At 62.8% G+C, this 56,246-nt stretch carries 56 protein-coding genes, 1 tRNA gene and 1 pseudogene (2 of these 58 only partly in view); 25 read left to right on the top strand and 33 right to left on the bottom strand.

The genetic code is table 11. The annotated features are described in order from the left end of the window. From IQ25_RS13965 to IQ25_RS13945, 5 genes are all read left to right on the top strand, one after another. A protein-coding gene (locus IQ25_RS13965; protein WP_144906841.1) for a fimbria/pilus outer membrane usher protein crosses the window boundary here: on the top strand, nt 1-877 show its 3' end. 1,439 nt of this gene lie to the left of the window's left edge; 877 of the gene's 2,316 nt are visible here — the last part of the coding sequence; its start codon lies off the left edge, out of view; it ends in the stop codon at nt 875-877. Nucleotides 878-900: 23 nt separating this feature from the next. After that, on the top strand, nt 901-1,359 hold the full coding sequence (locus IQ25_RS13960) for a spore coat protein U domain-containing protein (protein WP_158637749.1): 459 nt from the start codon (nt 901-903) through the stop codon (nt 1,357-1,359). A gap of 231 nt (nt 1,360-1,590) precedes the next feature. After that, on the top strand, nt 1,591-2,328 hold the full coding sequence (locus tag IQ25_RS13955; protein WP_144906837.1) for an imm11 family protein: 738 nt from the start codon (nt 1,591-1,593) through the stop codon (nt 2,326-2,328). A gap of 291 nt (nt 2,329-2,619) precedes the next feature. After that, nucleotides 2,620-2,838, top strand: coding sequence for a hypothetical protein (locus tag IQ25_RS13950; RefSeq protein ID WP_144906834.1), 219 nt, complete (start codon nt 2,620-2,622; stop codon nt 2,836-2,838). A gap of 229 nt (nt 2,839-3,067) precedes the next feature. Beyond that, on the top strand, nt 3,068-4,531 hold the full coding sequence (locus IQ25_RS13945; protein WP_144906832.1) for a sensor histidine kinase: 1,464 nt from the start codon (nt 3,068-3,070) through the stop codon (nt 4,529-4,531). Nucleotides 4,532-4,547: 16 nt separating this feature from the next. Here IQ25_RS13945 and IQ25_RS13940 read toward each other — a convergent pair whose 3' ends face one another. Beyond that, nucleotides 4,548-4,901, bottom strand: a complete 354-nt coding sequence (locus IQ25_RS13940; protein ID WP_144906831.1) for a response regulator — start codon at nt 4,899-4,901, stop codon at nt 4,548-4,550. A 253-nt stretch (nt 4,902-5,154) separates the two neighbouring features. On the opposite strand from IQ25_RS13940, the gene IQ25_RS13935 reads away from it, so the two are divergent. After that, on the top strand, nt 5,155-5,787 hold the full coding sequence (locus tag IQ25_RS13935; RefSeq protein WP_144906829.1) for a tyrosine-type recombinase/integrase: 633 nt from the start codon (nt 5,155-5,157) through the stop codon (nt 5,785-5,787). Nucleotides 5,788-5,972: 185 nt separating this feature from the next. Here the strand turns inward: IQ25_RS13935 and IQ25_RS13930 are convergent, their stop codons facing one another. The 5 genes from IQ25_RS13930 to IQ25_RS21040 form a co-directional block, all read right to left on the bottom strand. Next, nucleotides 5,973-7,367 carry an alpha,alpha-trehalose-phosphate synthase (UDP-forming) gene (locus tag IQ25_RS13930; protein WP_144906827.1) on the bottom strand — a complete coding sequence of 465 codons (1,395 nt, stop codon included), beginning with the start codon at nt 7,365-7,367 and terminating at the stop codon, nt 5,973-5,975. Continuing rightward, nucleotides 7,364-9,148 (bottom strand): glycoside hydrolase family 15 protein, encoded by a 1,785-nt coding sequence (locus tag IQ25_RS13925; RefSeq protein WP_144906825.1) that lies wholly within the window; start codon nt 9,146-9,148, stop codon nt 7,364-7,366. Before IQ25_RS13925 ends, IQ25_RS13930 begins: the two co-directional genes overlap by 4 nt. Next, nucleotides 9,145-9,855: a trehalose-phosphatase gene (otsB, locus tag IQ25_RS13920; RefSeq protein WP_258537038.1), complete on the bottom strand. Its 711-nt coding sequence runs from the start codon at nt 9,853-9,855 to the stop codon at nt 9,145-9,147. The genes IQ25_RS13925 and otsB overlap by 4 nt, the downstream gene beginning before the upstream one ends. 127 nt (nt 9,856-9,982) lie before the next feature. Continuing rightward, nucleotides 9,983-10,519 carry a hypothetical protein gene (locus IQ25_RS13915; RefSeq protein WP_144906821.1) on the bottom strand — a complete coding sequence of 179 codons (537 nt, stop codon included), beginning with the start codon at nt 10,517-10,519 and terminating at the stop codon, nt 9,983-9,985. A 1-nt stretch (nt 10,520) separates the two neighbouring features. Further along, nucleotides 10,521-10,679 (bottom strand): hypothetical protein, encoded by a 159-nt coding sequence (locus IQ25_RS21040; RefSeq protein WP_158637748.1) that lies wholly within the window; start codon nt 10,677-10,679, stop codon nt 10,521-10,523. Between the two features lie 305 nt (nt 10,680-10,984). Between IQ25_RS21040 and IQ25_RS13910 the strand changes: the two genes are divergently transcribed. Beyond that, a complete protein-coding gene (locus IQ25_RS13910) occupies nt 10,985-11,905 on the top strand; it encodes a hydrogen peroxide-inducible genes activator (RefSeq protein ID WP_144906819.1) in 921 nt (306 codons plus the stop codon). A gap of 80 nt (nt 11,906-11,985) precedes the next feature. Further along, complete coding sequence (locus tag IQ25_RS13905; RefSeq protein WP_144906817.1) at nt 11,986-13,272, top strand: DUF4118 domain-containing protein; 1,287 nt, start codon at nt 11,986-11,988, stop codon at nt 13,270-13,272. Between the two features lie 5 nt (nt 13,273-13,277). On the opposite strand, the gene IQ25_RS13900 is transcribed toward IQ25_RS13905, so the two are convergent. Then, nucleotides 13,278-14,612, bottom strand: coding sequence for an SLC13 family permease (locus IQ25_RS13900; RefSeq protein WP_144906814.1), 1,335 nt, complete (start codon nt 14,610-14,612; stop codon nt 13,278-13,280). A gap of 58 nt (nt 14,613-14,670) precedes the next feature. Between IQ25_RS13900 and IQ25_RS13895 the strand changes: the two genes are divergently transcribed. Next, nucleotides 14,671-15,561, top strand: a complete 891-nt coding sequence (locus IQ25_RS13895; protein ID WP_144906812.1) for a hypothetical protein — start codon at nt 14,671-14,673, stop codon at nt 15,559-15,561. 37 nt (nt 15,562-15,598) lie between these two features. On the opposite strand, the gene IQ25_RS13890 is transcribed toward IQ25_RS13895, so the two are convergent. The 10 genes and pseudogenes from IQ25_RS13890 to infA all read right to left on the bottom strand — a co-directional run bounded on the left by IQ25_RS13890 (nt 15,599) and on the right by infA (nt 23,196). Next, complete coding sequence (locus IQ25_RS13890; RefSeq protein ID WP_144906810.1) at nt 15,599-16,873, bottom strand: cation:proton antiporter; 1,275 nt, start codon at nt 16,871-16,873, stop codon at nt 15,599-15,601. A gap of 114 nt (nt 16,874-16,987) precedes the next feature. Further along, entirely contained in the window at nt 16,988-18,181 is a 1,194-nt protein-coding gene (locus IQ25_RS13885; RefSeq protein ID WP_144906900.1) for a DUF2254 domain-containing protein, read from the bottom strand. Between the two features lie 492 nt (nt 18,182-18,673). After that, nucleotides 18,674-19,276 carry a hypothetical protein gene (locus IQ25_RS13880; protein ID WP_144906808.1) on the bottom strand — a complete coding sequence of 201 codons (603 nt, stop codon included), beginning with the start codon at nt 19,274-19,276 and terminating at the stop codon, nt 18,674-18,676. A 396-nt stretch (nt 19,277-19,672) separates the two neighbouring features. Beyond that, entirely contained in the window at nt 19,673-20,305 is a 633-nt protein-coding gene (locus IQ25_RS21440; protein WP_407070598.1) for a tyrosine-type recombinase/integrase, read from the bottom strand. After that, nucleotides 20,300-20,826 (bottom strand): annotated as a pseudogene (locus IQ25_RS21485) (tyrosine-type recombinase/integrase); the annotation flags it as partial. The pseudogene IQ25_RS21485 and the gene IQ25_RS21440, both read right to left, overlap by 6 nt. Nucleotides 20,827-20,992: 166 nt before the next feature. Further along, a tRNA-Phe gene (locus IQ25_RS13870) sits at nt 20,993-21,068 on the bottom strand. A gap of 108 nt (nt 21,069-21,176) precedes the next feature. Further along, nucleotides 21,177-21,353 (bottom strand): DNA gyrase inhibitor YacG, encoded by a 177-nt coding sequence (gene yacG / locus IQ25_RS13865; protein WP_144906806.1) that lies wholly within the window; start codon nt 21,351-21,353, stop codon nt 21,177-21,179. Then, nucleotides 21,350-22,342 (bottom strand): ribonuclease E/G, encoded by a 993-nt coding sequence (locus tag IQ25_RS13860; RefSeq protein WP_144906804.1) that lies wholly within the window; start codon nt 22,340-22,342, stop codon nt 21,350-21,352. The genes yacG and IQ25_RS13860 overlap by 4 nt, the downstream gene beginning before the upstream one ends. 3 nt (nt 22,343-22,345) lie before the next feature. After that, nucleotides 22,346-22,951, bottom strand: coding sequence for a Maf family protein (locus IQ25_RS13855; RefSeq protein ID WP_144906803.1), 606 nt, complete (start codon nt 22,949-22,951; stop codon nt 22,346-22,348). Continuing rightward, nucleotides 22,951-23,196, bottom strand: coding sequence for a translation initiation factor IF-1 (gene infA / locus IQ25_RS13850; protein WP_039338683.1), 246 nt, complete (start codon nt 23,194-23,196; stop codon nt 22,951-22,953). Before infA ends, IQ25_RS13855 begins: the two co-directional genes overlap by 1 nt. Before the next feature lie 281 nt (nt 23,197-23,477). On the opposite strand from infA, the gene IQ25_RS13845 reads away from it, so the two are divergent. After that, nucleotides 23,478-25,910 carry a TonB-dependent receptor gene (locus IQ25_RS13845; protein ID WP_258537037.1) on the top strand — a complete coding sequence of 811 codons (2,433 nt, stop codon included), beginning with the start codon at nt 23,478-23,480 and terminating at the stop codon, nt 25,908-25,910. 4 nt (nt 25,911-25,914) lie between these two features. Here the strand turns inward: IQ25_RS13845 and IQ25_RS13840 are convergent, their stop codons facing one another. Then, nucleotides 25,915-26,286 carry a PilZ domain-containing protein gene (locus IQ25_RS13840; protein ID WP_158637747.1) on the bottom strand — a complete coding sequence of 124 codons (372 nt, stop codon included), beginning with the start codon at nt 26,284-26,286 and terminating at the stop codon, nt 25,915-25,917. 166 nt (nt 26,287-26,452) lie between these two features. On the opposite strand from IQ25_RS13840, the gene uvrC reads away from it, so the two are divergent. From uvrC to IQ25_RS13820, 4 genes are all read left to right on the top strand, one after another. Then, complete coding sequence (gene uvrC / locus IQ25_RS13835) at nt 26,453-28,390, top strand: excinuclease ABC subunit UvrC (RefSeq protein ID WP_144906798.1); 1,938 nt, start codon at nt 26,453-26,455, stop codon at nt 28,388-28,390. A 15-nt stretch (nt 28,391-28,405) separates the two neighbouring features. Beyond that, entirely contained in the window at nt 28,406-29,464 is a 1,059-nt protein-coding gene (locus tag IQ25_RS13830) for a PLP-dependent cysteine synthase family protein (RefSeq protein WP_144906796.1), read from the top strand. Between the two features lie 126 nt (nt 29,465-29,590). Next, entirely contained in the window at nt 29,591-30,490 is a 900-nt protein-coding gene (locus IQ25_RS13825; protein WP_144906794.1) for a hypothetical protein, read from the top strand. Beyond that, nucleotides 30,487-30,939 carry a hypothetical protein gene (locus IQ25_RS13820; RefSeq protein WP_144906792.1) on the top strand — a complete coding sequence of 151 codons (453 nt, stop codon included), beginning with the start codon at nt 30,487-30,489 and terminating at the stop codon, nt 30,937-30,939. The genes IQ25_RS13825 and IQ25_RS13820 overlap by 4 nt, the downstream gene beginning before the upstream one ends. Here the strand turns inward: IQ25_RS13820 and IQ25_RS13815 are convergent, their stop codons facing one another. The 5 genes from IQ25_RS13815 to thiL all read right to left on the bottom strand — a co-directional run bounded on the left by IQ25_RS13815 (nt 30,940) and on the right by thiL (nt 37,160). Beyond that, complete coding sequence (locus IQ25_RS13815) at nt 30,940-31,833, bottom strand: acyl-CoA thioesterase (RefSeq protein ID WP_144906790.1); 894 nt, start codon at nt 31,831-31,833, stop codon at nt 30,940-30,942. It abuts the gene before it with no gap. 45 nt (nt 31,834-31,878) lie between these two features. Next, nucleotides 31,879-32,760, bottom strand: coding sequence for a cupin domain-containing protein (locus IQ25_RS13810; RefSeq protein WP_144906788.1), 882 nt, complete (start codon nt 32,758-32,760; stop codon nt 31,879-31,881). Further along, nucleotides 32,757-33,929, bottom strand: a complete 1,173-nt coding sequence (locus tag IQ25_RS13805; RefSeq protein ID WP_258537036.1) for a GNAT family N-acetyltransferase — start codon at nt 33,927-33,929, stop codon at nt 32,757-32,759. The genes IQ25_RS13810 and IQ25_RS13805 overlap by 4 nt, the downstream gene beginning before the upstream one ends. 109 nt (nt 33,930-34,038) lie before the next feature. Next, nucleotides 34,039-36,162, bottom strand: a complete 2,124-nt coding sequence (locus IQ25_RS13800) for a sodium-translocating pyrophosphatase (RefSeq protein WP_144906787.1) — start codon at nt 36,160-36,162, stop codon at nt 34,039-34,041. A gap of 122 nt (nt 36,163-36,284) precedes the next feature. Beyond that, nucleotides 36,285-37,160 carry a thiamine-phosphate kinase gene (thiL, locus tag IQ25_RS13795; RefSeq protein ID WP_144906785.1) on the bottom strand — a complete coding sequence of 292 codons (876 nt, stop codon included), beginning with the start codon at nt 37,158-37,160 and terminating at the stop codon, nt 36,285-36,287. Nucleotides 37,161-37,266: 106 nt separating this feature from the next. Between thiL and IQ25_RS13790 the strand changes: the two genes are divergently transcribed. From IQ25_RS13790 to IQ25_RS13765, 6 genes are all read left to right on the top strand, one after another. Next, a complete protein-coding gene (locus tag IQ25_RS13790; RefSeq protein ID WP_144906783.1) occupies nt 37,267-38,439 on the top strand; it encodes an acetyl-CoA C-acetyltransferase in 1,173 nt (390 codons plus the stop codon). A gap of 30 nt (nt 38,440-38,469) precedes the next feature. Then, the gene (locus IQ25_RS13785) at nt 38,470-39,255 is read left to right on the top strand and encodes an SDR family NAD(P)-dependent oxidoreductase (protein WP_118072143.1); all 786 of its coding nucleotides are present in this window, start codon (nt 38,470-38,472) and stop codon (nt 39,253-39,255) included. 61 nt (nt 39,256-39,316) lie between these two features. Continuing rightward, entirely contained in the window at nt 39,317-40,189 is an 873-nt protein-coding gene (locus tag IQ25_RS13780; protein ID WP_144906781.1) for a crotonase/enoyl-CoA hydratase family protein, read from the top strand. Further along, a complete protein-coding gene (locus tag IQ25_RS13775) occupies nt 40,186-40,824 on the top strand; it encodes a TetR family transcriptional regulator (protein ID WP_144906779.1) in 639 nt (212 codons plus the stop codon). Before IQ25_RS13780 ends, IQ25_RS13775 begins: the two co-directional genes overlap by 4 nt. Before the next feature lie 201 nt (nt 40,825-41,025). Then, on the top strand, nt 41,026-41,484 hold the full coding sequence (locus IQ25_RS13770) for a MarR family winged helix-turn-helix transcriptional regulator (RefSeq protein WP_144906777.1): 459 nt from the start codon (nt 41,026-41,028) through the stop codon (nt 41,482-41,484). Next, nucleotides 41,481-42,488: a fumarylacetoacetate hydrolase family protein gene (locus IQ25_RS13765; protein WP_144906775.1), complete on the top strand. Its 1,008-nt coding sequence runs from the start codon at nt 41,481-41,483 to the stop codon at nt 42,486-42,488. Before IQ25_RS13770 ends, IQ25_RS13765 begins: the two co-directional genes overlap by 4 nt. 76 nt (nt 42,489-42,564) lie before the next feature. On the opposite strand, the gene IQ25_RS13760 is transcribed toward IQ25_RS13765, so the two are convergent. The 7 genes from IQ25_RS13760 to IQ25_RS13730 form a co-directional block, all read right to left on the bottom strand. Beyond that, a complete protein-coding gene (locus tag IQ25_RS13760; protein ID WP_144906772.1) occupies nt 42,565-43,569 on the bottom strand; it encodes a type II secretion system F family protein in 1,005 nt (334 codons plus the stop codon). A 16-nt stretch (nt 43,570-43,585) separates the two neighbouring features. Beyond that, complete coding sequence (locus tag IQ25_RS13755; RefSeq protein WP_144906770.1) at nt 43,586-44,560, bottom strand: type II secretion system F family protein; 975 nt, start codon at nt 44,558-44,560, stop codon at nt 43,586-43,588. Nucleotides 44,561-44,602: 42 nt separating this feature from the next. Continuing rightward, a complete protein-coding gene (locus IQ25_RS13750; protein WP_144906768.1) occupies nt 44,603-45,868 on the bottom strand; it encodes an AAA family ATPase in 1,266 nt (421 codons plus the stop codon). Nucleotides 45,869-45,872: 4 nt separating this feature from the next. Next, entirely contained in the window at nt 45,873-46,538 is a 666-nt protein-coding gene (locus tag IQ25_RS13745) for a CpaD family pilus assembly protein (RefSeq protein WP_144906766.1), read from the bottom strand. Nucleotides 46,539-46,552: 14 nt separating this feature from the next. Then, nucleotides 46,553-48,205, bottom strand: a complete 1,653-nt coding sequence (locus IQ25_RS13740) for a type II and III secretion system protein family protein (RefSeq protein WP_144906764.1) — start codon at nt 48,203-48,205, stop codon at nt 46,553-46,555. Beyond that, nucleotides 48,205-49,227, bottom strand: a complete 1,023-nt coding sequence (gene cpaB / locus IQ25_RS13735) for a Flp pilus assembly protein CpaB (protein WP_144906762.1) — start codon at nt 49,225-49,227, stop codon at nt 48,205-48,207. Before cpaB ends, IQ25_RS13740 begins: the two co-directional genes overlap by 1 nt. A 73-nt stretch (nt 49,228-49,300) precedes the next feature. Further along, on the bottom strand, nt 49,301-49,789 hold the full coding sequence (locus tag IQ25_RS13730) for an A24 family peptidase (RefSeq protein ID WP_246415783.1): 489 nt from the start codon (nt 49,787-49,789) through the stop codon (nt 49,301-49,303). Between the two features lie 82 nt (nt 49,790-49,871). Between IQ25_RS13730 and IQ25_RS13725 the strand changes: the two genes are divergently transcribed. Genes IQ25_RS13725 through IQ25_RS13715 form a run of 3 tightly spaced genes read left to right on the top strand, consistent with a single transcriptional unit; the run spans nt 49,872 to nt 52,181 of the window. Further along, nucleotides 49,872-50,861 carry an alpha/beta hydrolase gene (locus tag IQ25_RS13725; RefSeq protein WP_144906758.1) on the top strand — a complete coding sequence of 330 codons (990 nt, stop codon included), beginning with the start codon at nt 49,872-49,874 and terminating at the stop codon, nt 50,859-50,861. Next, complete coding sequence (locus IQ25_RS13720; RefSeq protein ID WP_258537035.1) at nt 50,858-51,961, top strand: NAD(P)/FAD-dependent oxidoreductase; 1,104 nt, start codon at nt 50,858-50,860, stop codon at nt 51,959-51,961. Before IQ25_RS13725 ends, IQ25_RS13720 begins: the two co-directional genes overlap by 4 nt. Before the next feature lie 37 nt (nt 51,962-51,998). Beyond that, a complete protein-coding gene (locus IQ25_RS13715) occupies nt 51,999-52,181 on the top strand; it encodes a YegP family protein (protein WP_144906756.1) in 183 nt (60 codons plus the stop codon). Nucleotides 52,182-52,930: 749 nt separating this feature from the next. Here the strand turns inward: IQ25_RS13715 and rnhA are convergent. Genes rnhA through ispH form a run of 3 tightly spaced genes read right to left on the bottom strand, consistent with a single transcriptional unit; the run spans nt 52,931 to nt 55,311 of the window. Then, nucleotides 52,931-53,362, bottom strand: coding sequence for a ribonuclease HI (gene rnhA, locus IQ25_RS13710; RefSeq protein WP_144906754.1), 432 nt, complete (start codon nt 53,360-53,362; stop codon nt 52,931-52,933). Continuing rightward, nucleotides 53,359-54,330 (bottom strand): homoserine kinase, encoded by a 972-nt coding sequence (gene thrB, locus IQ25_RS13705; RefSeq protein WP_144906752.1) that lies wholly within the window; start codon nt 54,328-54,330, stop codon nt 53,359-53,361. Before thrB ends, rnhA begins: the two co-directional genes overlap by 4 nt. A gap of 12 nt (nt 54,331-54,342) precedes the next feature. Continuing rightward, nucleotides 54,343-55,311: a 4-hydroxy-3-methylbut-2-enyl diphosphate reductase gene (ispH, locus tag IQ25_RS13700; protein WP_144906750.1), complete on the bottom strand. Its 969-nt coding sequence runs from the start codon at nt 55,309-55,311 to the stop codon at nt 54,343-54,345. A gap of 136 nt (nt 55,312-55,447) precedes the next feature. Here ispH and IQ25_RS13695 point away from each other — a divergent pair, with 136 nt between their 5' ends. Next, nucleotides 55,448-56,110, top strand: coding sequence for a hypothetical protein (locus tag IQ25_RS13695; protein WP_144906748.1), 663 nt, complete (start codon nt 55,448-55,450; stop codon nt 56,108-56,110). A 131-nt stretch (nt 56,111-56,241) separates the two neighbouring features. Beyond that, nucleotides 56,242-56,246: the start of an arginine--tRNA ligase gene (argS, locus tag IQ25_RS13690; RefSeq protein WP_144906892.1), read on the top strand. 1,744 nt of this gene lie beyond the right edge of the window; only the first 5 of its 1,749 coding nucleotides appear in the window; its start codon is at nt 56,242-56,244; its stop codon lies beyond the right edge, outside the window.

Genomic DNA, 56,246 nt, shown 5'->3' with positions numbered 1-56,246 from the left:
TGGCGCCGGGGTCCAACGGACACGCTGGCGTAGCGCCGGCCGCGCCGGTACTCACTGGTCGCTGTTTGCCAGCTATACGATCGCGATCGGTCCGCACAAGCGCGTCTCGCAATTTGCAGAAACCGGGCGTGTGGCGACAACCATCGACATGTCTCTGCCCGATGGACGGGGGTATGGTCTGCGCGGTCTGGTCGGCGAAGATCACGGCACGCCGTGGCTCGAAGGGGCATTGGCCGTCCGCACCGCGGCAGGCGATTTCGGCCTTCAAGCCAACAAGCGCGGGGCATTTTCCGGGATTCAGGCCACGGCGAGCGGCGCTATCATTCGCGTGGGAGACACCGTGTTGGCAACGCCGCGTCTCGACTATGCCTTTGCGTTGATAGACGTTGCGGGCGACGAGACCGTGACCGTGACGCTCGAGAACCGCGAGCTACCACGGCAGGCAGGCGGCGGACGCAAGGTCATCGCCACCGGGCTTCAGCCTTATGCGCCCAACCACATCGGCATCGATGCCTCGAGCATCGCAATCGACGCTGCCCTGATCTCTGCCGACGCGCTGGCGACGCCCGGCTGGCGGCAGGCCGCGGCAGTCCACTTCGGCGACAGCAGCCGTCGACCGGCACGTTTCCGGCTGGTGGAGACGACGGGACGAGCGATCCCTGTCGGAGCGACTTTTCGATCGCGGACCGGCGGCGGCATCGTCGGGTACGATGGCGAGGTGTGGATGGACGACCACACGCCGGGCGATGCGCTGATCGTCACGCTGCCCGATCGGCAATGCCGTTCGTTCCTGCCGACGACCGGCGCTGCGGGCGCGCAGGGGCAGATGCTGAAGCTGCCGTGCGAACCCTATATCGAGACGGAAGCCGTGCTTTGAAACCATTGCGATACATACCGCTTGTGGCAGCGCTTCTTGCTGCGGCTATCCCTGCGCCTGCCGTGGCGGGATGCCCGGCGTGCAGCTGTTCTACATCGACCACCAACCTGAACTTCGGCACGTACAATCCGGCAAATTCCACGCCGACACAGGCGACATCGACCGTCACGGTCAGCTGCTTTTCGATACTCGTCCTGATGGTCGGCACCCTCGATGTCGGGCTTACTGCCGGAACATCCGGCACAGCGGCGGCCCGGACGCTGGCCAACGGGACCTCGCGGCTCAATTACAACATCTATCAGGAGAACGCGCGCACGACCGTGTGGGGCGGGCTCGGCACAGGTGGCATGTTGCAAACCGTGTCGATCAATGGCTTGCTCACGTACACCAAAAACATCACCGCCTATGGCAGCATCCCGGCGCGACAATGGGTGAATCCGGGCACCTATTCGGATAATATAGTTGTGACGATTATTTACTGAAACTGCGCCAACGCATTCGCCAAGAAAATTGACTAACAAAACATGATATGTTTTTACTCAACTTCAGAGCCATCCTGATCGGCGGCTTCCGGCAGGACCTGACGTTCACTGAGCATAAAGAGAACGACCGACAGTGGTCGCCTGCTGCCGGAAGCGGAACGCCGCTTCGTGGGACTTTGCTGTCGTTCGCAATACTTCTGCTGAAGGGCAGAACTGGCCCAAGATCAGTCATTGGCTTCAGTACTCAAATTTGCCAGAAGCGAAAAGCGTTATTCGGCCAAGCGGCAAAAGGGTCTGATTGTGAGCTACACCGTCTGGGACATGGAATATCATCATCCACGAGTGCGCTATCAGCCAAAAACTCGCATACCACGAGGGACGATGGACGAAAAATTTCTGCATTGGCCCAAAAGCGTTCACACCGGGGCGAAACTGACCTTGGAAAAGTGGACGCCCGATGGTGGCATAACGCCGCATATAAATGTTTTTACCTCGGGTTGCCGCGTGATTCCGGAATCGGTCCCAACCAAGCTGAGTTGGCATTCCAAAGTCAACCCAGACGATTTTCTTTGGTCCAAAGTTTACTCCGTCAGCGATTTAATGCGCGCACTAATCGAAAATCTTGACCCTGAGGCCCATCAGTTTGAACCCCTCGAACTCGTTAAGTCCCGACACAGCCTATTGGAGAAGAGATGGTTTTGGAACGTCCTCAATCGTATTTCTTCGATTAATCCCGAAAAAACTACAATTGAACCGAGTATGCTTCCTTCCGGGGCACGCGACTATGGTAGGCTAAATACTTCAGGCGAAGAGTACGTTTTTGATGCCGAGCGTATCGGATCCCGTCACTTCTGGAGAGACATGCACACTTTAAGTCCGGTTCTGTTCTGCACTGACGTTGCGAAGATGGAGTTCGAGAAGCGCAATTTCACTGGCGCCAAGTTCAGGAGGCTTGGTATCGCCTACTGATGACGGCAGTCTGGTCTCATTGGTGATACCCAAACAAGATCAGGGGAAATCCGATCAATGGCCGAGTGTCGAGAGAACTTGCCCGTCTTAACCAGAGGGCGCGCAATGGCCGGTGTTGGCGAAAACTGACATTCCCCGCAGTGCGCTGGAACGGCGAATTATGGTCGGCTGCTGCAGGTGGCACCTCAGGCATCTGTGGCATACCCAGAGCAAATTGGAGCTTACTCCGCTGACGTCGCGCCGCCGGAACTGGTCGTGCAATGACGGGTTCTCTCGACGAAAGGAATCACGATGATTGGCAAAATTTTCGGTGCACTCGCGGGTAAGCGTATTGCCGAGCATATGTCAGGCAATAACGGCGCTGGTGGTCTTGTGATGGGCGTAGCGGCCGCATCGCTACTTAAGCGCGCCGGCCCGCTCGGACTCGTCGCCGCCCTTGCTGGCAGCTACTTCCTCAAGCGGCGACCGGACCATCAATCTGCGAGCTATGCCAGGCCCAGCAAGAAGTGAGGCAATTCGCGCACAGATCGCGCGCGCCGTTTGGATTGCCGTTCCGCAAAAACGTTCACACACGACAAGATCGACTGAGTTAAAGCACGAGGGGCGGACGGCTCGCCGGTGTCCACTTACAGCACAGGGTTGGACTGAGACAAACACGATAGGCCCTCGAACTTGGCTTAGTGCTAAGAAGGATTTTGGGCCGCCGCGCGGCTCGTCAGATTGCAAGGCTGATTAGAACATGCAGAGTTTCGATTTGCCCCCGTTGAACGACCACGAAACACTGCAGACGATCACAGATTTCGCTGCCACGCTCTGCGAAGCCCCGATCGCTTTGGTCAGCTTTGTCGAGACCGAGCGCCAATGGTTTCCGGCACGAATTGGGCTGGCAGCGAAAGAAACGCCGCGAGATCAGTCTTTTTGCGCACATGCCATGCTGGGCAAAGACATTATGGTAGTGCCCGACGCCAGTCTGGACGATCGCTTTAAACAGAACCCCTTGGTTACGGGCGATCCGAACATCCGTTTTTACGCCGGCGCTCCACTAATTTCGGACGAAGGCGTTCAGCTGGGTGCCCTTTGCGTAATTGATCCCGAGCCACGCGCCGACCTAACGCCAGCGCAGCGCCAAGGCTTGCAGATTCTCGCTGCGAACATCATGCTTTTCCTGACGTCGCGTCGGGCTTCGCGGCGTAGCGACCAAGAGCTGGATGAGCGGGAAGCGAAGTTCCGTGTGCTCGCTGATGCAATGCCACAGATGGTATGGTCGACTTTGCCTGACGGGTTTCACGATTATTACAACGCCCGTTGGTACGAGTTTACCGGTGTCGCACCGGGATCGACCGATGGTGAAGGGTGGAACGGCATGTTCCACCCTGACGACCAAGAGCGGGCATGGTCGGCCTGGCGGCACTCGCTGGAAAGCGGCGAGCCTTATGAAATCGAATATCGTCTTCGCGATGCTTATGGGCAGTATCGATGGACGCTGGGACGTGCCCTGCCGCTCCGCGATGATGGTGGGAAGATCACGCGCTGGTTCGGAACCTGCACGGACATTCACGACCACAAAATGATCCAGGTGCAGCGAGAGGTGGTTGCGCAGGAGCTGAGCCATCGGATCAAAAACATCTTTTCGGTGATCAGCGGGCTGATCACCTTCTCGACGCGGCATCATCCCGAAATGCGGTCCGCGGCGAACGACCTACGCGATCGCATCATGGCTCTGGGTCGCGCACATGATTTTGTCCGACCGCATAGCGAGGCGTCGAAACCCGCCGAAACGCAGAACAGTCTTTCAGGCATGTTGAAGGAGTTGTTGCAGGCCTTTGCCGAGCGGGTCCTTGTCGAAGGCGATGATGTCACGATCGATGATCAGTCTGCCACTCCGCTGGCGCTCGTGTTCCATGAGCTGGCTACCAACGCCGCGAAATATGGGGCGCTGTCGGTTACGGACGGTCAGGTGCGGATACGGTGTACGTCCGACAGACAGTTCGCTCATCTGGAATGGCACGAAACCGGTGGGCCGGCCGTCACCGCGCCGCCGCACGACGGATTTGGCACCAAGCTTATCGAACTCAGCGCTGTCCGGCAAATGGGTGGTCGTGTGACACGCGATTGGGCACCTGACGGTCTACGTCTCAGTCTCAAGGTGCCGTACGCGTCGCTGAACCGTCCTCCAGTGCCGGCATCTAACCGTGAAGAATAACCTCATTGCCCAATCTTCAGGCGTTGCTCTGCGCCGCAAGCGCTGTGGCTGTTAATATCGCTTTATCCGTGAAGGGCTTGTGGATACAGCCGACAGCCTGGGGCGCTATTTCGCCGATCTGGGCAGGATTGGCGGTAACATAGACGACGCGAACACCGTGTTTTGACGCCAGTTCGCGTGCGATCTCGGGACCCGTGGGTCCATCACGAAGGTTGAGATCGACAAATGCGACTTCAGCGTTGATGCCTGCTGACAGTGCTTCGGATTGATCTGCCGCGATAGCGATGACGTTGTACCCTGCATCTTCCAATATTCGCTCGATCTCCATAGCTATGAAGATTTCGTCTTCGACAATCAGCACGGATTTCATAGGCTTCGCCTCTTTTGCCAGCATCTAATGCCGGACGAGGGACATCGTTCCTTAGAGCAAGCAGGTCGCTCGTCCTGGGCGCACTGCAGTCCGGTAGCTTCAGCGGAGACAACAGTCCGGTTTCAACGAAAGCGGTCGTTGCTACAGGGAGCGTGAAATGGCCAAAGTTGGTCGGCACATGCCCCGCAGGAGTTTACCGATTGGGCCGACAGGCGTTTTGCAGATGGCCAATCATGGCCATTGGAGAACAATCATGGAGATGCCGGAAACAGAGCCCAACACCACCAAACGTCAGGTCTGGAATGCGGGCAGGACAGTCGGCGCCAAGCGGGCGCTGAAGCCAAAACAAATCTGGGAGATCCGCTTTTACCTCAATCAGCGCCGCCGACTGAGAGATCGGGCACTGTTCGACCTCGCAATCGACAGCAAGTTGCGCGGCTGCGACCTTGTTCGGATGAAAATTGGCGATGTCGTCAACGGCGGACAGATCCGAACGCGGGCAATTGTGATGCAGCAAAAAACGGGGCGGCCTGTTCAATTTGAGCTTCTTCCTGATGCCCGGGCCAGTCTGCTGGCGTGGCTCGAACGGCGGGGTGGCACTGTGGACGATTATGTCTTTCCAAGCCGAGTTGATCACAATGGGCACCTCAGCACCCGCCAGTATGCTCGGCTTGTCGACGAATGGGTGACCGGGGTGGGGCTCATGCGAAGCGAATATGGCACGCATTCGCTTCGCCGAACCAAGGCTTCGATCATATACCGGGCGACAGGCAATCTGCGCGCTGTCCAGATCCTGCTCGGCCATAGCAAGATCGAGAATACGGTGCGCTACCTCGGCATCGACGTCGAAGATGCGCTTGCCATTGCCGAGAACACCGAAATTTGACCAATCGGCTCCTCGCCTTCGGCGAGGGGCCAACATTCCAGGGCATAAGGCCTAAGCAGTTGCCCCCTATAAGCCGTGGAATGGCTCGAAGCAGTCGTAAAGGGACCACGCAGCGCATCGTCGCGACATTCTACAGCAGGCACCTGCATTCCATGTTGAGTGGCTTCGAAGTATGTGCCTGGATGTCAGTTTCTGAGTACCGAGCCGCAAGCCTGCTCGTGGCGATCCTGAAGCGCGTCGGTAAAGCGCTTCGACCACCACATCACGTCGTGCTCTTCCACGCCATTCATAAGCCTTCGCCAACGTTGGATCCGTTCTTCGCGCGGCATCGTGATGGCGCGGCTCAAAGCGTCAGATATCTCTTCAGCGCTGTGCGGATTGACGAGCAGTGCTTCGGGCATCTGGTCTGCCGCACCGGCAAAGCGTGACAGGATCAGCACGCCGGGATCTGCGGGATCCTGCGCGGCAACATATTCCTTGGCGACAAGGTTCATGCCGTCGCGCAAGGGCGTGACGAGCCCTACCTTGCTGGCGCGATAGACCCCGGCGAGCAAATCGCGCGTGTAGCCCTGGTTGACGTATCGGATCGGAACCCAATCAAGGCCGGCGTGGGCCCCGTTTATGCGCCCCGCCAGCCCTTCGAGCGTGCTGCGAATGCGCTGGTAGCTGTCGACCGTGCCGCGCGAGGGCGGGGCGATCTGCAGGAGGGTGACTTCCTTGCGCTCTTCGGGGTGCTCGACAAGGAACCGCTCGTAGCCGAGGAAGCGCTCTTCAAGTCCCTTGGAATAGTCGAGCCGATCAACGCCGACGATCATCGTGCGGCCAACGGCACTTACCCTGACCCGTTCGTAGGTTTCCCTGGCCTTCTCGCTTGCGGCAAGGGCGGCAAATTCCTTCGCATCGATGCCAACCGGGCAGGCGATCAGCCGCAGGCGCCGCTCGCCCACGGTCAGCCAGCCGTCGTCGTCGACGGTTCCGCCCAGTTCGTGCGACACGTAATCGCAGAACGATTGCAGCCATTCCTCGGTATGGAAGCCGATCAGGTCATAGGCGAGAAGGCCCTCGGTAAGTGCGCGCGCTTCGGGCAGGGTGGCCAGCAGACGGCGGGGCGGCCAGGGAATGTGCAGGAAGAAGCCGATGCGGTTTTCAACGCCGCGAGACCGCAGTTCCTTGCCCAGCGGGAACATGTGGTAATCCTGCACCCAGACCAGATCGTCCGGCTCGATCAGCGGCAGTGCGGTTTCGGCAAAGCGCTCGTTGGCGCGCTTGTAGCCATCGGCGAAGCTGCGTTCGTATTCGGCGAGGTCGATCCGGTAGTGGAACAGCGGCCATAGCGTACGGTTGGCGTAGCCATCGTAGTATTCCTCGATGTCCTGCTCTTCCAGATCCACCGTGGCCGTGGTCACGCCATCGACGCGTTCCATGTTGATGTGGCCGGTAAATTCGCTGGTCTCGTTGCCGGACCAGCCGAACCAGATGCCGCCATGTTCGCGCAAGGCTGCGGAAAGCGCGACCGCAAGTCCGCCTTGCGCGCCGCCACCGGCGCTGACGCGGTTCGAAATGACTATAAGCCTGCTCATCGTACAGCGTTCCAGGGTTTGCTCAGCAGGCCGGCGCAATTGATCAGGCCGACCAGTGAGTAGGTCTGCGGGTAATTTCCCCATAGCTCGCCGGTTGCCGGATCGATGTCCTCCGAAAGGAGGCCCGATTGCGTGCGGCGGCTGAGCATTTCTTCGTAAAGCGCGCGGGCTTCGGCACTGCGGCCTGTCAGGTGCAGCGCTTCAATCAGCCAGAAGGTGCAGACGTTGAAGGCGGTTTCGGGCAGGCCGAAATCATCCTCGGTGGCATATCGCAGCATGTGCGACCCGCGCCGCAGGCCCTGTTCGATGGCGGCAAGCGTGGAGACGAAGCGCGGATCGTCCGGCGCAAGGAAGCGCAGGTCGAGCAACTGGATCACGCTTGCATCGAGATCGTCGCCCGAGAATGTGGCCGACATCCGCTCGGTCTCGGGACGCCACGCGGCCTGCTCTATCCGCTGGCGGACGGCGGCTGCGCGTTCGCCCCAGAAGGCGGCGCGGTCATCAAGGCCAAGCGCGTGCGCGGCGTTGCCCAGACGATCACAGGCCGCCCAGCACATCGCCGCCGAATATGTATGGACCGACTGGCGCGTGCGCAGTTCCCACAGGCCGGCATCGGGTTTGTCGAACAGTGCCCATGCCCTTTCGCCGACCTTTTCCAGCGCTTCGAAATCGGCAGGGCCGGACATGCGCAGCAAGCGCTGGTCAAGGAACGCCTGCGTGTTGGACAGGACGATCTGGCCATAGGCATCGTGCTGAACCTGCGAATAGGCGGCATTGCCCACGCGGACCGGCCCCATCGCGCGATAGCCGGGCAGTCTTTCGGCAACGCCTTCGTCCAGCTTCGCTTCGCCGAGCACGCCATAGAGCGGCTGGATATGGCCACCGCGCGCATTGTCGACGATGTTGCGCAAGTAGGCGAGGTAGCCTTCGAGCACGTCCAGCGCGCCGAGGCGATTGAGGGCCTGCACCGTGTAATAGGCATCGCGGATCCAGCAGTAGCGATAGTCCCAGTTGCGCTGTGATCCGGCATGTTCGGGGATCGATGTGGTCAGCGCGGCGACGATGGCGCCGGTCTCCTCATGCTGGCACAGTTTGAGCGTTATGGCTGACCGGATCACCACGTCCTGCCATTCGACCGGCGTCGCCAAGCCCCGCACCCAGTGGCGCCATTCGGCGGCGGTTGCCTCGAGCATCTGTTCGAGGGTTTCGGCAAGGTTGCCCGAGAAGCTCTCGTCCGGGCCGAGGAAGAAGTAGTGCGCCTGTTCAAGACGGAAGGCCCGTTCCTCGGCAACGAGGCCGACCGGAGCGGACGTGGTCAGCCGCATCGTCATGGCTTCGGACAGGTAGCGGATATGGTTCGATCCGCCGATGGTCATCCGGCAGCTGTTGCCCCACCCGCAAGTCGGCCGCAAGCGCATGCGGATGCGAGGGCTGCCGGCGATGGGACGCACGATCCGGGCATAGGCCACGGGGCGATAGGTGCGGCCATTGCGCGGGAAATAGGGGCAGAAGTCCAGCACCTCGATCTCGCCGCCATTGGCATCGCGGTGGCGGGTGACGAGGATCGGGGTATTGCGCAGATAGCTTTGGGTGGTTTCCACCCGGTCTTCCAGATCGATTGCCCAAAGGCCTTCCCGCGGCGCTTCACCGCCCAGCAGGGCAGAGAAGAACGGATCCCCATCAACCCGCGGAATGCAGCCCCAGACAAATGCGCCCGAGGTATCGACCAGCGCCGAGACCTGGCAGTTGCCGATTGGCCAGAGATCGAGGGACGCTGTCATGCCGTTGCTCTCCAGAGCCATTCGCGAAGTTTCTCCGGCGAGCGCAGGCCGAATGTGGCAAGCGTGGGCCGGGGCTCGCCGACAAGGATGGCGTGGCCGCCGAGTTCCAGGACCGCTTTGAAGCCGGGTTCGTCGGTCACGTCGTCGCCCGCGAAGACCGGGGTGGTGCCGGCAAGGCGCGGATGCCCCATCATGGCGAGAATGGCGCTGCCCTTGTTCGCGGTGCCCACGCGCAGTTCCACCATGGACTTGCCGTGCTGAAGGTAGAGGTCGTGCAGGTCAGCCAGTTCTTGCGCCAGCGTGAGGGCAGAAGCCCCGGCTTCGGGGGCCAGGCGATAGTGCAGGGCGACGCCGAGGCTCTTTTGCTCGACCAGAACGCCGGGCCGGTCCTGCGCGAAATCGCGGAAACTGGCCGCGACGTCGTCAAGCGCGGCAGGCCGCGAGGGGCTCTGGATGACGCCGTCCCAACGATGTTCGCAGCCATGGCTGCCGGAAATCCAGAGCGTGCCCGCAGCGTCGCCCAGCATGTCGTCGATCTGGGCCAGCGATCGTCCGCTGACCACGGCGACCCTGCCGTCCATGCGCCGCATGAGTTGCCCGATCAGGGCCTGCGTCCGATGATCAGCGCGGACATCTTCGGGGCTGTCGACAAGCTCGAACAGCGTGCCGTCGAGATCCAGGAAAAGCGTGGCTTCGTGCAGAACCACGTCGGGCGGAGCCGCTAACGCGAGTGTGGCATTCCCGATTGTGCTTCTCCTGAATGGTGTCTCCGCAGCCGGGCGCTGCGCCCCGGGCCCTATCGGAACCCGTGCGCAGGCCGTTTTGTTCCGGCGATCAGTTTGCCGCCGGGTTAGGCTTTGCCGCAGCGTCGAGTTCTTCTGCGGTCAACGAAATGAAAAGACCTTGCGGACCGAGACCTACCGCGTTGCGGGCAAGTGCGACCGGACCTGCGGTGCGATCGATCACGACCTTGTCCGCACTCACTTCCTTGAGTGTGCCGATGGGCGTCCCGGCCTTGCCCTTCACTTCCGCGCCAACCACGAGCGCCGCTTCAAGCGCGGCTGCCGCCTTCTGTGCCACAGCTGCGACCTGTTCATCGATCTGGGCCTTGGTGATGGTCACCATCGGACCCTTGGCGCCAATTCCGAAAGCGGTTCTGGGCAGCGTTGCCTTGTGGGCTCCGGTATCGACGACGATGGCATCGCCGGTCACGCTGTCGATCTTCCCGACTTCTCCGCCCTGCGGATCGTAGATTACGGACCCGACGGTAAGGTTCGGAGTTGAGCTTGCCGTCGCGGTAGCCTGAGCCGAAGCGGCTGAGGGAAGGGACAGGGCAGCCGTGGCTGCGAGGACCAGAGAGATAACGCGCACTTCAAGAACTCCCATCTAGTTGAAAATCTGGCTTTCCGTCGGCACCGATGCGGCAGACTTCGCGCCCTTCGCACCACAGCACAGCCGGGGTGGACGATGCGTGATGCGCCGCCAGCGCGATTGCGGCGGGCATGGCGTCGGCTTCATACTGAACCGTCACGCTTTCCGATCCTGCAGTCGGCTGCAGTACCAACTGAAACAATGTCATCGACAAAGACCTCGTTTGCCCCGTTCGACCTCCTGCAACAGGACAGTCGGCAGCGTTCGCGCGGTGAAACGGCGCATCTTTTGCCGCAAAGCCTGCCACGGGAGCCTGACATGGCGGCCCGCCGAGGAGGCCTTCCGTGGAGCTCCCGATCAGGAAGGTGTCCGGGTACGTGCGGAAAACCCTTGCATGGCGCCGTGCAATAGGTCCAATTGAAAGAAACAGGTTGATCAGATAGATTTTCTCAATCAGATTTGGACATGCTTTCTTTCCGCCAGCTGCAATATCTCGTCGCGATTGCAGACTATCAGCACTTCCGGCGTGCAGCCGCCAATCTCCACGTGTCGCAGCCGACGCTGAGCCTGCAGGTGCAGAAGATGGAGGAACACCTCGGGGTCATCCTGATCGAGCGCGGGGTGACGCCGGCAAGGCTCACGCCGGTCGGCCGGGAAATCGTGGCCCGCGCCCGCAGGCTCCTGCTCGATCTGACCGACCTTGAAGACTGCGCCCGCAGAAGTGCAGGCAAGCTGATCGGCACGATCAGCCTTGGCGTATCGCCGACGATCGGGCCCTATCTTCTGCCCGGCATCGTCGGCGTGCTGAAGCGCCAGATGCCGCAGGTGCGGCTGCATATCCGCGAGGGCATTCCCAGCGAGCACATGCACGAACTCCGGCACGGCGCGCTCGATATCCTGTTGACGCCCGTTCCGGTTGTGGGTGGCGACCTGCACGTCGAGACGCTGTTCGAGGAACGCCTGCAGGTGGTGGCCCCGCCAGAGCACCCGCTTTCCGGAAAGCGGCGGGTGACCAGGGCCGACCTTGCCGGCAGCGAGGCGCTCGGCATCGATCCGCGCTATCCGTTTCATAACCAGACCCAGGACATCTGCGACGATCTGGGGCTGGACCTGCTGAGCGACTATGAAGGAACCAGTCTCGACAGCCTGTGCCAGATGTGCGCTTCGGGGCTTGGCCTGGCGGTCCTGCCCGAACTCTACCTGCGCTCCGAGGTCGGGGGGCGAAACATTGTCACGCCCTTGCAGATTCACGACTGGTCCGCGCGGCGTTCGATTGCAGCAGTCTGGCGAGCAGGATCGGTCTATACCGAGAGCTTCCACGAGATTGCGATGGCGATCCAGCGCGAGGCGCTGCTTTTGCTGAAGGACGTTTGCGAGGCGGAATAGCCGCGCTGTGCGTTGTAGTTGAAAGGGCCATGGTGGAAGTCCGACCCGATGGATGACGCGAACGTAAAGGTGACGGAGCATTGACAAGCGAAACGGAAGGCAACTCCTTCGCCGAAAGATCGCAGGCCATCTTTCCATCGGACGAGCGGGTGTGCGTGGTGCTTGATGATGGCAGGGATTGCGCGCGCCTTGTGGCGCTGGGCTACGATCTGGCGCAAAGGCTCGCACGGCCATGGGAGGCGGTCTCGATCGAAACGCCCGGTACTGCCGCAGGTGCGAGCACCGACAACGGGCTTGGCGCGGCGCTTGGAGAAGCCGCGGCCCTTGGCGCTTCAATCCATCGCGTGTCCGGAGCGACGACGGCCTCGGCGGTGGCGCAGCATCTGCAAGGCATGGCCGCGCCGCATATCGTGCTGGCCTTGCGTCCGCGCGGGTTGATCGATCGCATCCGCTATGGCGCGCTGGTCGAGCAGCTGGCAAAAGCCTTGCCCGGCGCGACGTTCCACGTGGTTGCCGGAGAACAGCCGCTACGGCGGGCGAGGCCGTGGATTGCCGCACGCAGCACCCCCAGAGACATCCTGCTGACGGTGGCGGGCGTGATGATCACGATGGCCATCGCGCTGCTGCTGCGCGAGTTTACCGGCGCAACCTATCTCAGCATCCTGTTCCTGTTTCCGGTTCTCGCGGCATCGGCAAGGTTGGGGATGCTGGCCGCGGCGGTCGGCGCCCTGCTGTCGACGGTGCTGTTCAATCTGTTCTTCCTCGCGCCCGGCCTTTCCGCCAATCCCCTGGCCGTGCAAAGCTGGGTCATGGCGCTGATCCTGCTTGGCGTGGGGACCTACACCTCGTGGTTGACCGGGACCTTGCGCAGCAGGATCAACCTGAGCGACCGAAACGCCCAGGAAAGCGCAGCGCTGGCATCCTTTGCGCAAGATCTCACGCGGGTTTCAGACTGGACATCGACGGCCGAAGTGGTTTGCCGCGAGATAAACCGCATGCTTGGCGCAAACGCGATCGTTGCGCGCGAGATCGCGGGCAGGCTGGAGATTGCAGGATCGTTCCCGGAAAGCCTCGCGCTCGACCCGCTGGACGAAGCGGCGCTCGATTGGGCCTGGACTGCTGGAGAGATGACAGGAAGCGGTAGCGCAAATCTCGCCGAGGCGAGCTGGCAGTTCCATCCCCTCAAGACCTCGCTGGGCACTCTTGCCGTGCTTGGCCTATCCAAGGGTGATGGCCGTGACCCGGTCATGCCGCAGCAGAAGGTTCTTCTGGCCACGATGATCGCGCAGGCTTCACTGGCCCATGAACGCTTGCGGCTCGAAGCCGCGGTAATCAGCGCTTCCCAGTCGCAGGAATGCGGAACTTAAGACGACTAGAACGGGAAGAAGTGGTGTATTGCCATTACTGCCACGGCCCAGGTCAGCAGGTTTAGCGGCAGGCCCACCTTCACGAAATCCATGTAGCGGTAACCGCCCATCTGGTAGACGAGCACGTTCGTCTGGTAGCCGAAGGGCGTGGCGAAGGCGGCGCTTGCGGCCATCATGATCGTCACCAGAAACGGACGGGGGCTGACGCCGAGGCTTTCGGCCAGGGCCACCGCAACAGGCGTCAGCAGGACCGCAACGGTGGCATTCGACAGGAGCTCGGTCAGTAGCAGCGTTGCGCCATAGAGCAGGATCAGCGCCGTCAGCGGACCCACGCCATTGACCGAGCCGATCATCCAGCGGGTGACTTCGGCGGCAAGGCCGGTCTGTTCCATGGCAATGCCGATGACCACCATCCCTGCGATCAGCAGCAGGATTTCCGGCCGCAATCCTGCATAGGCCTGATCGGGCGATATCACGCGAAGCACGATGAGCAGGACGGCACCGGCAAAGGCAGCCGCGGCAATCGGCACAAGATCGATCGCCGCCACGGCAATCACGCAGACGAAGATCGCCACGGAAATGAGCGCCATCCTTGGCCGGAACTCGTGGACTTGCGCGTAGACCTTGGTGTCTTCCAGGGAATCGCCGGTCAGGTCCACATGGCTTACGGAATGGCGTTCGATATCGGCGCGGGACTGCGGCTTGCCCGGTTCCTCGGCAGGTGCCGGGGCGCCTTTCACAAGCCTGCCGGTGAACAGGATCAGGTAGATGCCCCCCGCCAGCGCCATGGCAAGGCCGACCGGGGTGATCTCGAAGATGCCGAACGGTGCCTGCCCGGATGAACGGGCCATGTCATCGACAAGGAGGTTCGTGGAGGTTCCGATCAGCGTGCAACTGCCACCAAGCACGGCAACATAGGACAGCGGCATCAGGAAGCGCCGGGGGTCGAGCCCGATGGACTTTGCCACGTCGCGGATCACGGGGGCAGCCACCACCACGATCGGGGTGTTGTTCAGAAAGGCCGATCCGACACCCGACATGCCGATCAGACCCCACAACCCCGCTGCCCCGGTCCTGCGACAGAAGACGACGGCTTTCTCGATCGCCTTGTCGAGCAGACCAGACAGCTCCATCGCGTAGGCAATCACGAACAGCGAGGCGAGCGTGAGAATGGCGGGGCTGGCGAATGCGCCCTGGACTTCGCTGGGCCGGACAGCTCCGGTAACCAGCAGGATTGCAGCGCCACTCAACGCAACGACATCGGCCCTCATGCGGTCGGCAATCAGCGCGGCGACAACGCCCACGAGGACCACCAGGGTCAGGATCTGTTCAAGCGTCATGATTATTGAATGCTTACAGACAGATGACCTTTCCTACAATCGATGCTAGGCTTTGCGGATGATCGAGGCAAATTGCAGCAGAGAATGGCCGTCCCGTCGGTCGGCGGGCCGGGCGCTGGCCCTTGCAGCCTTTATCGCCCTCGCCGGCTGCCAGCGTTCCGATCCCGCGCCTGAGGCATCGGCAACGCCCGAGGTTGCCGAGGATTCGCCTTCGACCACGACTGCGGCGGTCAAGGCGCTTTCTGCCTTGGGCCGTGCCGAGATACTGGTAGCGGTTGCAGCGGCGGCGGACGAAGTTGCGGCTGGAAATCCCCTGCCGAAATCGAACATCGAATTGGCGAACCGAAGCTTCGAACTGACCATGCCCATTGCATGCGGGGACGGCGCAAACGGTGGCTGGGGTTCGTGGAGCTTCGATCCGGCGACAAAGGTCTTGCGGGTGAGCTTTAGCCGGCAGAACTGGGCCGGCGACCCGTTATTTGCGGACCTGGCCAATGGCCAGCCGTTCGAAACGGCCGAGGGCTTCTGGATCGAACGGCCCTGGACACGGTCGGAACAGTGCCCGCGTCCTGCCGCCGATGCGGAAACGCCTGAAACGCCGGAAAAGGCAGATTCGAAAATCGCAGACGTGAAACCGGCGGTGCAGGCCGCGCCGGACAACAGGCTCGCGCTCGTGCAGTATTTCTCGTCCGACGCGCCGCGCAAGCTGCTGCGGGGCAAGAGGCCTTATGCCTATACGGCGAAACTGGCCAAAGATGCCGAGCCGACACCTCGAGCGTTCCGGATCAGGATCGAAGGACGGATCACAGCCTTTGGCGATGGCCAGCCGGTGCATTGCGTAAACGGCCAGACGACCAAGCCGCCGGTCTGTGCAGTGGCGGTCGAATTCGGCAAGATCACCCTTGAGGATGCCGCTACTGGCGAGCCGCTGGCAGACTGGGACAGCTAGGCCTTCGCATCAGGCGGGGCCCATCACGCGGGGCCCATCACGCAGGGTTCGCGTTCCTGTTTTCCAGGCGCTGCAGGATGCCGGCAATCGTCCCGCCCTGCACGATGACCGTGAACAGCACGACGGCGTAAGTCGCCGCGAGGATCAGGTCACGTTCGCTCCCGTGGGGCAGGCCCAGCGCGAGAGCCACCGAAATGCCACCACGCAACCCGCCCCAGATCAGGGTGACGGGCACGATCGCGCCCGCAGCCCGCGCCTTGCCGAAGGCCGAAAGCGGCAGGATGACCGATACCGACCGGGCCAGCAGCGAAAGCGCAATGGCTCCCCCGCCGAGCAGGATCAGCCCTGGATCGCGCGGCACGGTCACGGCTTCCAGTCCGATCAGCAGGAACAGCACGGTGTTGAGGATATCGTCGATCAGGTCCCAGAACTTGTGCAGGTAATCGCGCGTGGTGTCGCTCATCGCATGGGCCACCCCGGCGTTGCCGATGATGAGGCCCGCAACCGCCATCGCGACTGGACCGCTGACGTGCAGCGGGCTGGCGATGGCATAGCCGCCCATCACCGACGCAAGGCTGATCATGACCTCTACCTTGTAGTCGTCGATCGAGCGCATGGCCCGAAATGCGATCCAGCCGATGACCATGCCCAGCAGGATGCCACCGCCCGCTTCCTCGGCGAACAGCAGTGCCGCGTGACCGAGATCGAGCGGAGCGCCGCTGGTGGCCGCGGCCAGCAGGATCGCGAAGATCACCACGCCAACCCCATCGTTGAACAGGCTCTCACCGGCTACTGTCGCTTCCAACAGCGGCGAAACGCTGGTGCGCTTCAGCACGCTCATGACCGATACCGGATCGGTCGGGCTGATCAGCGCGCCAAACACGAAGCACCAGATCGCGGGTATCGCATAGCCCATGGCACTGGTGAGAAGGAGGAACCCTGTCCCGACGATGGCCGTCGAAAGCATCACGCCAACCGTGCTGAGCACGAGGATCGCCCAGCGTCCCTTGTGCAACTGCTGCCAAGAGACATGGAGCGCGCCTGCAAACAGCAGGAACGAGAGCATGCCGTCCATCAGGGTGGCGTGAAAATCGATCCCTGCGATGAAGTCTGCCAGGTCGCGGCTGACAGAACTCGAAGGCAGCAATTCGTCCAGGGCAACGACCAGCAGCGATGCCAGTGCACCCATGACCGTGAGGCCAATGGACGACGGCAGGCGCAGGTACCTGAAGTTGACATAACCCAGCACGGCCGCGACCACGATGAGCACGGCGGCCGCGTTGAAGGGCGTGAGAAACAGGCTACCGATCACGCGGCTGGCTCCTTGTCATGCCGATGGCGCAGGATCCGATCCGCCCCGGTCCGGGTTTCCCTAGCTTGGTCGATCTGCCGCTTCCAGTTCAATCGGACGCTCGCGACAGTGCCTTCAGGACCAGTAGCGGCGATGTATCCGGGCAATCTGCGACCGGTCGGCTTCGGCTGTCATCGCGGCCATCGCGCGGGCTAGCGCTTCGGCTGCGGCAGCCGCGCAATCGGCGCGTGCAGCAGGCTCTGCCTCGGCCAGAGCAGCGAGCGACTTCTGCAATCGGATCGCCACCTCGATGAGCCCCGCACCATCGCGCGCAATCGGGCGGTAGAAGTCCTCAAGCAGTTCGGGAAAGCTCAGGGGTGGAACAATCACCTTGTCCGAGCAAGGCCCGTCGGTGCTCTCCTCGATTGCGACGATTGCCGACAGGACCCTCGTGCCAGCCTCGATCACCGAAATGGCGGTCCCCGGATCGTTCACGGCGGGCGACAAGGCGCGCGAGGCGATCTCGGAAAGGACCACAAGACCAAAGCGTGGATCGTGATCGAAGGCGCGATCGTGCGCGACGGTGAAGGCCGAACGCAAGGTCTCCACCTGCTTCGCGTCTGGCCGGGCGGTGGTCCAGGCAGCCATCCGCGACGGATCGGCCATGGTTCCAGGTGGGGCCGACAGAACGATCTGGCCATCGATGTCTTCAGCCACTTCCTGCAGAACGGCAATGTCAACGTGCGTAATGCGGCCGATGTGCTCGAGATGGATCAGGGCCGCACCATCAGGAACATCACGCTCCCTGCGTGGCCCGAAGCGCGGTGGGCCGACCGCAGATGTTGCCTTCATTGCTGCTGTTTCGACACGGGCGATCGTATCATTCACGCGCCCGAAGCGGGTGATGTGTTCAATCCAGCGAAGAAAAGTTATGACGATGGTGGCGATGACAACGATCGTGCCGCCAAGCAGTATGACCCGGCCACTCTCGCCATAAAATCCCGTCGACAGCGCGATGATTCCCACGATGGCGAACAGAAAGCTGCCAAGGAACGTTGCCAGCGCATTCTGGGCGGTCGCATCCTCGACGAGCAACTGCACCGCGCGAGGGGTGATATTGCTCGTCGCCCCTGAGTATGCAGAGACCATTGCCGTCAGCGAAAATGTCGTGACAGCCAACATGCTCGATGCGAGCACGTTGAGAATACTGTCGACCGAACTGGCACCAACCTTTGTCGCAAACTCATAAGAAATGACATGGCCGATAATCGCGCTGGCGAGTGCCAAGCCTATCGCAAACACGCAGAACAGTCCTGCTCGAAACCACATGCGCCGCGTCAAAAGCCGCAAGGCCCACTGCCATTTCTTCAAGACCTGCCCCTACCATTCGCATTCACAAGAACAGAATAGACGACTACGCCAATAGTTCCGCAATCGGGCCAGCCCTGACAGGGGTCATGAGATGGCAAGATTCGAGGTTGTGAAGAAAAGCGCTCCTGCTGACCTCTCTTGAGATGTCCAACCAGATGCGACTGACCGGTTGCAGGGCAAGCCGACGTTCACCGCGGCGCACCCGAACGACCGGATCTGGTCGAGGGCCGACATGAGTTATAACAGATTTGAACACTGCTTAGCCACTACCTCGCTTCGTCCGAGCTCTTTGCAAAAGCGTTTGACCGCCCCTTTCCTATTCCAGCAGCGATGGCGATGAGCGTGATATTCTCGACAACACTATGCTTGAGCGGACCCATGCAGTCGCAATGCACCTGAAAAATTTCGAAGCTATTCACGCAGTAGCTCTGAATAAATAATGTTCGCGTGCTATCGTATTACAGCTTCCGAAGGTTCCTCGTTCGCCTGAGCAAAATACTCTCGCAATGCTTCCTCGACCTGCAGCAGCATTTTCGGCTTGAGATCGCCGCGGAAGATTTGGCCCCACACTGCAGAGTTAGCCGCCTCCCAGTTGTACTTGGGCGGTCGCCCCCTTGCTGAAGCGTCCTTGCTGTTCCGTGAAAGGGCTAGCTCAGGAACGGCATCTAAGGCCTTCCTGTGGAAGTGTAGTCCCTGCATTGATATAATTCGCTCTCGATTTGGTCCTACACCTTGCGCCGACAGCCGCGTTCGTGTGAGGCTGATGTCACTAGGTGAGATAGTGAAGTCGATCCAAAACCAGCCCGGAACGCTCCATTCCCGCTCTTCCCAAAGCCAAGGGGAATTTGCAAAGGCTTTGGCTTGCGCCAGCACTGCCTTTGCTGTGACGAAGCCGCAACGCGCTTTCTCTATATTTGCGGTCAAGACGTCAAAGGGGCGGCTTGCAGCCTTAGCTTGCGCCATCTCGATCACTCGATAAGCGGGAATCCACTCAAGATCAGATGCGACTGACAACGAACGGGCGACTGCCGCGCGCAGATGAAATTCAAGCATGTCTAGGACGCCGCTCAGGGCAATTGTAATGCCGTAGGCGCGGAAGCTTTGGTTCGTCGAACTGAAAATGTCGCCCGCATCTAGGTCTTGGACCTTAAAGTCCGCCGAGCGGGCCCAAACGTTAGCCGGAACGACGCAATTCTCGAATCTCTCACCGTCAATCGTGATGGCCTAGCCGCGACCTACTGCGAGCCCTTCTCGAAGCCTCGAAAACAAGTTAGCTGCGTTTCCTGCAAGCTCCAATGCCTTGCCAATTGGTATCCAGTGTTCCGCCATAGTTCGCCAGTATGCGCGAACGAGTGGAAACAGCAATGCAATGTGAAGCTAACGTTGATGCATCTGGTGCAGAATAACGACCTCAGCACCCTTCCGGAGTTGATCCAAGAAGTCCGCCCATCATTGCGCCATATCCACCCGTTCCTGCCAGTGCTGGCCGCGATGGTAGGCGGCGCGCACGGCGTCTTTGTCCTTGTGGGCCAGTGCGCGTTCGATCGCGTCTGACGACCACTTGCTCGATTCGTTCAGGAGCGTGCTGGCCATTGCGCGGAAGCCGTGGCCAGTCATTTCGTCGTTGGAGTATCCCAGTCGACGAAGCGCGGCGTATACGGTGTTTTCCGACATCGGGCGAAGGTGCGTGCGGATCGACGGGAAGACATACTGACCATCACCCGTCAGGGCGCGTGCCTCGGCCAGCACGGCGAGCGCTTGGCGCGACAGGGGCACGACGTGTTCGGAACGCGCCTTCATCTTTTCTGCTGGTATGCGCCAGACCTTGGCGTCGAAGTCGAACTCCGACCATTCGGCATAGCGCAGTTCGCCGGGGCGCACGAAGACCAGTGCCGCCAGTTGCAGGACGAAGCGCGTGACGGGGTGGCCGTCATAGCCGTCGATTGCGCGCAGGAGTTCGCCCGCCTTCTTCGGTTCGAGAATAGCGGCGTGGTGCTTCGACTTGTGGCTGGTCAATGCACCGCGCAGATCGCGCGTCGGGTCTGACGGTGCCAACTGGTTCGCGATGGCGAAGCGGAACACTTGGCTAGCGAACTGCAATGCGCGGTGCGCGGCTTCGGTGCGCCCGGTGGTTTCATACTTGCGCACGGCTTCCAGCATTTCGAACGGCTGGATTTCCGCGACAGGGCGCTGGCCTATGGTGCGGTCCAGCAGCTTCAGAAGCCACTGTTGCTTGTCCGTGGTCCGTTCCGAACGGACTTCACGCTTGCACTTGTCGATGTAGCTTTGCGCCACGACGACGCAGGAATTGGCAGCGCTGACCTTGGCGGCGTGGCGGTCCTGCTTCTTCGTCTCCACCGGATCAGTGCCAGACGCGAGCAACTTGCGGGCATCGTTGCGCAGATCGCGTGCCGCCTTCAGCGACACTTCAGGATAAGCGCCGAACGCCAGCTTCTTCTCGGTGCCGCCGGGGGGCGGTATTTCATCCGCCATAGACGCCCGCCAGCGAGGGAAACCTGAAGATAGAGGCCCTTCTCGTCGGCCACGCGATAATCTTTGGCGAGGGCCTTCAGAGCGCGGATCGCACAATCGCTAAGGGCCATCTTGGGGGCCTTTCAAATCAGGCTTTTTCACAAGGCCCCCACAAAGGCCCCCAAGATCGACCGAATATCGGCGAACAAAAGCGAGCATCAGCGGTAAAGCCGACGCTAAAAGTGGTAGATTTCCGTGGTTTTTTCAAGCTTTGGCGGGGTTTGGCGAACAGGCCAATGGTGCCCGGGGACGGATTCGAACCGCCGACACGCGGATTTTCAATCCGCTGCTCTACCAACTGAGCTACCCGGGCATCGTCGTCTGCCATGTCTTCGAAGAGACATGGCTCGATGGGAAGCGCGCCTATGGCGAAGCGGGGCGTCCTTGGCAAGCCCCATCGCGTGAAAATTTTGGGACCTTCTCAGTCTTCCGGATCTTCCTCAAGCGGGCGGCCGGGGAGGGCGTAGCCGCCTTCGAGCCACTGGACCAGATCGCGGTCCTTGCAGCGGGTTGAGCAGAAGGGGGTGTGCACTTCGCTGCGGGGTTTGCCGCAAATCGGACAGCGCTTCACGGTGGGCCCAGAGGTTGGGGTAGTCATAGCGGAACGCCTTGGGCAAAGCCGCCGAAAAGGGCAAGGCCTGCGTCCGCCTTGCGGCGCACGACACGCCCGGCGCGGCGTGCGAGTTCTCTCTCCCAGTCGCTCTGAAGCGCTTCAAGCACGCGAGGGTTGGCGGTTAGCAGCAGTGCGCCGGGTTCGGTCACGCGCTCAGCCTGGCGCAGCAGCACGCGCGCGGCGGCCGTGGCGGGGTGGCGGGCGTGGCGCGCGACAAGCGAGGGGCGTTCGAGCCGGGCGACGAGGTGGACGAAGCCGAAGCCGTTCATCGCGGTGCGCTCGCCGGTCCAGTCGATCAGCGCATTGCCCAGCGCCTTGTCGATCTGCTGGCGGTCCTGCTTGTCGGCCAGGGTCGGGAAATCGATGCCGATCGCCCCCCCGATATCGAAGCGGTGCAGCGCCTCGGCGATGACCGGCACCGCGGCAAGCGCGAGCTTGAGCGGGGGGAGCGCGCCGTCGATGTCGATCAGGGTCATCGCCGGGGTGGGGCTGACGATTATCGAGCCGCCCGGAAAGGGGATTTCGCCGGTCTGCGCCTGTTCGACGAGTTCATCCCAGCCATGGCGGCCGAATTCGGCGTTGGTGACGGGGAGCGCGCGCAAGGCGGCACCGCTTGCCTCGATCTCCTCGCGCAGAGTGGGAGCGGGGCGGGGTGCTTCGCCGGGGGCGGGGCGGGCGACGGGGAGCTTGGTGCGGCCGCGCTCGGCAATCGCGGCGCGGATCACGCGGACGGTGATCGTTACGCCTTCGGTGGCCTCGCGCGGGAGCTGGTCGATCACGGCTTCGGTGCCGTTTTCGAAGCGGACGATGCCGCGACGGCTGCCGTGGTGGCGCTTGGTGAGGCGGGCCTGTGCAACGAGGCCGGGGCGCAGTGCCTCACCCCATTCCACGCGGGCAGACAGGATGCTGCCGCCCGAGACGAGGATGGCGCGTTCCTCGGCAATGCCGTCTTCATAGAGCCATTGTGCGGACATGCCTCAGCCGACTTTCACGCCAGCGGCGCGCAGCAGACGGCGCGTTTCGAACAGAGGCAGACCGACGACGCCAGAGTGGCTGCCGGAGAGCCAGTCGCAGAATCCCTCGGCGCTGCCCTGGATGGCATAGCCGCCCGCCTTGCCGTGCCATTCGCCGCTGGCGATGTAGGATGCGATTTCCTCGGGCGAGAGGCGCTTGAAGCGCACGATCGTCTCGGACAGGGCTTCGCGCAAGGTGCCGTCAGGGGTGATGACGGCAACGGCGGAGAACACGCGGTGACGGCGGCCGGAGAGCAACGCGAGGCAGTGGCGTGCGGTGGCCTCGTCCTCGGCCTTGGGCAGGATTCGTGCGCCTGCGCCGACGACGGTGTCTCCGGCAAGGACCACGCTGCCGGGGGCGAGAGCGGCTGCGGCGCGCGCCTTCTCTGCGGCCAGGCGCACAGCGTGGGCGCGCGGGCGCTCACCCTTGAGCGAGGATTCGTCGATGTCGGTAGCGACGACGCGGTCGGGCTTGAGGCCGAGGCGGCCCAGCAGTTCAAGCCGACGCGGGCTGGCTGATGCCAGAACCAGTGCGGGGGAAGGGGAAGCGGGCGAAACCTCGCCCGCCATCAGAAGCCGCCGGGGCCGCCGCGACCGGGCATGAAGCGGTAGGTGATGCGGCCCTTGGTCAGGTCATAAGGGGTGAGTTCGACCAGCACTTCGTCGCCCACCAGCACGCGGATGCGGTTCTTGCGCATCTTGCCGGCGGTGTGCCCGAGGATTTCATGGTCGTTTTCAAGGCGGACGCGGAACATCGCGTTGGGCAGGAGTTCCACCACCTGGCCGCGCATTTCTAGGAGTTCTTCTTTCGCCATCGGCGGGCTCGGATGCCTTTATATAGGGTATGGTTCAGTAACGCGCAGATCACCGGATGTGATCCACGCGCACGGGAATTGGGCGGCCCATAGCCTTGCCCGCGCAAAAAGGAAAGGGGGACGCGGTTTGGGCCACCTTTCGTTCAGATAGGCGTCGCGATGTTGCAGTGCGACAAACTGATACGAAATGCGCGTTGTCCGTGAGGAGCCGTTTGGCCACCAATGGCGTTGAACCAGCCGGTGCCGTGCCCGGCGCAAAGCAATTCTGAAGGAACGTGATCGTGAAACCTGCAGCAGCGACTTCGCTGGCGGTATTGGCTTTCTGTCTGGCGGCGGTGAACCCGGTGCTGGCGCAAGATGTCACCGCTGGGACCGACGAGCAGGCGCAGGACAGTGGTCCAGACCAGCTGGAAGACCTCGAAGGCAACGAGATCCTTGCCACGCCCGACCAGATCCTTGTTGTCGCGACGCGGATCAAGGGCCAGGTCGATACGGCGCAGCCACCCATCGCAGTGCTCGATGAAGAGGCGATAGCCTCATACGGCGCAGGATCGTTGCAGGATCTGCTGGCGGCGCTCTCACCGCAGACGTCGTCCGGGCGCGGGCGTGGCAGCGGTGGGCCGGTGGTCTTGCTCAACGGGATGCGCATTTCAGGCTTCCGCGAGATGCGCGGGCTGCCGCCTGAGGCGATCCGCCGCGTCGAGGTTCTGCCCGAGGAGGTAGCGCTGAAGTATGGCTATCGGCCCGATCAGCGGGTGGTGAACTTCATCCTCAAGGACAATTTCAGCGCTTACGGTTCAGACAGTGAACTGCGCCTGCCCAGTGGCGGCGGCTTCACCGAGTGGGAGCAGGAGCTTTCGCTGACCAAGATCACCGGCGGCAACCGCATCAACGTGACCGGTAAGATCGACGATACCAGCCCGCTGACCGAGGCGGAGCGGGGGATCGTGCAGGCCGCCGGAAGCAGCGCAGCGGCGGCGGACTACCGCACTCTGATTGCGGATTCCAAATCGGCACAGCTGAACGCCACGCTGGCGCGGGCACTTGGTGGCGGTGCGGGGCTGAGCGTCAACGTGCTCGCGCAGCGCGATAATTCGCGCTCGCTCAATGGTCTGAACACCATCGTTCTGGATGACACGGGTGTATTGCAGCCCTTGACCCGGCGCACGCGGACCACGACGCTGCAGGCAGGCGCAGCATTGAACAAGCCGCTGGGTGACTGGTATCTGGCGCTTACGGCCGATGGCGGCCATGTCGAGACCAAAACGAGGGTGGACAATAACGGCTACCTGGCTGCCGACAGTGCGCTGTCGAAGACGGATTCGCTGACCAGCCTTGCCACGCTAAGCGGGCGTCCGCTGCGCTTGCCTGGCGGCGAGGCATCGCTGACGGTAAAGGCCGGGTTCGATTATTCAGGTATCGAGAGCAGCGATACGAGAACCACGAGGGGCCAGGTGAACCTGAAGCGCGGTGATGCGCAAGCAGGCTTCAGCCTCGATCTGCCGATCACCAGCCGCAAGGAAGGTTTTGGCGCAGGGGTCGGGGATCTCTCGCTCAATGCCAATGCCGAAGTGCACCGGCTTTCGGACTTCGGCACGCTCTACAACTGGGGCGGCGGGCTGACCTACAGCCCGACCGAGAAGCTGACCCTGCAGGCGAGCTATGTTGCGGCGGACAAGGCCCCGACACTGACCGAACTGGGTGGGCCCTCGATCGTCACAGAGAACGTCTCGATCTACGACTTCTCGCGCGGGGAGACGGTGCTGGCGCGGGTGATTTCGGGCGGCAATCCGAACCTTGTGAAGGAGCGCCAGCGCGACTGGAAGTTCGGGCTCAACTGGACACTGCCGTTCCTCAAGGATTCGACCTTCGTGGCCGAATACTTCCGCAACCGGTCGACCAACACGAGCAACGATTTTCCGCTGCTGACGCCCGAAGTGGAAGCGGCATTTCCGGGGCGTGTGGTGCGCGATGCTTCGGGGCGGATCGTTTCAGTCGACCAGAGCGCTGTGACCTTCGCCGAGGAGAAGGGCTCGCGCCTGCGCTATGGGCTCAATCTTTCGGGCAACTTCGGCAAGCCCGATCCCAATGCCCAGCGGGGGCCGTTTGGCGGCGTACGCGGTGGTAGCGGTAGGCCAGGTGGTCCGCGTGTGGGAGCTGGAGGTCCTCCGCCGGGTGGCGGTCCGCGAATGGGTGGCGGCCGTAGCGGGCCGGGCGGTTTCAATTCCGACGGCCGTGGGCGCTGGAACCTCTCGGTCTTCCACACCATACGCTTCCAGCAATCGGTTCAGATCGCTTCGGGCGGCACGGTGTTGAACCTGCTCGACGGTGATGCGGTCAGCAGCGGCGTTGCGCGCCACTCGCTCGAAATGGAGGGCGGTGGGTTCTATCGCGGATTCGGCCTGCGCTTGAACGGGACCTACACCGGCGGTTCGCGCATCGATGCCAGCGGCTTGCCGGGATCGTCGACGCTGCGGTTCAATCCGATCGCGACGTTCAACTTGCGCCTGTTCGCCGATCTTGGGCGGAAGGAAAAGCTGGTTGAGAAGGTACCGTTCCTCAAGGGCTCGCGCATCTCGCTGTCGGTCGACAACGTGTTCAATGCGCAACAGCGGGTTACCGATGATACCGGAGCGGTACCTCTTCGCTACCAGCCGGGCTATCTCGACCCGCGCGGTCGCGTGTTCGAGATCGAGTTCCGCAAGCAGTTCTGATCAGTCAGACGATCCGGCTCTTGCCCTGCACCCAGGCGCGGGCGCGCTCGATATGGCGCTCGCGTTCGGTGGCGGCGAAGTTGTCGGAAAAATGTCGCAGGGAAACCACCTGTGACAGCGGCAGCTTCTCCTCGAACATCAGCCCGCAGCGTCCGTAGCGCGCCCAACGGACCACGCCGAAGGCTTCGATGTGCTCGCATTGCAGAATCGCAGAGGCACCAACCTGGGGCAGGCCCTCTTCGGGAATGATGGCCGCGCCGGTTGCTGAGAGGTCTTCGAGAATGCAGTGCTGGGTCCCCGTCAGGAGGATCAGTCGGGCGGGCAGGTGCAGGCGTACGCGCGCATCGCTGCGTCGTCCCTGCGGAACCGCGCTCACGCTTGTTCCAGCCCTGCCGAATGGTTTCCCGATCATTCATCAATTGTCGCGCAAAAGCGCTAATTCGACCGAAACGGACCATCGGGGAAAACCCTGATCACTTTGGGGAAACCGGACAGCCAACCATTGCGCCGCGCGCTGCAGGGACTATCTGCAAGAGGACGCCATGGCCCGCACGCCCGCCCCTCCACCCGACCGCGATACCGAGCGCTTCCACGAGGATCGCGCTTCGACGACCGTGCGCGGCGCGGACAAGCCCGACATCGAACTCGGCATATCGGTGATCCGCGATACGGTGAACACGCTGCGGCCCAAGCCCGGCGTCTACCGCATGCTCGATGCGCGCGGCGATGTGCTTTACGTTGGCAAGGCGCGGGCGCTGAAGAACCGCGTCGCCAATTATACGCAAGTCGATCGCCTGCCCAACCGCCTGCGCCGCATGGTCAGCCAGACGCGGTCGATGACCATCGTTACGACCAACTCGGAAGCTGAGGCACTGCTGCTGGAAGCGCAGCTGATCAAGCGCTTCCGCCCGCCCTACAATGTGCTGCTGCGAGACGACAAATCGTTCCCGTTCATTCTGCTGCGCAGCGATCACGCCTATCCGCGCATTCAGAAACATCGCGGCGCGAGGAAGGCCAAGGGCAACTATTACGGCCCCTTCGCCAGCGCGGGCAGCGTCAACACCACGATCAACGCCTTGCAGAAGCTGTTTCTGCTCAGGAGCTGCAACGACGGTTTCATGTCGCGGCGTGACCGGCCCTGCCTGCTCTACCAGATCCGGCGCTGTTCGGCCCCTTGCGTCGACCGGATCGGCCCTGAAGAATACGGCGAGCTGGTGCGGCAGGCTAAGGACTTCCTCGGCGGCAAATCGGGCGCGGTGCAGCGCGAAATCGAGGCGCAGATGCAGGAAGCGGCCGAAGCGCTTGACTTCGAACGCGCCGCCATGCTGCGCGACCGGTTGCGCGCCGCCACGTTCATCCAAGGCAGTCAGGCGATCAATGCCGAAGGTGTCGGTAATGCCGATGTCTTTGCCATGGCGGTCAAGGGTGGGCAGGTGGCGGTGCAGGCCTTCTTCATCCGTGGAGGCCAGAACTGGGGGCATCGCGCCTTCTTCCCGAGCCACACCGAGGGGCTTTCTGAGGAAGAGGTGATGACCAGCTTCCTCGCCCAGTTTTATGAGGAAGTGCCACCGGCACGCCTGATTCTGGTCGACCGTGAACTGCCTGAAGCCGCGCTGCTTGCCGAAGCCTTGTGCGAGGGTGCTGGCGGCAAGGTAGAGATTTCAGTGCCCCAGCGCGGTGATCGGCGCAGGCTGATGGAGCAGGCGCAGCGCAACGCGGTCGAGGCGCTCGACCGGCGCATGGCCGAGAGCGGGACGAAGGCCAAGGTGATGCGCGAACTGGCCGAATTCCTTGAACTGCCCGAAGTTCCGCAGCGTATCGAGGTCTACGACAACAGCCACATCCAGGGTACTAATGCGCTGGGCGCGATGATCGTGGCGGGGCCGGACGGCTTCGTGAAGGCGCAATATCGCAAGTGGAACATCAAGACCGCGCAGACGAACGACGATTTCGGCATGATGCGCGAAGTTATGACCCGCCGCTTCGGCAAGGTTCAGGAGGATGACCCGGATCGCGAGAGCGGGATGTGGCCCGATCTGGTGCTGATCGACGGCGGCAAGGGGCAGATGTCGGCGGTGAAGGATGCCTTGGGTGAACTCGGCATCGAGGACGTGCCGCTGATCGCCATCGCCAAGGGGCCGCATCATGGGCGCGAGGGGCGCGAAGTGTTCCACTTCCCCGACGGGCGCGAGAAGATGCTTCCCGTGAACTCGCCGGTGCTGTTCCACCTGCAGAACATGCGCGACGAGGTTCATCGCTTCGCCATCGGAGCCCACCGCGCCAAGCGCAGTCGGGCGATTACCGCCAGCCCACTCGACGAGATTCCGGGCATCGGGCCCGCCCGCAAGCGTGCGCTGCTCCTGCATTTCGGCACGGCAGGCAAGGTCCGCGCGGCGAGCCTCGATGACTTGCAGCGTGCGCCAGGGGTGAGTGCGGCAGTGGCGCAAACCGTGTATGATTTCTATCATCCGAACGGGTAAAGGATGGAGAAAGCGATGACCGACGACCGGCGCAAGTGGAGCGACGAGGCCGTGCGCCGGATCGAGGCGGACTTCAACCGCTCAGCGGACACCCATCTGATCCGCGTCGAATTGCCGAAGTTTCAGGGCATTACACTTTATCTCAAGGACGAGAGCGTCCATCCTACCGGCAGCCTCAAGCACCGACTGGCACGATCCTTGATCCTCTATGGCCTGTGCAACAACCGTATCGGACCAGGCACGCTGCTGGTCGATGCTACCAGCGGCTCTACCGCCGTGTCCGAGGCCTATTTCGCGAAGCTGATCGGGTTGAAGTTCGTCGCGGTCATCCCGCGCAGTACGTCACCCGCAAAGATCGAAGCGATCCGCTTTCACGGCGGCGACGTCCACATGGTCGACAGTGCGGGCGAGATGTACGCGGCAGCGGAGCGGCTGGCGGCTGAAGGCAACGGCCTTTTCCTCGACCAGTTCACGTATGCCGAGCGCGCGACCGACTGGCGCGGCAACAACAATATTGCGCAGTCGATCTTTCAGCAAATGGCGCGCGAAGATCATCCGGTGCCGGCATGGATCGTTTGCGGGGCAGGGACGGGCGGCACTTCGGCAACGCTCGGCCGCTTCATCCGCTATGGCCGCTACCCCACGCGCCTTTGCGTCGCCGATCCCGAAGGCTCGGTTTTCCACCGCCACCATGCCGATCGTAGCGTTATGGCACCGCCGCAAGGCGCAGGCTGCCTGATCGAAGGCATTGGCCGCCCGCGCGTGGAACCCTCGTTTCTGCCGGAAGTCATCGACCGGATGATCGCGGTACCCGATGGCGCCTCGATCGGAGCCATGCGCGCGATTGCTGCGCGGATCGGCAGGCCTGTCGGTGGTTCGACCGGAACCAATATCCACGCCTGCCTGCAACTGGCAGAGGAAATGACCGCTGAAGGCAAGGCAGGATCCATCGTTACCATCCTGTGTGATTCCGGTCTGCGATATAATCAGACCTATTACGACGACAGCTGGCTCGAAACACAGGGGCTGAACTGGCGCGAGGCAGAACAGCGCGCGGCACTGTTGCTTTCCTGATACGGGCTATGCGTCGAACTACTATTGACGTAACGGTAACCTTGTCTGTTTGCAGCAGATTGATTCCGATGTTGTCTGGTGTTGGAACTTGGTAATTGGTGACGGGATAGCCGGGGGGCTTTTCGAATGTTTGCGGGATGGGTGCGCGTAGCAGCGCTTTCAACTGTGGCGGCAGCACTCCTGGGCTTGCCTGCGCCGCTGTGCGCGCAAGCTGCCAACGGCGTCGGCTCTCCGTTTGAGCTCGCCTTCTGGCAATCCGTTTCCGGAAGTGACGATCCGGCCGTCTACGAAGCCTATCTCCAGCAATATCCGGCGGGAACCTTCGCCGGGCTGGCACGCGTCAAGCTGGCGACCTTGCGCAAGGCGTCGCTTCCCGCCCCGGCAATTGCGTCAGCTCCACCGCCAGTCGCGGCACCGCCGGCGCAAGTGGTTCCTGCCGTGGCAACAGTGGCGCCACCGCCACCACCACCGTCCCGACCTCCGGTACCAGTTGTCGCGCCAGACCCCGCTCCCGTTCGGTCGGAACCGAAAGTGGTTGCGGTGTCTGCACCGGTCGCTGCCTCTGCCGATGCGTCGCAAGCGACCAGCGACGCGAATCTGTTGCTCGAGCTCGCCCGCTCACAGGAAGCGGGCGCAGGGACTGGCCGTGTTGCTGCCGCGCAAGGATTTTCCGTTCCGCCGCGCCCTGTGTTGAGCGACGTCACCGATCTGCCTTTGCCAACGGCGTTCTGCTCGGCCGATCAGCGCAATGCTTTCTACGAAACCCGGTACAAGCCCCTGCTGGATGTTGCCCGCGCCAACAATGCGGCCGCCATCGCCTATATGCAGAAGTTGCAGCAGGACTATGACAGCTACCAGTTGGCGCGCGACCCGACGCCTATGAACGTGCTCGCCGCAGAAGCCAGCGCCTACCAGCAGCAGGTTGCGGCCAGCACTTATGCACGGCAGGCGGCGCTTGTCCGCCAGTTCGACGAGATCATGGCTGTGCCGATCAACTCCTGCCAGATCGCGACCGCGACGAAATGAGGCGCGGCGTCCAACTCGCGATGGCCTCGATCCTGCTCGCGGCAAGTCCCGCCCGGGCAGAGTCTTGCCTCGACCGCGAAACGCTGACCGCCGCGCGCATACATGAGTTTGAAACGATGATGATGGCCGTGTCCCTGCGCTGCAAAGCCATCGGTACCGACATCGTCCCGGTCTACGAAGCCATGCTCGGCACGCACCGCCCGGTCTTCTCGGCTGCCGACCGCCGGTTGCGGGCGTTTTTCGCCCCGCAGAAGCGCGCCTACGAAAGCTACGCTACCCAGCTTGGCAACCGCTATGGCGGCGGAGCAACTGATCCTGCCAACTGCCGGAGATTTGAGCGTGTTGCCCGTGAGCTGGCAGCCCAGCCCGGCGTATCCTCGTTGGGCCGGGTGGTTTACGCCATGATCGAACGGCCGCGCATCAGCGGCGCAGTCTGTCCGGCCCCCTGATCAGTCCCGCGCTGGGAATGGCGCCACAGGGCGGATAAGCCCTTCCTGCGCGACACTAGCCACCAGCCTGCCATCCCGCGTGTAGATACGGCCACGGTTGAAACCTCGTGCCCGGCCCGCCCAAGGGCTGTCACAAGCATAGAGCATCCACTCGTCGGCCCGGAAATCGTCATGGAACCAGATGGCGTGGTCAAGGCTCGCGCTGACGATCGAGCCGTCGCCGATTCGCAGGTCCGGATGTGGCAGCACAGAGGTGCCCAGAAGAGCCATGTCGCTCGCATAGGCGAGAACTGCGCGATGGAGCTTTGCGGAATCCGGCAGGGGGGCGACCGAACGGAACCAGATGTGCGAGACAGGTTCACGCACCTTGTCGCTGCTCCAGCGATCCGGATCAACTGCGCGCAATTCTATGGGACGAGGGCCAAGTTGCACCACCCTACCGTCGCGCATCGTGTGGTGGCGCCGGGACCACGTGCTCGTCAGCGTTTCGGGTGCCGGGACATCAGGCATCGTCGTAGTATGTTCGGCACCGGGCTCGACGCGCTGAAACGATGCGATCATGTTGAAAATCGTCTTGCCTAGCTGGCTAGCCACCACGCGCCGGTTCGAGAAGCTGCCGCCATCGAGGTCGCGCTCTACCTTGAAGTCGATCTCGTGGTCTTCGCTGCCGCCGCGCAGAAAATAGGCGTGGAGCGAATGGACGGGGCGATCGTCGGGGACGGTACGCTCGGCGCTGGCCAGCGCCTGTCCGATAACCTGTCCGCCGAAAACGCGGCCTATTCCGCCGATCTTGCGGGCACCTTCGAAGCGGTCGCCGCCTTGGTCTTTGACGTCGAGCAGGTCGAGCAGGCGCGCGACCAGTTCCTGCGGAGTCGGATTGTCGTTGTCGGTCATGCCTTGCCGATGAACCGACTGCCCGTTTCCGTCAACGGTATCGGATCACCGCAGGCCGCGCGCCTTGGAATAGACACGCCAGGCCAAGGCCTTTGCGCGGTTGGACGCGGGCCAACGTCCGGGCGCGCGAGGCGTGATCCCGATCCGGCGCAGCAAGCCGTTGAAGGCGCGTGCATCGGCCTCAGCAAAGCTCCATTCGGAGCGCCAGGTGATCGACAGCGAGACCGACGCAGTTGAGCCGTTGTTCACGAAATGTGGGGACATCACGGGGACGTAGAGTGCCTCGCCCGGCGAAAGCGACCATTGCTTGCCTGCAGGCAGCAACTCGTCGCGCCAGAACAGCTCGCGCCCGCCGCCAGTATGATAGCCCTCGTGCGTCTCGTCGGGTGCGAAGCGGGCATCGCCTGCAGGGAACATGGTCATGACCTTGGAACCCATGACCTGTAGCAGGATGTTGTGCTCCGGGTCGAAGTGGTAGGGAGTGACGCCGCCCGGGCTGGTGACGAAGACGAATCCCTGCGGTTTCAGCATCGCCCCGGTGCGCGCCTCGATCACGGGGCGCAACTCGGCGAGCAGGTCTGCCAGCAATTCGGCATAGGCGGGGCACTGTTCGATGTTCTTGAGTGCGGCCCAGCTGCCAGTGGAGCCAATGTTGCGGATCGTCTCCCCGATGCCGATGCCGTTGGCCGGGGCTTTCACGCCATTGAGGCCGATTGGCAGTGCGGCGCGGTTGTATTCGACCGAGCGCTGCGGCAGCGATTCGCCAAGGCAGGCGAGTGCATCGAGCTGCATCAGCGGATGCATGCCGAGCCGGTGGACCAGCTTATGCGGGATTTCCGGATAGGATGCCGCGAAGGTCGCGCGCGACGTCTCGTCGAAGGTGTCGAGCGGGGCGGTGCCTGTAAATGCGGTGAAGGGCTGGTTCATCGGTCGAGTCCGGCAGGATTGCGCCCGAGTTCGAGCGCAACGAGGATTTCGAAGAGCGCGCGACGTGCCTTGCCGCCGATGGCCACTGAAATGCGCCCGATGGGGCGACGCTCGGTCCACAGGCTGTCGATCATCGGATGATCGGGTGCGGCGCAACTGTCGCACCAAGACACTTCGGGGCGCGAGAGCATGGCGAGGTTCTCGCGCTGGAGCAGCACGCCTGGGGAATAGCGTGCGAAATCCTCGTCGAAGGCGGTCTTGAACGAGAAGCTGCCGGGCGGGGTGAGGAAGTTGGCGAGCATGGCGATGCGCCGACCATCGAGCGAGAGGGCAAGGCGTTCGAGCTTTCCGAGCTTGGCGGCCTCGACCAAGGCAGTGCGAAACAGGCTGGCGGTTGCAGGCGCGCTGGCCATCGCGCTGCCGCTGGAGCCCTTCCAGCCGCGCATCTCCAAGGCCAGGAAGTCCTCAATCCACTGCGCTACGTCGCCATCGGTGCCTGTGTCGCGCGCAAACGTCAGAGCGCCCTGTTCGGCAAGGCGGGCATGCTGGCGGCGCAGTTCCTTGCGCTTCTTTCCGGCCAGGGCACGTTCGAGATAGCGGTCGGGTGATAGCGGCGAATGCAGGAGCGCGCGTTCTTCGCGCATGACCAGAGCAGCGCGGCGACCATGGTTGCCAGCGAGATCGAACAGCGCCTGCGTCAGCGGCTGCTCCAGCGGCATGGCGGCAAGGTGCAGGAACAAGGCCTGCGATGCACCGGCGTTGGCGTCGGCCCAGTCTGCCACCGCTTTCCAGAAGGGCAGTTCACAGCCGGCTCGGACAAGGGGAGCGCCAAGAAAGGCGTTGGGATGCAACCACGTCGACAGGTGCGGGATTGGCCAGCGGGCATAGCGGCGCGGCGTTGTGATCGGCATGAGGCCGACCAGTTCGCCGCCGATCTCGACCGTTAGCAGCCGTCCGGTGCCCTTGGGATCGAACGCTTGCAGCGCGGGCAGCAGGTACCACGGTTCGAAGAAGGGGTTTGGCGTCGATGCGCCGTCAGCCAGCGCCTGCCAGCTGGAGCGCTGCTCGTCGCCTGTCCAATCGCCCCACGAAGCAACCTGCGCAACAGGTTCGCCTGCAGGAGCAAGCGGCACAGGGCGGGCCACGGCAATGAAAGGTACGGCGTTCACGCCTCGGGTCTTAGAGGCAATGCGCGAAAACCCGGTTAACGAAGCACCAGAAGAAAAGCCCACCCGGTTGGAACCGGGTGGGCCAGAGTTGCGTCGGTTCAGGTAACGATCAGCCGGCGGCGTGGCTTGCCAGAGCTGCAAGGAGCAGCAGGGCCACGATGTTGGTGATCTTGATCATCGGGTTAACGGCAGGGCCGGCAGTGTCCTTGTAGGGATCGCCCACCGTATCGCCGGTCACCGCAGCCTTGTGGGCTTCGCTGCCCTTGCCGCCATGGTGGCCGTCTTCGATATACTTCTTGGCATTGTCCCATGCGCCGCCGCCCGAGGTCATCGAGATGGCAACGAACAGGCCGCCGACGATCACGCCGAGCAGCAGTGCGCCAAGCGCGGCAAAGCCGTTGGCCTGGCCTGCGACTGCGGCGATCACGAAGTAGACCGCAATAGGTGCGAGCACCGGCAGCAGCGACGGAATGATCATTTCCTTGATCGCCGCCTTGGTCACAAGATCCACAGTCCGGGCATAGTCGGGCTTGGACGTGCCAGCCATGATGCCCGGATTTTCGCGGAACTGGTCACGCACGTCGATCACCACGTCGCCCGCCGCGCGGCCCACTGCGGTCATGCCCATCGCGCCGAAAAGGTACGGCAGGAGCGCGCCGAGCAGCAGCCCGACGATGACATACGGGTTTTCGAGGCTGAAGCTGACCGCAAGGTTCGGGAAGAACTCGCGAAGATCAGTGGTGTAGGCGGCGAACAGGACGAGCGCGGCAAGCCCCGCAGATCCGATCGCATAGCCCTTGGTCACGGCCTTGGTGGTGTTCCCAACAGCGTCGAGCGCGTCGGTCTTTTCACGGACCGAATCGTCGAGGCCTGCCATTTCGGCAATGCCGCCCGCGTTGTCGGTGACAGGACCGTAGGCATCAAGCGCGACGACCATGCCAGCCAGCGCCAGCATCGCGGTTGCCGCATAGGCAATGCCGATCAGCCCGGCGAGCTGGTAGGCAATGATGATGCCCGCGCAGATCACGATCGTCGGCATCGCGGTCGATTCAAGGCTGATGGCCAGACCCTGGATGACGTTGGTGCCGTGGCCGGTTTCCGACGACTTGGCGATCGAGCGCACCGGACGATAGTTGGTGCCGGTGTAGTACTCGGTGATCCAGATGATCAGGCCAGTGATGACCAGACCGAGCAGCGAACAGTAGAACAGCACGCGGCCGGTGAAGGTCACCGTGTTGTCGAGGATGGTGTAGCTCATCGGCGCTTCCATGTCGCCCAGCGCATAGGAGATCGCCCACCAGATTGCCCCGATCGAAAGCACGGCAGTAACAAGGAAGCCCTTGTACATGGCGCCCATGATGTTGTTCGACGAGCCGAGCTTCACGAAGTAGGTGCCGATGATCGAGGTTACGATGCAGACGCCCCCGATCAGCAGCGGGAGCGCCATCATGGCGCCAAGGGCATCGCCCAGACCCTTGAGCAGCAGCGCGGTAAGGACCATCGTTGCGCCCACGGTCACGACGTAGGTCTCGAACAGGTCTGCGGCCATGCCGGCGCAGTCGCCGACGTTGTCGCCCACGTTGTCGGCGATCACGGCAGGGTTGCGCGGATCGTCTTCGGGGATGCCCGCTTCCACCTTGCCGACGAGGTCGGCGCCGACGTCAGCGGCCTTGGTGAAGATGCCGCCGCCAAGACGGGCGAAGATCGAGATCAGCGATGCGCCAAAAGCCAGCGCGACCAGCCCGTCGACGACGGTACGGTCATCGCCGCCCACGGTGTATCCCGCGATGTCGGTCAGGTAGTGGTAGAACACCGCGATCGCGAGCAGGGCAAGGCCCGCCACCAGCATGCCGGTAATGGCGCCCGCGCGGAAGGCGAGGGTCAGGCCGGCCTGAAGGCCGTTCTGTGCCGCAGCTGCCGTGCGCACGTTCGAACGCACCGAGATGTTCATCCCGATGAAGCCCGCCACGCCCGAAAGCACCGCGCCGATCACGAAGCCGGTGGCCGAGATCGTGCCGAGCGTTGCCGCAATGATCACGGCCACGACCACGCCGACGATGGCGATGGTGGTGTACTGGCGCTTGAGATAGGCTTGCGCGCCTTCCTGGATGGCTGCGGCGATTTCCTGCATCTTGGCATTGCCCGCCGGGCTTCCAAGCACCTGGCGGCTGGTCACGAAGCCATAAACGATGGCCAGCAACCCGAATAATATCGATAAAACGACTAGGTTCACGTTGGCATCCCCCTTTATCTCCCGGACCCGCAAAGGCCCGTCCCCGTCGTTGCGGGTCGGGCGGGAAGCTATAGCTTTATTTCTGACCCGCAAGCCCTTCCATGACTTGGATCAAGGCGTTTTTAATTGTGCATATAACCCAGATTGCCATGCGGCACTGCACCATCGACGATAACAGGTGATGCGGTTGCAGCGATGGCTGAGCCTATGCAGTGCGCGGCCACGGGAGGAGCCATCCCGGCGGGGAGGGTGAAAAGCAGTTCGTAATCATCGCCCCAGCGCATGGCTTCGTCGTGCCGCGCGGCGGGAAGGTCGGCGGGGAAGGGCACTACGCTGCTGTCGATCGTGAAGGTCACGCCGCTGGCTCGCGCCATGCGGGCGGCATCGATCAGCAAGCCATCCGAGACGTCCATCATCGCCGTGGCGAGCGGGGCGAGCGTGCGACCTTCGGCAAGGCGCGGGGTGGGGCGTCGGAAGGCGATGCTGTCTGATCCGGTCATGTCCCGCATCGCTTCAAAGCCGAGCATCGCGGCGCCAACAGGTCCGGTAAGCCAGAGCTTGTCACCTTCACTGGTGCCGTCCCTTCCCGGCACAGGCGAGCATGTCGCGCGTCCTAACGCCGTCAGCCCGAGGCTTCGGGGGCCATAGCCGCTGACGGTATCGCCCCCCAGCAAGGGCACGCGAAACGTATCCAGCGCTTGCCCCAGCCCTTCGACGAACCGCGCGTCCTGCTCACCCAGCGTGAAGCCGAGCAGCACGCCGACCGGCTCCGCTCCCTTGGCGGCGAGGTCCGAGAGGTTGGTGGCCACCAGTTTCCACGCCACGTCGGCCATGTCCTGGCCCGGCAGCCAATGTACGCCCTCGACCATCATGTCGTGCGTCAGGATCAGCGTTTCAGTGCCGAACGGCAGGACCGCGCAGTCATCTTCCAGTCCGCGCGCAGCGGGATGCGTGGCAAGCGCGCGTAGCGCTTCGATAAAGGCGAATTCCTTGCTCACGCGAAGATCTATGGGGCGGGGGAGGGAACTCCACAAGCCCGCTTGACCATCGCGGCCGCACTGCTTAATCGTTCGATTAAATGAGCTTTGCGAGGAGTCGAGTGAAATGGCCACAGCCTATATCGTTGATGCGGTGCGTACCGCCGGTGGGCGCCGTGGCGGCAGGCTTGCCGGCGTGCATCCGGTGGACCTCGCCGCGCGCAGCCTCGATGCGATCGTGGCGCGCACCGGCATCGATCCCACGGCCATCGACGATGTGATAATGGGCTGCGTGACGCAGGCCGGGCAGCAGGCAATGCAGGTTGGCCGCAATGCCGTACTCGCCTCGAAGCTTCTGCCGCAATCGACGCCAGCCGTTTCCATCGACCGCCAGTGCGGCTCCTCGCAGCAGGCGATCCAGTTCGCGGCGCAGGCTGTGATGTCGGGCGTGCAGGACGTGGTGATTGCTGCGGGCGTCGAAAGCATGAGCCGCGTGCCCATGGGCTCGAACGCCACCTTCCACATGAAGGAGGGCCTGGGGCACTACAAGTCGCCCGGACTTGAGGAAAAGTATCCGGGGATCATGTTCTCGCAGTTCATGGGCGCAGAAATGATCGTCAGGAAGCACGGCTTCACAAAGGACGAACTCGACCGCTTCGCTCTGTCGAGCCATCAGAAGGCGATTGCCGCAACGCAGGCGCAGGCTTTTGCGAACGAGATCGTGGGCGTGGAGATCGAGACTCCCGAAGGCCCGGCCATGCACACCGTGGACGAAGGCATCCGCTTCGATGCCACGCTCGAAAGCATTGCCGGGGTCAAGCTGCTCAATCCCGAAGGCTCGCTAACCGCTGCCAGTTCCAGCCAGATCTGCGACGGGTCGAGCGCTGTGCTTGTCGTCTCGGAAGCCGCGCTCAAAGCCCACGGCCTCACCCCGATTGCCCGCATCCACAACCTGACCGTGACGGCAGGCGATCCTGTGATCATGCTCGAAGAGCCGCTTTTTGCCACTGACCGCGCGTTGCAGCGCGCGGGCATGAAGATCTCCGACATCGACCTTTATGAGGTAAATGAGGCATTTGCCTCAGTGCCCATGGCCTGGCTCAAGCACACCGGTGCCGATCCGGAAAAGCTCAACGTCAATGGCGGCGCCATCGCGCTTGGCCATCCGCTTGGCGCATCAGGTACCAAGCTCATGGCCACGCTTGTTCACGCCCTGCGCGCGCGGGGCGGCAAGTATGGCCTGCAGACGATGTGCGAAGGCGGGGGCGTTGCCAACGTCACCATCATCGAAGCCCTTTGATTTTCCAGTCTCTGAGAGAGGATTGACTCCATGAAGCTCGACAACACCGTTGCCGCCGTCGTTACCGGTGGCGCTTCCGGCCTTGGTGCCGCCACGGCCCGCGCGCTTGCCGCCAAGGGGGTGAAGGTCGCCATTTTCGACCTGCAGAAGGAAAAGGGCGAGGCCATGGCTGCCGAGATCGGCGGCGTGTTCTGCGAAGTGAACGTGACCAGCGACGAAAGCGTGGATGCTGGTTTCGCCAAGGCCCGTGCCGCACATGGCCAGGAGCGCATCCTCGTCAATTGCGCAGGTACCGGCAACGCGATCAAGACTGCCAGCCGCTCGAAGGAAACCGGCGAGATCAAGCACTTCCCGATGGATGCCTTCAATTGGATCATCCAGATCAACCTCGTCGGCACCTTCCGCTGCATCGCCAAGTCGGCAGCCGGCATGATGACGCTCGATCCGTGTGACGAGTTCGGCGAGCGTGGTGCGATCGTCAACACCGCATCGGTTGCGGCAGAGGATGGCCAGATGGGCCAAGCCGCCTATTCGGCTTCGAAGGGTGGCGTCGTCGGCATGACCCTGCCGATCGCGCGCGATCTGATGAGCGAGGGCATCCGCGTCAACACCATCCTGCCGGGCATTTTCAACACCCCGCTGCTGCAGGGCGCGCCCCAGAACGTGAAGGATGCGCTTGCCGCTTCCGTTCCGTTCCCCAAGCGCCTCGGCATGCCCGAAGAATATGCCAACCTTGCCATGTGCATGATCGAGACCGGATACTTCAACGGCGAGGACGTTCGTCTCGACGGGGCGATTCGCATGGCGCCGCGTTGATCTGACGACATGGTGAGAGGCGGGGCATCGACCCCGCCTCCATCGACTTGGGAGAGGTTTCTTGGCCGACTACACGCAGATCAAGCTCGACATCGCCGACGGCATCGCAACGATCACGTTGCACCGTCCGGAAAAGATGAACGCCTATACCGGCACGATGATGAACGAGATGATCAACGCGTTTGATTGCACAGACGCTGACGACAGCGTGCGGGCGGTGATCGTGACCGGGGCAGGGGACCGCGCGTTCTGTGCCGGGGCCGACCTCACCCCCGATGATGGCAAGCATGTGTTCTCAAGCGGCGAAGCGGTAGAAGACCTGTCCGACCCGCGCGTGCGCGATGGCGGCGGCATGCTGACCTTGCGCATTTTCCAGTCGAAGAAGCCGGTGATCGGCGCGATCAATGGCGCCGCGGTGGGCGTGGGCGTGACCATGCAATTGCCGATGGATATCCGCCTCGCTTCGAAGAAGGCGCGCTTCGGTCTTGTATTCGCCCGTCGCGGGATCGTGCCTGAAGCGGCTTCCAGCTGGTTCCTGCCGCGCATTGTCGGAATGCCGCAAGCGCTGGAATGGTGCATGACCGGCCGGGTCTTCGACGCAGAGGAGGCCTTGCGCGGCGGTCTGGTGCGGTCGTTGCACGAACCCGAAGACCTTATGCCCGCGGCGATTGCTCTGGCGCGCGAGATTGCTGACAATACCAGCGCAGTCTCGGTTGCGATGACCCGCGCGATGCTGTGGCACAATCCCAATTTCTCGCACCCGATGCAGGCGCATCAGATTGATAGCAGGGCAATTTATACCCTATCGCGCGGCGGCGATGCAGCAGAAGGCATCGCAAGTTTCCTTGAAAAGCGCGCTCCCCGCTACCCTGGACGCGTTTCTTCGGATATGCCTGCGTTTTATCCGTTTTGGAACGAGCCGGGTTGGGAATGAATACAGAAGTGCAAAAGGGGGAAAGCCTCGAAACGCCGGGTGCACGTGATCTGCTGCTGCAGACCGCCTCAAGCATCATGCGCGAGGGTGACGTGGTCGATATATCGCTGTCCGAGCTGAGCCTGCGGTCAGGCCTGAACTCGGCTCTGGTGAAGTACTATTTCGGCAACAAGGCCGGGATGCTCAAGGCCTTGCTCGATCGTGACATGGAAAATATTGTCAAGTCGGTCGATGCCCTTCTCGCCAAGGATGACATGAGCCCGGAAGCCAAGCTTCGCCGCCATATCTCCAAGAGCATCGATACCTATTACGACTATCCTTATCTCAATCGCCTGCTCATGCGCCTTGTGCGCGACAGCGATGAGACCGAAGCCAAGCGCATTGCCGACCAGTACCTCCTGCCGTTGCACCGCGCCTACAATCGGTTCATCGGCGATGGCGTGAAGGCTGGTGTTTTTCGGCCGATCGATCCGCAGCTGTTCTATTTCACCGTGACCGGTGCAGCTGATCGCTTTTTCTCGGCCAGACTGGTGCTGAAGCATTGTTTTGATCAGGACACCCTGACCGAGGGGCTGCGCGACAGCTACCGCGAACACACCGTCGATTTCATCATGGCGGGCATCCTCGCGCACTGATCGCGCAGGCCACATTGACGGAGCTTTGGCCGCAGCAAAGCCGCTTTTGTTGCGGCCTGCGCGGGCAATAGTTGAGCGCGCAGTGGGTAAAGAAAATTTCGTTTGGCACCGTCCTTGGTAATCAATTAGCGGGAAATGCGCGGCTTGGTGTCACTTTATTTCGCTCTTGCACACCGGGCTGGTTTCATGTGATACGAAATCATGCCTCAGACACAGACCCGTCTTTCCGATTTCCTGCCATACCGGATGGCAATCACCTCGAATGCGGTGAGCGGCTTGATCGCGGGCGAGTACCGCAGCGAATTCGGCCTGAAGATCCCAGAATGGCGGATCATGGCCGTCCTCGGCGATGCTGGAGCGTTGACCCAGCGCGATCTCGTCCGAGCCACGCTGATGGACAAGGTTGCGGTCAATCGTGCCTGCAAGGTGCTTGAGGAGCGCAGTCTGCTGCAGCGCAGCCCGAACGAACTGGACGGTCGCTCGCATCATCTCGAACTGACGACGGCGGGCCGTGATCTCCATGGCAAGATCTGGCCGCAGGCGGTCGAAATGTACGACAAGATCTTCGCCGCCATCACCCCTCGCGAGCAGGAAAAGCTGCGCGTCATTCTCGAAAAGCTGCTGAAGGCCGCACGCACCATTGAAGGCGACTGCAAGTGAAGCTGGCATCACTGCCGCAAGGACGTGACGGTCGGTTGATCGTCGTGTCCGATGACCTTGCCTGGTACGCGGATGCCGATCACATCGTGCCGACGATGCAGGCTCTGCTTGATGATTGGGATCGCTATTGCCCGATGGTCGAGTCTCTGGCGATCGAGCTTTCCCATGAGGCCATTCCGCGCAAGCGCTTTCACGAGCGTGAGGCCTGCGCCCCGCTGCCCCGCGCGTACCAGTGGGCCGATGGCAGCGCTTACGTCAATCACGTCGAACTCGTGCGCAAGGCACGTGGCGCGGAGCTTCCGGAGAGCTTCTGGACTGACCCCCTGATGTATCAGGGCGGCAGCGACGATTTGCGCGGTGGCCGCGATCCGCTGCTGCTTGCCGACGAATCGTGGGGTTGTGATCTCGAAGCAGAGATCGTTGTCGTCACCGGTGACGTGCCGCAGGGTGTCAGCGCTGAGGAGGCCTTGGGCTACATTCGCCTCGTCGGCCTCGTCAACGACGTATCGTTGCGCAACCTTATTCCCGGCGAACTCGCCAAGGGTTTCGGCTTCGTCCAGTCCAAGCCGGCAAGCCACTTCTCGCCGGTCTTCGTCACCCCGGCCACGCTGGGCGAGGCTTGGGGGCATGGCAGACTTGCCCGCACGCTGGCGATCGACGTGAACGGCCAGCCATTTGGCAGGGTCGAAGCCGGCGAGGAATGCACCTTCGATTTCGGCGTGCTGATCTCGCACCTGGCCAGAACGCGCAAGCTGGTCGCAGGGTCGATCATCGGTTCCGGCACCGTTTCCAACCGCGATCCCGATGGTTCGCCGGGAAGGCCGGTTGCGCAGGGAGGCCGCGGTTACGCCTGCATTGCCGAGCAGCGCATGGTCGAGACCATCGCGGCAGGCGAACCGACCACGCCGTTCCTGAAGTGGGGCGATACGGTGCGGATCGAGATGCGCGACGCCAAGGGCAAGAGCATCTTCGGCGCGATCGATCACACCGTCACGCGCTCCTGAACAAAGCCAACGGGCAAACGAAAAGGGCCCCGCCGGAATATCCCGGCGGGGCCCATTTCGTTTGAAAGCTACCTGATCAGGTCTTCTTGTGGATCAGGGTGTCGCTGATCGAGCAGGCTGCGGGGCCAAGGATCACGATGAACAGCACCGGCAGGATGAACAGGATCAGCGGGATGGTCATGATCGCGGGCAGCCGTGCGGCCTTTTCCTCGGCGCGCATCATGCGTTCGTTACGGAATTCGGCCGAGAGCACACGCAGGGCCGAGGCCAGAGGCGTACCGTAACGTTCGGTCTGTACCATGGTCGTCACCACGCCCTTCACCGATTCAAGGTCGACGCGATAGGCGAGGTTTTCGAAGGCCTGGCGGCGTTCGGTCAGGAACGAAAGCTCGATCGCGGTCAGCGCGAATTCGTCGCCCAGTTCCGGATATGCACGGCCCAGTTCGCGCGCCACGCGACTGAAGGCAGCGTCGACGGTGAGACCTGCCTCGGCGCAGATCACCAGCAGGTCGAGTGCATCGGGCAGGCCCTTGCGGATCGCGTTGGTGCGCTTGGAGACCATGTTCTGGATGAAGACGTCAGGCCCCTTGTAGCCAGCAATCAGCATGAACATGAAAGCGCCCATGCGCTTCATCGGGCTCCAGTCGCCAAACATGTTGGTCCAGTAGAACATCAGCGCGCCGAGAAGTCCGAGCGCGATCGGCCCGACCAGACGACCGAGAATGACCGCGACCGCCCATTCCTTCTTGCGGATGCCTCCCTGCGCCAGCTTCTGCTGGATGACCTTGAGCTGGCTGTCCTGCAGAACCTTCAGCGATTCGAGGAAGCCGCGGATCTGGTCGGTGGTCTGGTTCCGGCGGACAATGCTCTGACGCTTGCGGGCATTGGCGGTGACGATCCCGGCCTTGAGCTGCTCGCGCCGCTCGTTCAGCGCCTTGACGCGCCTGGCCATCGGATCGCGCACGGTAACTGCAGCATAGATCGCCAGCATCACAGCCGCAGCCGCGATTCCCAGCAGGATCGAACCGATAAGGTAGACATCGAAGCCGAGCAGTGTCGGTCCGGGCGGGTTCTGAATCATGACCTTTCCTTCCCGCTCAGATTTCGAAGCTGACCATCTTGGCCATGATGAACGAACCGATACCCAGCCAGGTCAGCCCGCCGAGCCCGGCGATGATCAGACGGTCGTCGACGAAGAACTTCCCGAGGTAAGACGGGTTGAGCCAGTAGATCAACGCGAAGACGATGAAGGGCAACGAGCCGACGATATAGGCCGACGCCTTCGATTCCGAGCTCATCGCCTTGATCTTCAGCTTCATCTGGGCACGCTTGCGCAGCACGTCCGAGAGGTTCGAAAGCGTCTCGGCAAGGTTGCCACCGGTTTCACGCTGGATGGCAAGAGTGATGCAGAAGAAGTTGAATTCAGGCAGGTTCAGACGGTCCGCCGTATCCTGCAGCGCTTCTTCCATGGTCCGGCCGACCTTGATGCGGTCAGTCACCAGCTTGAACTCCTCGCCGACCGCGCCGGGAAGCTCGGTGGCGACCACGCCCAGGGTTTCGGTTACCGGCAGGCCAGAGCGCAGGCCGCGAACCAGCAGGTCGAGCGCATCCGGCAGGCGGGTGGTGAAATTGTCGACGCGCTTGTTGATCGCACGCGAGACGAAGAAGTGCGGCAGACCGCTGCCCACCAGAACGCTGGCACCCAGCGCCAACAAGGGGGCGCCTGTCTTCAGGTACACGGCAATCAGGATGAACAGGGCAAGTCCGCCGCTGACATAGAGATACTGCGACAGCGTCCAGCCCTTGCCGGTACGGTGCAGGCGTAACTCGAGCGCCTCCATGCGCGAACCAGACCCCGCGATCTTCATCGTCCGCGGCTTGCGGGAGGCCAAGGTCTTGCGGTATTGGGCCTCGACCTTATCGATTGCGCTGTCCGAGTGCCGGAAGCGGACCGACTGCAGACGTCGCCCGCTTTCCTTCGACGCGGAAGGGCCTGAAAGCGCCGCATAGCCCAGCACCATCGCCACCATCATGCCGGCGGACATCAGAATCAGCTGGGTTATGCTCGTCATTGCCGGTCCGTTCCTGTCACCTTGAGATCATGGCGCCGCCGTTCAGGCGGGTGCGCCGACCTTGGGCTTGTTGAGCATCTTCTTGAGATCGAACTTGCCGAGTAGCGATGCCTTCCGGACGCCGGGCAGGGCGTCGCTGGCGCCATCGTCTTCCGGCGACCCGATGATCGCGTGGGCGATATCGCGGATGATTCCGCCAGCCTTCGATGCGCGGTTGGCCGCGACGAACGTCTGGCCGAGCTTGGCGGCGTTCGATGCACCCTTGATGTCGTAGGGCAACATGTAATTGATCTTACGCTCGATCGAGGCTTCGAAGTCGGCCTTGCTGATCTCGTTCGCACCGGCCTGCACCTTGTTGGCCACGATGATCGGGCGGGCGTGGGCTGCGTTGGTCTTCAGCCAGGAAAGCAGGCGGATCGCATCGCGAGCGCCCGACAGCGTGAGTTCGGTGGCAAGGATGACCACGTTCACGTCGCCCAGCAGGTGCGGGAAATTGATCAGCATGTTGCGCGGCATGTCGATGACGGTCATCTCGAAGGCCTGGCGGAACTCTTCCTCCAACTGCACGAAGGCGCTGCCATCGGTCATCAACGGCGAGCTGATCGGAGCTTCTGCCGACAGGATCGCGAGATTGTCGTTGGCGCGGATCATCGCGCGTTCGATGAACAGCCCGTCGATGCGGCTCGGATTGTCGATCGCGTCGGTCAGGCCGCGACCGGGCTCGAGATCAAGCGTCAGCGCGCCAGTGCCGAAGTGAACGTCGAGATCGAGCAGCGCGGTCGGCAGCTTATGATCGGTGCTGAACAGCCAGGCGAGCGAGGTCGCCAGCGTCGATGCACCGACCCCGCCGCGCGTACCGACGACGGCGGTCGAGACATGACGCTTCACTGCGGCCGGATCATGGCTCTTGGGCGCGGTGAAGATCGTCTGTGCCTGCACCAGCGCATCGCGGATCTGTCCGGGATTGAGCGGCTTGAGCAGGTAGTCCTGGATGCCCGACGCGATCAGGTCGCGATAGAGGCGCACGTCGTTGACCTGGCCCACCGCGATCACGACGGTGCCCGGTTCGCAGACTTCGGCAAGCGCATTGATGTCGTTCAGCGGGTCGCCGCTTTCGGACAGATCGACCATCAGGATGTTCGGGCTGGCCGTGATCGAAAGCGACTGGATCGCGTTGCGAAGGCCTCCGCGGTGGCACTTCTCGGGCGCCCAGCCCATGTCGACGACGACCGGGCGAAGGATGTCGAGCGCGGTTTCGTCGCACATGAAGGCGGCGAAGGCGTCGCGATTTGCATTCTTCCAGCTCATGGCTTCAGTTCCCTCCGCCAGATGCATTGGACGTCACGTTGTTCTTGAGGCCTTGCTCACCCGTCGGACGTGCTGCACGGAAGCTGTCGATCGCCTTGGTGCCGCTCATCACGGTCGTCTCGCCGGTGCCATCGGCGCCCTGAACCAGGTGCTCCTTGTTCGCGACCATGGCGGCAAGATTGCTGTTGATCGCGCAGCCGAAGTTAGACGTGGTGCGATTGCTCATCGAGAAGTCGGACTTGGCGGTCCAGTCAGGGCAGCCCGGCACCGAAGCCGTGGCGCGGGTCACGACGACGCGAGCGCCGCCAGCTGCGACATAGCCCGGCGTGACCGGGGCAGGACCGTCAACGAACATGCCCCAGCGACCAGCCACCGCATCGACTGCGGCAATGGTTGCCTTTGACTGCAGCGGATCGTCGATTGCGATCCGGTCGCCATACTTTAGACCGAAGCTTTCGAACCAGCCGGCAAGGCGGCGCTGTTCGGGGATCGAAATGCCGCCACCGGGCAGGGTCTCGATGTCGAAGACATAGCGGTCGCGCTGGACAACCGGCTGGTGGACCGAATTGAGCATCCGGTTCTCGGGCGCATTCACCGAGCATGCCGAAAGCACGCTTGCCAGCGAGAGAACCAGCACCATCGGTGCGCGGCGGGATTGGAAGAGGCGCATGGCTTTACCCTTTCTCACTGGATGCTGAAGCCGGGCGCGACGGCTGCGACCTTCTTGTCGCTGCGACGGTCGGCTGGCTGGTTGGCACTGGCGGGAGCCTCGAGAGCGCCGACCTTGGGTCCGGCCTGGACAGTGCCTTCCTTCTCGGTCGGCTTGGGCCGGTCACCCCCGGTCACCCCGTCGTTCTCCATGTTGCCGAGCAGGCGCTGGATGTCGTTGGGGCTCTGGAAGCCGTCGGTCGGCAGCGTGATGTCGTTCGCGTTGACCGGATTCACCAGATAAGGCGTCACCACGATCACCAGTTCGGTCTCGCCCTTCTTGTAGCTGGTCGAACGGAACAGCGAGCCCAGGATCGGGATGTCACCCGCGCCCGGCATCTTGGACAACTGGTTCTGCGCACCGTTCTGTAACAGGCCCGCAATCATGAACGACTGGCCCGAACCCAGTTCGACAGTGGTTTCGGCGCGACGCACGGTCAGCGCCGGAATTTCAATGTTGTCGAGCTTGAGTGCCCCGGTGCTGGAAAGCTCCGACACTTCCGGGCGAACGCGGATCGAGATGCGGCCATTGGCAAGCACCGTCGGGGTGTAAGCCAGACTGACGCCATACTTCTTGTATTCGATCGACGTGGTGCCAAGGCCTTGCGAAACCGGGATCGGATATTCACCGCCCGCGAGAAAGTCTGCCGTTTCACCCGAAAGTGCGGTCAGGTTCGGTTCGGAAAGCGTGGTCACGAGGCCAATGGTTTCGCCAGCGTCGAGCGCGCCGAGCAGATCGAGGCCGAGTAGTTTGCCCATGCCCGAGAGCGTCGTGCCTGATGCAAGGGAGGAAACGGCTGTACCAGGCGTCTTGACGAAGTTCTGCGTGGCACCGGTGGGATCGAGGATGTAACCGTTGACGCTGATGTCGCCAGCACCCACCGCCAGAGGAAGTTGCGGGTGTGTGTTGAAGGTCGAGCCGATTGCGCGGCCCTGGCCAATACCGAACTTGATGCCGCCCGAACCGTCGATCGTCGTCAGGTTGACGCCGATCTGGCGCACAAGCGTGCGGCTCACCTCGGCGAACTTCACATGCAGGCTTACCTGCAGCGGTGTTGCCATCTTGAGGCGGCTGATCACGTTGGTCTTGTCGCCCACGAAGGCCTTGACCAGGCGCTCGGCCTCAGCGGCATCTTCGGGTGCACCGACGGTGCCGGTCAGCAGCACTGTGTTGTTCATGGTCGAAACGTTGACGCGCGCCTCGGGCATGGCGAGGTGCAGCATCTGGTCGATCGAGTCGATATTGTTGCCGACGCGGACATTGGCAGACCACACCACGTCGCCCTTGGCGTTGCTGGCATAGACCGTGGTCTCGCCTCCAGACTTGCCGAAGACATAGAGCTGGTTGGTCGACTTGACCTGCACGTCGGCGACCTTGTCGTCGGCGACGAACACGTCGGCCATGCGGCCCGGAACGGTGACCAGTTCGCCGCGTCCGATCGAGATCGTGACAGTGCGGGCAGGGCTGGTCATGCTCTGGGCGTGGAGGGCGCCGGTCGCAGGCACAAGGGCCAGCGGCGTGGCGATCATCGCAGCCGAGATGAGCGTGGAGGAGAGACGGCGGTTCATGGATCTGCCCTTCGAATTCGGGATCGTGCGCATGATCTTGGAGATGGGAGCCTGGGTCATCACTTCCCTCCCAGCGCGACGTCTTCGGTGTCCTTGCCGCGGGTCACGCGGACCACGGGGCCCCGGCGGATCGGTGCGCCGTTCGATGCCATCTGCGGGCCGGGTGCGGCCATGGCAGGGGCACCACCGGCAGGTGCGGCGACAGGGGCGGTCGAACGCTGGAAGCGCGAGACGTCGCCGCCGGTCACGAAGCTTGCCTTGGTGCTTTCGATCGGACGGGCCAGCGCCTGCTTGAGCAGGGCTTCTTCCTGGCTCTTGCTCACGCCAGCCGGGATCTTGATGTCGCCCGAGGCAATCGCCTGCTCCAGTTCGGCCGAGTTGTCGGCCAGCGAGCGCAGCGAGAGGCTGATCGTGCCGATGGTCTGAGCCACCGCGATCTTCTCGGCGATCTTGGGGGTCACTTCGAGCGTGACGGTGCTGAAGGTGCGGACGCGGGTCTTGCCTTCGACCATTTCCTGCTCGGTCGACTGGTCGGTAGCCAGTACGCGCAGGTTCTTGAGGATCGTTTCCGAAGCCTTGAGCGACATGCCGCTGTCACCATTGCCCTTGACGGTCTGGGTCAGCACGAGGTCGATGTGGTCGCCCGGGAAGACGAAGCCGGCAACACCCGTGCGGGCCGAGACCGGGATGGTGACGGCGCGCATGCCTGGTCCCAGAGCCGCTGCGAGGAAGCCGCGGTCGCCGGGAGCCACGAGGTTGCCCTTGGTGACCGGCTCGCCTGCAGTGATCGGGTTGCGGACGACAGTGCCGAGCAGCTTCTGCATGTCGGCTTCGCCTTCGACGAAGTAGACGTCCTGGACCATGTCCTTGGGCCATGCCTGGAAGTTGATCGAATCTGCCGTGATGATCGTGCCGACCGGCAGAGCGCGCTGGGCGACCAGCACTTTCGGACCCACCGGCATCTTGGCTGCGGCTTCCGCCTGCGGCGTCGATGCACCGGCGAAAAGGCTCCGTGCGGCAAAGGCCGTGCCGATCGCCACGATCAGCGCCCCCACCAGCAGCATCAGCTTCCTCTTGTCCATGGCTACTTGTCCCGCCCTCTGAAGTCAGGCCCGCATCTGTCGGGCAAATTGGTTAAAATTTGTGATATTCCGTTCATGCGCCCGTAACGGAGCGCCAACCGGCCTCGAGCATCGGGGCCAGAGTGATCAGTCCCGCGCTGGCAATCGCCACGCCGTAGGGGATCTTTGCATCGCGCCTGCGGGTCACGGTGTAGTGCCACGCGGCGAAGATGATGGTCAGCAGACCGCCCAGCAGCGACATGATCACCAGCAGCTTCACGAAGCCTAGCGGTGGCACCCACAGCGCCAGCGCTGCCAGCAGCTTCACGTCGCCCCCGCCCATCAGCTTGAGCGCGAAAAGTCCTGCCAGCACCACGAAGGCGAGGAGGGCCACGCCCACCTGCATCGCCACATCGGGCCACAGCGAGAGACCCGCCGCCCACCAGTAGGCCGGAGCCCCCAGCGCAATCGCGGCGTTCAGCCAGTTGTCGATCTGGCGGCGGCGGATATCGGTGAAGGCAGCAACCAGCAGTGCGATTGCCAATGCCCCGACCAGTCCGTAAACGATGGTGTTCCCCTGCATGTTTCGGGGCATACGGGACAATCACTTACCAAACGGTAACCAAACCTTGGCGCACAAATGCGTCGGTGGAGGCGTCGCAGGCATGGAATTCGGGACGATCAGGCGGATCGATCGCAGGGCGATTCCGGACGATGCAGTCGAAAGCACTTGGACCGCGGACGACGGTCACGCCATCCGCCGGATCGACTGGTCAGGGCCGGAGGCCCCTGCCAGCACCGAGCCTCCGCGCGGTTCCATCCTGTTTCTTCCGGGACGTGGAGATTTCTACGAGAAGTATCTGGAATCTCTGGATTACTGGAACTGTGAGGGTTGGCGCGTCACTGCGCTCGACTGGCGCGGTCAGGCAGGGTCCGGCAGGCTCTCGGCCCACCCCGATATCGGCCATGTCGAGGATTTCGGCATTTGGCTGGACGACCTCGCCGCCTTCTGGTCGCAATGGGTCGCGAACACGCCTGCACCCCACGTCATCGTAGGCCATTCGATGGGCGGACACCTTGTATTACGTGCTGTTGCGGAAAAGCGCATTAACCCTGTTGCGGTGGTGCTGAGCGCTCCGATGCTCGGATTCCTAACACCAGGGCCGAATCGGTTGCTGCTCAAAGTGGCCCAGTCGATGTGCCGATTCGGTGATCCGGCGCGTCCCGCATGGAAGATCAGCGAGAAGCCCGGCGCGACCGCTGCCGCGCGCAACACCCTGCTCACCCACGATCATGACCGCTATGACGACGAGACTCAGTGGAAGGCCAAGCGCCCTTACCTGGGCATGGGCCCCGGATCGTGGCGCTGGGTCGAGCGTGGCTATGCCTCGATGATCGCGCTCGATGCGCCGGGACTGCTCGAGTCGGTCGATGTGCCTGTGCTCCTGCTCGCCACCCGCTACGACGGCCTCGTCTCGTGGAAGGCGATCGAACGTACCGCCCGCCGCCTGCCGCGCGCGCAGCTCGTAAGCTGGGGCCGCGAGGCGCGCCACGAACTGCTGCGGGAGGCTGATCCCGTGCGCGACAAGGTCATCCACACCATCGATGATTTCCTCGATCGCATGGCTCCTGCCCCGGAGACCGCATCGGCGTGACCACGTTTGCAGGCGATTTCGACGTTGCGATCATCGGCGCAGGGATGGCAGGGGCAAGCCTTGCCGCCGAATGCGCTCCCCACGCGCGCGTGCTGCTGGTCGAGGCCGAGGACACCCCCGGATATCACACCACCGGCCGCTCCGCCGCGTTCTGGGAAGAAACCTACGGCGGCCCCGGCGTCTTCCCGCTGACCATGGCCTCAGGCCGCTACTTGCGCGAAGGCGGCTTTCTGGCCCCGCGCGGCGCGCTCAATCTCGGGCAGGCGCAGGACCGCGACAGGGTCGAGGCTTTCGTCGAGAAGTTCACCGCGCTTGGCGCGACGCTTCACTTGCAGGGCCGCGCCGAATTGGAATCGCGGGTGCAGGGCCTCAGGCCCGAATGGGTGGTCGGCGCATGGGAGCCGGGCTGCGCCGATATCGACGTGGCGGGGCTGCACCAGCACTACCTCGCCGCCTCCAAGCGCACCGGCACCGTCCTGCGCGTCCGCGCCCGCGTCGAACAGCTGGAGCGCGAAGGCGGCATGTGGCGGCTGTCATGGGCAGGCGGAGAAGCCCGCGCGCCCATCGTCGCCAATGCTGCCGGAGCCTGGGCCGACGGCCTCGCCACCCTCGCCGGAGCCCGCCCGCTTGGCATCCAGCCGTTGCGCCGCACCATCGTACAGCTGCGCACCGATCCCGCCCCTGCGGACGAGCTGCCGCTGGTGCTGGGCATCAACGAGGACTTCTACTTCAAGCCGCAGGGCGGACGCCTCTGGCTCTCCCCGCACGACGAGATTCCCGACGTTGCCGGAGACGCCGCGCCCGAGGAACTGGACGTCGCCATCGCCATCGACCGCTTCGAACACGTGGTCGACTGGAAGATCGCCGCGCTCGAACGCCGCTGGGCCGGCCTGCGCTCCTTCTCGCCCGACCGCTTGCCGGTCTATGGCTTCGATCCTGCGGTAGAGGGCCTGTTCTGGTTTGCAGGGCAGGGCGGTTTCGGCATCCAGACCGCGCCCGCGGCCGCAAGGCTCGCCGCGCAACTTCTGCTCGGGCTGCCCCGCGATGGCCTCACCGCCGAAATCGACCCAAGCGCCTATTCGCCTGCGCGTTTTCCGTGATACTGGTTAACCCGGTTTAACGACTGGGAGAGTCGCGATGGCGCACCGTTTCGAGATCCGCAAGAACAAGGCCGGCGAGTTCGTCGCCTACTTCTGCCACAACAGCGAAACCATTTTCTGGACCGAAGGCTACTCGAGCAAGGCCAGCGCGAAGAACGCGATTGAGTCGATCTTGAAGAACGGCCCGGATGCAGACGTGGTGGATACCACGGTCGATTAAGGCTTCGATCCACCCCTTTTTCACGCAGTGCAAAAGGGGAGGTGGCAGCCCGCTGGGCTGACGGAGGGGTAGATGTCTAAACCCCTCCACCATCCCGGACAAGTCCGGGACGGTCCCCCTCCCCGTTTGCACCTACGGTGAAAACAGGGAGGATTGTGAAGGCGCAAGCTGGCGTAATGTCCGCTCGTCCGGAGCCTGTCGAAGGACGCCCGCGCAACGCCAGTTGCTTTTTTGAGTTAGTTTACGGCTGACACCGTGCAGGATCAGGGCCGATAACCGGGGGAAACGCCCAGAAGCTGCCGTTCCGATACGACGCCATTGCGGACGTTCAATCGCATGCTAATCCAGCAGAATGACTTTGAGGGATTGGATCATTGTTGGCGGAGCCGTCGTAGCACTGCCAGTGTGGGTGATTGCGGTTCGCTACCAGTGGAGCAGACGACAGGGAGCCACGAGGCTCATGCTGAAGTCGTGCGCTTTATATGTGGCAATCATTGTGGTCACAATGGTCGCAGCTCACATTGCGCAATAGAACAGGACTCTCTTGAACTAATGGCAACAGTCCACCCCAAACCAGCCACTCGCTCACCAAATGCCAAACCCCAAAACCCGCCGTCGCCCCGGACTTGATCCGGGGCCCCGCTTTTCTTGGGGTTCAGCGCCAAACCTGAAGTGTCAGAAGACAGCGGGGTCCCGGATCAGGTCCGGGACGTCGGTGCAAACGGTCGAAAGACCGCGCGCCAACCCTCTCAGGCCGCCACCGCCGCGTCGCTCGCCAGCTTGTCCACGCGTTCGTTTTCCGGGTGGCCGTCGTGGCCCTTGACCCAGACCCATTCGATCTTGTGCGGGCGCGCCGCGTCGACCAGTGCGCGCCACAGGTCTTCGTTCTTGACCGGCTTGTTGTCGGCGGTCTTCCAGCCCTTTTTCTGCCAGCCGAAGATCCACTTGGTGATGCCGTCGAGCACGTACTTGCTGTCGGTGTGGAGCGTCACGCGGCAGGGCTGCTTCAGCGCTTCCAAGGCCTTGATCGCGGCCATCAGTTCCATGCGGTTGTTGGTCGTTTCCTTTTCGGAGCCGGCCATTTCCTTCTCGTGCTCGCCCATGCGCAGCAGCGCGCCCCAGCCGCCCTTGCCGGGATTGCCCTTGCACGCACCATCGGTGAAAATTTCGACGTGCTTCACGCAAACACCTCAGGGTTGGCGGCGTAGAACTGCAGGCGCCGCGCAAAGGCCATCGGATCCTTGCGCATCACCAGCGCGTCGGCGGGCGTGTTCAGCCAGTCATAGGCGCGGCTTGAGGTGAAGCGCATCGCTGCGCCCTGCGCCAGCAGGGGCAGGGCGGCACGCTCCTGCGGCAGCAGGGGCCGCACGGATTCGTAGCCTTCGAGCAGCGCTTGAGACAGGTCCGCGCTGAAATCGCGCCCCGTGGCATCGAAGCACCATGCCGCGTGGGTCACCGCCACGTCGTAGGCCATCAGGTCGTTGCAGGCGAAGTAGAAGTCGATCAACCCGCTGACCTTGTTGCCCAGCATCAGCACGTTGTCGGGGAACAAGTCGGCATGGATCACCGCGCGCGGCAGGTCCTGTGGCCAGCCTGCGGCGATCTTGGGCATGTGTTCTGCCACAAGCCCCGCCAGCTCCGGATCGATCGAAGCCAATCCCTCAGGCCCGCATTCATCGAACAGCCGCTGCCATTCGGCCAACCCCATGCCATTCTCGCGCGAGCCTGCGAAATCCGCAGAAGCCGCGTGCATCTGCGCCAGTGCCGCGCCCACTGCGCGCGCCTGTCCAACGGTCGGCTCGCTCACCGAAACGCCGGGGAGGAACTCGATCAGCGCCAATGCCTTCTCGCCATGGCGGCGGAACAGCGCGCCTTCGCGGTCATGGATCGTGCGCGGCACGGGGCAGCCCTTGGCGGCAAGGTGATCGAGCAGCGAGAGGAAGTAGGGCAGGTCTTCCAGCTCGATGCGGAACTCGTACATCGTCAGGATGAAGCGTGCGCTTGCACCATCCTTGCCAGTGGTTTCCAGCAGCCAGTTGGAATTGGACACGCCCTCGGCGATGCCTTTTGCCGAGACCAGCTCGCCCACGTCGAATTCGTTGATAAGCGCGGCCATCTCTTCCGCGCCGATCTGGGTATAGACCGCCATGATTTCCGCGCCTTAGTCGAGCAGCTGGCGCGGCAGCTTGAAGACCATCTTTTCCTCGGCGGTGGTCACCGTCTCTTCCGAAACGGGCCGCAGCTCGCCGATCTTTGCCACGACCTCGCGCACCAGCACTTCGGGCGCGGAGGCTCCGGCGGTCAGGCCCAGCGTGTTCACGCCGTCGAGCCATTCGGGATCGATCTCGTTCGCGCGCTGGATCAGGCGCGAGCGCGTGCCCATGCGCTCGGCCACTTCGACAAGGCGCAGCGAGTTGGAACTGTTCGGCGCGCCGATCACCAGCAGCAGGTCGCACTCGGCGGCAATCGCCTTGACGGCTTCCTGCCGGTTGGAGGTTGCGTAGCAGATGTCCTCGGCCTTGGGGCCGGTGATCTGCGGGAACTTGGCGCGCAGGGCCGCTACGATCTCGGCCGTGTCGTCCACCGAAAGCGTGGTCTGCGTCAGGAATGCCAGCGGCTTGTCCGTGCCGAATGGCAGCTTCGCCACGTCATTCACGGTCTCGACCAGCGTGATCGTGCCTTCGGGAACCTGGCCCATCGTGCCGATCACTTCGGGGTGGCCCTTGTGGCCGACGAACAGGATATGCCGCCCGGCCTCGACCTGCCGTTCGGCCTGGCGGTGGACCTTGGACACCAGCGGGCAGGTGGCGTCGAGCCAGTCGAGCCCGCGCGCGGTGGCATCCTGCGGCACCACCTTGGGCACGCCGTGGGCCGAGAAGACGACCGGAGCACCATCGGGCACCTGATCCAGTTCTTCCACGAAGATCGCGCCCTTGGCCTTCAGGCCATCGACCACGAAGCGGTTGTGCACGATCTCGTGCCGGACATAGACCGGCGCGCCGAAGCGCTGCAGCGCGCGTTCGACGATCTCGATCGCGCGGTCCACCCCGGCGCAGAAGCCGCGCGGGGCGGCGATAAGCAGGCGTAAGGGAGCCGTTTGGGCGGCGACATCTGGCAAGCTGGCGTTCATCCTGCGCCACTTAGCAGCAAGCGCGGCCCGCCGCCATTGCCGAAAGCGGTTGCGGTGGGTAGAGGTGGCCAAAATGCCGAACTGAGTGCCAGACTGTGTCCGGCAAAACGCTGCAAGCATCGAGGATTGAGTGTCCATGAACGTAAACGCCCGCCGTATCGCAATCATGGGGCTACCGCTCGTCGCGGCACTCGCGCTGGTCGGTTGCGGCGGCAAGAAGGGCGAACTGGTTGTCGATGATGCCGTGGGCGTTACCGCGCTGCGCGACCCTTGCCCGCGCGTCGGCATTCCTGACTACACCGGCGACGTCACCCTGTTCACCTCGCCTGACCGTACCGATTCGGCGTCGATCGATGTCGAGGCGGTGATCACCAATTTACGCGCCCAGTGCACCGATGGTGAAAAGCTGAATTCGGTCGCCACTTTCGACGTGCTTGCCCGCCGTGCCGACAAGCGGGGCGCGCGCCGGGTCGAGCTGCCCTACTTCTCCACCGTGGTGCGCGGTGGCAACATCGTGGTGGCCAAGCGCATCGGCAAGGTCGTGATCGATTTCGCCGACGGGCAGGACCGTGCCTCGGCCAAGGGTCAGGCCGCAGCCTATGTCGACAAGGCCGAGGCCTCGCTGCCCGAAGACATCGTCAAGCGGATCACGCGCAAGCGTCGTGCCGGTGACGAGGACGCTGCGGTCGATCCGCTGTCGCAGCCAGATGTGAAGGCAGCCCTTGCCAAGGCGAACTTCGAACTCCTCGTGGGCTTCCAGCTGACCAACGACCAGCTGCAATTCAACGTCCGCAAGTAAGTCTCCAACTCTCGGAGGCAAAGGGGCAACTCTCCCCCAACTCTCCGAGGCAGGGCGGCAACTGACAAGGGTGAAGGGCAGGCAAATGCATGCCCTTTCGCTTTGCCCGCGATTGGGCTAACCGCCCGCCCATGAC

It is taken from the genome of Novosphingobium taihuense (assembly GCF_007830315.1).
Taxonomy (GTDB): domain Bacteria; phylum Pseudomonadota; class Alphaproteobacteria; order Sphingomonadales; family Sphingomonadaceae; genus Novosphingobium; species Novosphingobium taihuense.
Note: the sequence above shows the minus strand (reverse complement) of the source record. Positions and strands in the feature narration are given on the sequence as shown.

Bases quoted from the DNA above. Each gene is read 5' to 3' on its own strand.
- IQ25_RS13950 (WP_144906834.1), top strand. From the start codon at position 2,620: ATGATTGGCAAAATTTTCGGTGCACTCGCGGGTAAGCGTATTGCCGAG.
- IQ25_RS13945 (WP_144906832.1), top strand. From the start codon at position 3,068: ATGCAGAGTTTCGATTTGCCCCCGTTGAACGACCACGAAACACTGCAG.
- IQ25_RS13940 (WP_144906831.1), bottom strand. From the start codon at position 4,901: ATGAAATCCGTGCTGATTGTCGAAGACGAAATCTTCATAGCTATGGAG.
- IQ25_RS13935 (WP_144906829.1), top strand. From the start codon at position 5,155: ATGGAGATGCCGGAAACAGAGCCCAACACCACCAAACGTCAGGTCTGG.
- IQ25_RS13930 (WP_144906827.1), bottom strand. From the start codon at position 7,367: ATGAGCAGGCTTATAGTCATTTCGAACCGCGTCAGCGCCGGTGGCGGC.
- IQ25_RS13925 (WP_144906825.1), bottom strand. From the start codon at position 9,148: ATGACAGCGTCCCTCGATCTCTGGCCAATCGGCAACTGCCAGGTCTCG.
- IQ25_RS13910 (WP_144906819.1), top strand. From the start codon at position 10,985: ATGCTTTCTTTCCGCCAGCTGCAATATCTCGTCGCGATTGCAGACTAT.
- IQ25_RS13900 (WP_144906814.1), bottom strand. From the start codon at position 14,612: ATGACGCTTGAACAGATCCTGACCCTGGTGGTCCTCGTGGGCGTTGTC.
- IQ25_RS13895 (WP_144906812.1), top strand. From the start codon at position 14,671: ATGATCGAGGCAAATTGCAGCAGAGAATGGCCGTCCCGTCGGTCGGCG.
- IQ25_RS13885 (WP_144906900.1), bottom strand. From the start codon at position 18,181: ATGTGGTTTCGAGCAGGACTGTTCTGCGTGTTTGCGATAGGCTTGGCA.
- IQ25_RS13880 (WP_144906808.1), bottom strand. From the start codon at position 19,276: ATGCTTGAATTTCATCTGCGCGCGGCAGTCGCCCGTTCGTTGTCAGTC.
- yacG (WP_144906806.1), bottom strand. From the start codon at position 21,353: ATGACTACCCCAACCTCTGGGCCCACCGTGAAGCGCTGTCCGATTTGC.
- IQ25_RS13860 (WP_144906804.1), bottom strand. From the start codon at position 22,342: ATGTCCGCACAATGGCTCTATGAAGACGGCATTGCCGAGGAACGCGCC.
- IQ25_RS13855 (WP_144906803.1), bottom strand. From the start codon at position 22,951: ATGGCGGGCGAGGTTTCGCCCGCTTCCCCTTCCCCCGCACTGGTTCTG.
- infA (WP_039338683.1), bottom strand. From the start codon at position 23,196: ATGGCGAAAGAAGAACTCCTAGAAATGCGCGGCCAGGTGGTGGAACTC.
- uvrC (WP_144906798.1), top strand. From the start codon at position 26,453: ATGGCCCGCACGCCCGCCCCTCCACCCGACCGCGATACCGAGCGCTTC.
- IQ25_RS13830 (WP_144906796.1), top strand. From the start codon at position 28,406: ATGACCGACGACCGGCGCAAGTGGAGCGACGAGGCCGTGCGCCGGATC.
- IQ25_RS13825 (WP_144906794.1), top strand. From the start codon at position 29,591: ATGTTTGCGGGATGGGTGCGCGTAGCAGCGCTTTCAACTGTGGCGGCA.
- IQ25_RS13820 (WP_144906792.1), top strand. From the start codon at position 30,487: ATGAGGCGCGGCGTCCAACTCGCGATGGCCTCGATCCTGCTCGCGGCA.
- IQ25_RS13815 (WP_144906790.1), bottom strand. From the start codon at position 31,833: ATGACCGACAACGACAATCCGACTCCGCAGGAACTGGTCGCGCGCCTG.
- IQ25_RS13810 (WP_144906788.1), bottom strand. From the start codon at position 32,760: ATGAACCAGCCCTTCACCGCATTTACAGGCACCGCCCCGCTCGACACC.
- IQ25_RS13790 (WP_144906783.1), top strand. From the start codon at position 37,267: ATGGCCACAGCCTATATCGTTGATGCGGTGCGTACCGCCGGTGGGCGC.
- IQ25_RS13785 (WP_118072143.1), top strand. From the start codon at position 38,470: ATGAAGCTCGACAACACCGTTGCCGCCGTCGTTACCGGTGGCGCTTCC.
- IQ25_RS13775 (WP_144906779.1), top strand. From the start codon at position 40,186: ATGAATACAGAAGTGCAAAAGGGGGAAAGCCTCGAAACGCCGGGTGCA.
- IQ25_RS13770 (WP_144906777.1), top strand. From the start codon at position 41,026: ATGCCTCAGACACAGACCCGTCTTTCCGATTTCCTGCCATACCGGATG.
- IQ25_RS13760 (WP_144906772.1), bottom strand. From the start codon at position 43,569: ATGATTCAGAACCCGCCCGGACCGACACTGCTCGGCTTCGATGTCTAC.
- IQ25_RS13755 (WP_144906770.1), bottom strand. From the start codon at position 44,560: ATGACGAGCATAACCCAGCTGATTCTGATGTCCGCCGGCATGATGGTG.
- IQ25_RS13750 (WP_144906768.1), bottom strand. From the start codon at position 45,868: ATGAGCTGGAAGAATGCAAATCGCGACGCCTTCGCCGCCTTCATGTGC.
- IQ25_RS13745 (WP_144906766.1), bottom strand. From the start codon at position 46,538: ATGCGCCTCTTCCAATCCCGCCGCGCACCGATGGTGCTGGTTCTCTCG.
- IQ25_RS13740 (WP_144906764.1), bottom strand. From the start codon at position 48,205: ATGACCCAGGCTCCCATCTCCAAGATCATGCGCACGATCCCGAATTCG.
- cpaB (WP_144906762.1), bottom strand. From the start codon at position 49,227: ATGGACAAGAGGAAGCTGATGCTGCTGGTGGGGGCGCTGATCGTGGCG.
- IQ25_RS13730 (WP_246415783.1), bottom strand. From the start codon at position 49,789: ATGCAGGGGAACACCATCGTTTACGGACTGGTCGGGGCATTGGCAATC.
- IQ25_RS13725 (WP_144906758.1), top strand. From the start codon at position 49,872: ATGGAATTCGGGACGATCAGGCGGATCGATCGCAGGGCGATTCCGGAC.
- IQ25_RS13715 (WP_144906756.1), top strand. From the start codon at position 51,999: ATGGCGCACCGTTTCGAGATCCGCAAGAACAAGGCCGGCGAGTTCGTC.
- thrB (WP_144906752.1), bottom strand. From the start codon at position 54,330: ATGGCGGTCTATACCCAGATCGGCGCGGAAGAGATGGCCGCGCTTATC.
- ispH (WP_144906750.1), bottom strand. From the start codon at position 55,311: ATGAACGCCAGCTTGCCAGATGTCGCCGCCCAAACGGCTCCCTTACGC.
- IQ25_RS13695 (WP_144906748.1), top strand. From the start codon at position 55,448: ATGAACGTAAACGCCCGCCGTATCGCAATCATGGGGCTACCGCTCGTC.